The organism is Sorangiineae bacterium MSr12523 (assembly GCA_037157775.1).
In the GTDB taxonomy this organism is placed as follows: Bacteria; Myxococcota_A; Polyangia; order Polyangiales; family Polyangiaceae; genus Pendulispora; species Pendulispora brunnea.
Map to the genome: position 1 here is coordinate 692,059 of CP089982.1, position 57,671 is coordinate 749,729.

The window sequence follows — 57,671 nt, forward strand, 5'->3', positions numbered from 1 at the left end:
GCCGAGGCCGATCCATGAAGGGCATCGTGCATCGCAAATGCAAGGCGTGTGGCACGCGGATACGTTCCTTGCGCGACACGCCGGAACGACACGGCCGGGGGAAGGTCGAAGGCCTCGGCGGCTTCGGCGATGGCCTCGCGACCGAACGTCGCCTCCTGCAAAGTGAACGGAGCGTGAATCCGTTGATCCCTATGCACCTCGCCCGGCTCTTTGAGCTTGAGCGCCCCGCCGCGAAGGGTCACCGTTTCACGGCGGTACCACCAATCCAGCGAGCCGTCGTAAATCACCCCAATCGTGTGGTGACTGGTGTACGACGCCGCCATGGTGGAATTGTTTTCGATGCGCATCACGTTCACACCGGTGATGCCTTCGGGCTGCCATACGAAGACCCGCGTGCCGCTCGACGGTGTCTCCCGGGGCGCGTTTTCGCGCGCCGCTTTCGCAAGAATATCGAAATTTGCACTGACAGTGGCCGCGACGCCCGCGACGTTGATGCCCTTCACCCACTCGAGTTTACCGCATTCCAGCGTGTCCGACTTGGGCGATGTTGACGCGCCCGATCATAGTCGCACGGCGACGTTTGCTGCCGGACCGAAGAAGCTTTGCTCGGGCTCCTGTTTGATGGCGCGCACGCCCACCCGCAAGTCGAGACGGCCGACGGACACACCGGTTTGAAAGAGCAAATCGAACACGGGAGGCCCTTTTTCGAAAAAGCTTACGAGGGTGGAGCCGTAGAACATGAATGGCCGAAAAGGGTACGCGCGAGCCTGCACCCCGACGTCGGCTGCCCAGAGTCCCTCGAGTCCCTTCAAGCCCATGACCGAGGCGCCGAGAATGCCATAGAGTTCCACCTCCTTGGACTTCGCGCCCAGGAGGTTGGGGCCAATGTGGAGCCGCTTCCAATTGAGCTCGGTGTCCTCTTCCCCGACTCCCTGCGCGGCCTCGTGGAAGTTATCCCAAGTGAATTCGAGCATGAATGCGCCGACGAAAAGGCGCGCACCCATATCGAGTACGAGTACCTTCTCGTTGGTGGGCAAATAGGTGCCGAATCCGAGTTCCAGCACACGAATGCCCCGTTTGGCGGCGCTGGGATCGAATTTCCATTTGCCGTTCTCTTCTTTGTAAGGAAAAGCGTAGGCCGTACCCTCGCGGTCTCGGCCATAGATGTCCGCAGCCATCCACCAAAAAGGGTCCGGATTGAATTCGTAGACGCTGGGGTCCGAGGAGCTCGCGAGCGATCCGCCGGTCGACACGGAGGAGGAAGAGGACGAGGAGAAGGAAGTGGAATGTCGATGTGAATGATGCGAGTACGAATGTGAGCGATGGGATCCGAACGAGGACCGCGAGGGCGAAGAGCGCGAGGGCGAAGAGCGCGACGGGGACGAGCCTCGATGCGAGCGATCGAAGCGCTTCAGCGCTTGGGCATGTGCATGTCGGTCATCGTAAAAAGCAAAAACTGCGACGGCGACACAGGCGGTCGTACAGGCTCTTGCGGGTCGATTCATGCCGCTCCGTTGGGTCGAATGCTCGGTCTCTAGCCACGACCTAGCAACGACCGCGCCGCGCCCGCCTTCCGAGAATTGCCGCGTGCAATGGCCTTCCCAAGTTCGAACCGTAAAGCGCAGACCACACCCTGTGACCCGCCGGTAACGCCCTACAATCCGACGAGAGCGTGGCGCGTTTCGCCGCGCCTCGGACTCGAGCCGGCGAGGGGGCTACTCCGCTTTGGGCGAAACGGACGCGACGACCTTGCTTATCTGAATAACGGGTTCGCTGTTCGTATAATTCGGAATGTCCGCCACGAGCTGCTCGAGGTGCAGCTTGGCCGCTTCGTGAAAGTCGTCCGCAGTTTCGAAATACAGGTAGCTCGCAGCCAAGTACGGCGGTGACGAGTCGGGGGTGGCCCCGGTGAGCCCATCGTCGATTTCATATCGGATGGGCTTCAGCAGCTTGCCGGCGAGGGGCATGTGCTCGTTCGTATAGTACGCGAGGTCGAACACCTTTCCCTCGCCCGCGGGGTAGATAACGGACACTCGAATCATGCGCGGAGGCTAGAAGACTTTCACCTTCGCCCGCAAGCCCGACCCGCTACGCTCGCGCTACTGGAGCACGCCGTAGTCGGGCAACTTGAATCCCTGTTCGTAATCACCGCCTTCGAGATCGGTATCCAAGTTGCCGATGTTCGCGGTGATGGTGTACCCGCTCGACGCAAGCTCACGGCGGCAGCGTTGCTTCGAGGCGGCGCGAGCACCCGAGCCGTTTCGAAGGCAGAGCGCGTCCACCGCATACCCGACGCCCTGAAGCGCGCGGATGGTCGAATTTCGCGCGCCCTCGGAGCGGTACGATACGAACAAAATGGCATATCCGTGCTCGTGCGCCCAGCGGGCGACTTCGAGAACGGGCGCATTGGCTCGCCCGGCCTCCTCGGGGAAATCCGAGGAGACCAGCGCCGTGTTGTCGATATCGAGGACGATCGCCAAGTTCGAACCACCGCGCGAAAGTCGATTCTGCAGGTAGGGACCGACATCGCTCACCGCATCTTCGACGTCCCTCTGCCACGCCTCGTACGAGATGTCGGCTGCAACGGCGGTATGCGAAAACGTTGCCCACGCAGCGAGTGCAAAGGCCCCACAGATGCTACGCACGGCTTTGAAAGACGATGTCATCGAAAATCCTCCTCGGGCCTCAATGGCCCGAGGTTGCCGTTCGCGCGTCACGTGAACGTGACAATCTCGAGACGGCTCGACGAATCGTTCCGCTACTTCAATGCGGGCGGATCGCGCGAAAGGACGCAGAGCAACGTCTCGCGATCGCACTCGACCGGGAAGTCCGGGTCGACACCCGAGCCCAAAAAGAGAACCTTGCCATTGGCGAGTTTGGTATCGGGCGGGGCCTCCGCGTTGCAGGCCACCGGAAAGGGCGTGCCATCGCCGAAATCGCACGAGGTTCGCGATGCAAAGAGCGCGGCCCGCCCGTCGTATTCGCACGCGTCACCGTCGACCGTGTAGCGAAGATGGATGCGGAATTGATTCCCCGCATGCGCAGGTGTGAAGTACACGTGCCAATCGGAGAATTCGTACGCAATCGAGGTCGCCGCCTTTTCCGGCAGCGCCGGCTTTTGGTTCGCGGGATCGGCCGGTACCTCGGGAAGATGCGGCAGCTGCTGGATCACCGGGCTCGGACGGGGAATGTCGCAGAAATCATTCTGCGGTTCATCCGTGGTGAAGCGCCCGCCCGCATAGGTGTGGTGCGTGGGATCGGGATCGACGTCGGCGCGGGGATCGAGTCCGAGTCGCTCCTGCGCCTCGTCGACCAACGTGGCCAAGGCCAACGGTGTGAGCGCCGCAGGGAAGGTCTCCAGTGCGGGCTTCCCATCGTCGCCGATATCCATGTACGAGTTGACCAGGAGCACGTCGGCCTTCAAGTTGGCGCAAGCCCCGCTCCCGGAAAGCAGCGTATATTTGATCGTGTACGAGCCCGTCCCCGTGCGGCAAAGTGGCTCGGATTGGCTGCAACCTTGAGAAAAGGTGACCGCCAGGGCTGCGCCGAGCACCGCCGAAAATCCCAAAGAACGCGACATGACGTATTTGGACATTAGAAGCTCCCTCGAATGCCGAAGCGGAATTGACGCGGCTCTTGGTAGTAATCGGCGCGGCCGAAGTTCGGATTGATCGAGCTCGGCGAGAAGGGCGTCCCGTCCTGCCCGCGCACGTTGTTGGGAAGGTCGGCCCGCGTCCCATTGGGAATGGCCCGCGTGTCGGCGGACGTGTACCGCTGGTCGCGGCTCATTTCGCCCTGGAAGTTGAACAAATTGAAGACGTCCATCGTAAACGCCAAGGTCATGCCGCCGCCGAAACGCACCTGGTAGCCGAGGTGCGCGCCGAAGTTGTACGTCCACGGCAGACGGTCGCCGGTGCCGCGCGGCAGGATGTAAATGAGATCGGTGCCATACGTGCGGTGCCCCCCGAGGAAGTTCGTCGGCCGGCCCGAGGACGCTTGAAACGAGCCGCCCACCTGCACGGTGGAGTCCGAGGTAATCGCAAAATCTTTGGCGCCGAATACCTTGAAGCTATGGCGCCTGTCGCCGGGAAGATCGCCCGTTTGATTCACGAGCAAGCTCTTGAGATCGTACGTCCCATTGATGTTCGGATCGAGCTGCCCCGTGGTGGGATCGTAGAGCCCTGCGACGTTTCCGCGGAGCCAGGACAACGTGTAGCTCACCTGCGCAAGCCAGTTGTCGCTGAAGTTCTTCATGAAGTAGGCCGTACCCGCGTCGTAGTTGCGTGTTGCCTCCGGGAAAGCCTTGCCGATCCCCTTTCCCGGGTTGCCAATGAAGTACGTGGCGCCTTCGTCGTTGCTCATGTCTTCGATCACGTTGTTCATCCAGCGGCGCGTGTACGTCAGGCCAAAGCGGCCGTTCTTGACGATTTCGTACTCACCACCGGCCACGATCTCGCTGGACGACTGCGGCGAAATGTCCGGATCGATCACCCCCTTGCCGCCACCGATGGTTGCATATTTGCGATCGGGCGTGCTTCCGGCGGCTGCCCCAGCACGAACGCGTGCCGCGTCCGTACGACACACGCCGGAGGCCTGTGCGGGATCGAGTGGATTGCACTTTGCCGGGTCGACCGATTGCTGAAGCTGGGTTTCGCCGGTCTGCCGATCCAGAAGATTCAGCGGGACGCTCTCGTAAAACCGCGCGTAGTTGACGAAAAGCTTCGACCGACCTGCCTGCGTGGGGTCGAAAATCAGGCCGAGGCGGGGCGAAATCTGGTTCGGCAACGTCATGAGCATCTTGCCGTCACTGCCAAACATCAATTGATTGTCGTAGCGAACACCCGCATTGAGCGTCACCTTGTCGAAGAGTTGCCAACTGTCCTGGAGGAAGCCGCCGACGTTGAGCGAATACGTGCGCGTGACCCATCGGTCCACTTCCACCGGCTGGTCCGGCCCTTGCAAATAGCCGTAAGCGCGGTGCGCCAAAAAGCTCGACCCGTCCGTGGCCTCCCGCCACCGCATGCCGCCCGTATATCCGCGGCTCCACCAGGAGGTCAGAAGCTCGACATCGACGCCAGCCTTGATCACGTGGTGGCCGAGGGCTTGCGCGAGGACCGTGCCCACGCTCTTGAACGAGTACACGTCCATGACTTGCTTGTTGATGAAGTCGGCCCCACCCGCCCGATATTCCGGCACAGGACACGTCGGAAGGGTTTTCGGTTTGCCATCCGAGCCGGTGACCGTGGCCGTTCCGCACCCCGCTACATTTTCGAAGTCCGTGAGGCTGTGCGGCGATGGATTGGTTCGCCGGTACCACACGTGCGGAATGGCGGAGTACCCAAGGCCGCTGCCCACATCGAAGCCGTCGGCGGGGAGCACGCCCCCGACCTCGTGGTGCCACCCCAAGGTGGTTTCGACGATTTTCGATTTGTTGTCGAAGTCCGTCGTCCACTTGAGCACCGTATCGAACGCGCCAGATTGGTACGTGTGCGCCTGCGCGCCATAGGTGCCGAAGAGATTGAACTCCCGGGTGCTGGCCCCTTCGACGAGGCCCGTGGTCGGGTTCACGCCGTAATCGCCCCCGCCGCCGGCCATCGTGGGCGTAGCCGCGAAGGTCAGCGCGAGCTTGTTGCTCGAGTTGATGCGGTAATCGAGCTTCGCGAAAATTTGATACGAGGTGGCGGTAGCCTTGTACTGCTTGTTCGTGCCGCCAATCTCCGACGTGCCGGCGACGGTTCCATCCGGATTGTACGCCGTCGCCCAGATGGATCGGTCCAAGTTGTAAATGGCACGCGAAACTCCGAATCCGACGTAATACCAGAGCTTGTCCTTCACGATTGGCCCGCTCTGGTCGAACCCTATGTCGTAAATGTTGCCCAGGGAGCGGCGCGTCTGAATGGCCGTTCCGGTAAAATAAGGATACTTGCGCTTGCCCTCCAGCGCGCCCGGCGTCCAATTGGCCCATGCTGAACCATGGAATTCGTTGCTGCCCGACTTGGTGACCACGTTGAGAATGCCACCGGTGGACCGGCCGTACTCCGGCATGTACCCACCGGAAAGGACGTTCACCTCTTTGATGAACTCGATCGACAGCGGCGATCCGTTGATGCCGTATTTGGCACTGTTCGTACGAACACCATCGACGACATATGCATTCTCCGGGGACGTCGCCCCGCCAATCGAGGTGCCGTATTGGTCGGCATTTGCCCCGGGCGCGGCTTCGGCCACCGATTCGAAGGTTCGCTGCGCGCCGCCATGCGCTCCGGGATTGGTCACCGGGACGCGAAGCACGAAGTCCTCGTTGATGCTCGTTCCGGTGCTGCTGGATCCCATGTCCACCACCGGCGCGATGGGCTTTATGACCACGACGGGGGCGACGAATCCGTCGGGAAGCAACTCGGCGTCGAGTCGAATGGTGGCATCGGCCCGGAGTTGTATTTGATTGCGCTGATATGCGCGATATCCCTCTTTATCGAGGTGCAGCTCGTAATCTCCCGGCGGCAGTGAGGGGATGCGATACGATCCTGACGCATCGGTCGTTACGATTTGCTCACCTTGAAGAGCTTTCGATGTCAGGGTGACGACAACGTCGGCAACTCCTTTGTTGGTGGCAGCATCCTTTATTTTGCCCGTGAGCACCGCAGTGCCCTGCGCCCGCGCCGGGGCGGCAATGGCCATGGCCGCAGACAGCGCACCAATGGAAAGTGCCCATGTTGAAGAATATCGAAACCGCATGTCTTCCCCGCTCTCCCGACGCGCTTTTCGTGCGCTATCGCGCCGTTTCGCTGTCTTGTTGAAGTGGCAAGCGTACTACCCCACGATACTTTACGAAGAGAGTGAACCATTCACTGGCGTGATTTCAAAGTTAAATGATCGGATATCGACGAATACGCATCAGTGACAATTCACTAACGCGCGTGCCAGTGATTTGACGGGCGGCCTTACACATAGGGCGGACGGCGCGATGGGGGGGGTTGCGCAGAGCAGCAATGAATCTTCGAAAGGTCGCCAACGATCTTGCGCAACTTGCGCCAACGCTGGCCGACAATGCCGTCATTGGGGGCACTTCGCAGATTGTGCGAAAAGTCGTAAGTGCTTTCCGCGTATTTCCAAATATCGTTCTCCGAACGAATTGGCATATCGCACGATGTCGAGGTCCGTGTCCTGGTCGTCGGGACGCAACGACGTGCTGCCATGCAGACGCGAACGCACGAGGGGGGTCGCGGGCGACCTCGGTGTCCCGTGAGGTCAAATTGACTCACGCGGATGGTCGATGGTGGCCATGGCCCGATACGCTTCCAGGTTGTCGGGCCAGGTTGTCGGGGCGAGCGGTGGTCGGCTCAGTCACACGTTCGTGATTCGTCGCAACGATGTGCAGCGTACGTGCTCAGTTGGGAAGTGATTCGGAATCACTTGCGCCGGCTGGATTATCGAACTACCGTGCCTCGCGAATCCTTTCGCGATCGTTCACGATTCTCACGAGAACGATGTTCGCCGTGAATACTTGGGGGGCCGGGAGGCGTGTATGCCGCGTTGAGCCAGGGTCAGTGACGACACCTGCGCTTTTCGAGCACCACGTCCAGTGAAATATAGGGCGTATTTCGAATTCGTTACACGGTTTCGTCGTGCCGCCGTGCCCTCCACCGTCGATGTCGATTCGCGACTGCCAGAAAGGTGTCATCGAACATGTCCCGATTGGCAACTATGCTTGTGCCTACCGCGACGCACGATGCGGGGAAGTTCGCGTCGTCGTTGGTCACGGATATGCGTGGAGCTCCATCGGTTGCGCTTCCCGATTTGTTCCCCGGCCATAGTCCGGTAACGCCCGCTGCACCACTGCGATCGCCGGCCATTTCGGGTCCGAAAGGGCTGGGAACCTCCGCAGCTCGGCCGATCGGCACGCGGCACGGAGAAAGCGTGCCGAGCCCGCGCGGCGAGCCGTCGTCCATGACGGGGCCGAGGGGCCTGGGTACCTCCGCGGCTCGACTGATCGGCGCCATTCAAAGTGGCCCGCGACCCAGCCCCGGGCAGAACGTGGAGCACGGCGAATCGGTCATCGTCGACCAGGCGCTGCTCGAACGCGTATCCCAATTAGGATCGTCGGCGGCGTGGGTGAGTCCCCATCAGCCGGAGAGTCCCGAGCTTTTCTGTCCCGGGCCCGTGCGTGACGATCCCGCGTTGGGCCAGCTGGTGAACGACCAGCTGGTCGCCTGGGCGGGCGAAATGGGTATTTACCCTGGTCAGCTCGACCATTTGCGAAAGTGTGACTTTGGCCGCCTGATGATGCTCACGCATCCAGCCACCAACGATCCGGATCGGTTGCTCGCGGCCGCAAAGGTGGTCATCGCCGAGTGGGCATCCGACGACTACTACCTCGACGAGGAGAAGTTCGGTGCCAACCCGGCCACGGCCGCTGCCCGCTACGGTCTTCTCTACGGCATCGTGGATCCCGTCGCACTTCCCACCCGGTATGCGGGGCACGTCGACAAGCACCTCGAGGAAGATGCCATCGCGCGGGCTTTCCGCTCCGGCATGGAGCACCTTGCCAAGTACACGACCACCGCACAAATGGCCCGCTTTCAGCACCAAATGGCCATTTTGTTCACGACGCTGGATCAGAACGCGTCCTGGCGGCTCACCAAAGAGCAGCCCGCCGTTTGGCACTACCTCGTGCACCGGCAGCACAACAGCTACCTGCCTCCGATGATCTTGGTCGACCCGATTGCCGGCTACGAGCTCTCGCCGCAGGAGTTCTACAACCCCAGCGTGCGTCGCGCGGTGCTCATGATTGGCCTCGCCGCGGTGTTGCTCAACGACCTGTACTCGGCGTCCAAGGAGTCGGACGACGACATCAGCTTGCCCGAGGCGATCATCGCCGAGGAGAAATGCACCCACCGGGAAGCGATCGCGCGCACCGTGGAGATCCACAACGAGCTGATGCAGACATTCGTTGCCGAGGCAGCGGTTCTCAGTGCGGCAGGTTCGCCGTCGCTCCGGCGCTTCTTCACCGATCTCTGGGCGTGGTGTGGCGGTAGCCGTCAATGGCACGCCACCACCCTTCGCTATCACTCGAACGACGCGAAGCGCTCCCAGGAAACCTCACAGCAGGCCGACACAACGGCATAACCGGATACGCGCACTGAAGTTGCCCGTAGGGGAAAGGACAGCCAGCCACGATGACAGCAATAACCACCGACAACCGTCCCGTTCTGCGAACTCCTTACCAAAAGTCCATCGCGGCGTATTGGAACGCCGAGCGGGACCCGGTCAACCTGCGGCTTGGCGACGTCGATGGCCTCTACCACCACCACTATGGCATCGGCGATGTCGACCCCTCCGTGTGGGAGGGCCCGGAGAAGACGCGTGACGAGCGGATCATCGCCGAGTTGCATCGGCTCGAGTCCGCCCAGGGTGACTACCTCATCGATCACCTCGGCGACATCTCGCCGGAAGATCGTCTGCTGGACGCCGGCTCGGGGCGTGGTGGCACCAGCTTCATGGCGAACCAGCGATTCGGTTGCCAGGTCGACGGCGTGACGATTTCCACCGCCCAGGTGGAATTCGCCAACAATCAAGCCGGGCAGCGCCGCGTCTCCGACAAGGTGAAGTTTCACTTCCGTAACATGCTCGATACGGGCTTCGAGACGGCCTCGATGCGCGGCATCTGGACCAACGAAACCACGATGTACGTGGACCTGTTCGAGGCCTTCAAGGAGTTCTCGCGGCTGCTCAAGTTCGGTGGCCGCTACGTCTGCATCACCGGCTGCTACAACGATCTGACGGGCGGCCGCTCCAAGGCCGTCATTCAGATCGACGAGCGCTACACGTGCAACGTGCACGCGCGCAGCGAGTACTTCCGCGCGCTGGCGGCCAACAACCTGGTGCCGATCAACGTGGTCGATCTCACCGCCGCGACCATTCCCTATTGGGAGCTCCGCGCCAAGTCGTCCGTCGCCACCGGCGTGGAAGATCCCTTCCTCACGGCATACCGCGAAGGCAGCTTCCATTACCTGCTCATCGCGGCCGACAAGATCTGACGTTCGACGCAAAATAAGAACGCTCGGCACCGACGCTCGAAATCGAAGCGTGGGAAGCCGAGCGTTTTTCTATTTCTTTGCCGCAGGCCCGTTCAGTGAAGCACGATGCCGGCAGCGCTCTCGGCGTCGATGCGTTTGCCGGCGACGGGGACGCCGTTGGCCTTGAGGTCGAAGGCCAGGATGTCCCAGTACTCGGTTTCGGAGACCGATCCGGGCTTGTCCGGCGGCATGGTCTTCACGACGAACTGCGCCACGTCGAGTGCCGTGTGGAACTGGTTTTTTCGGTATTTCTGCTCCGGACGCGGATCCAGAGGAAGTGCTTCTTTTCCGACGACCGGCGGAGCTTTGCGGCCACCCTCACCGCTTGCACCGTGGCAACGGGCGCAGTGCTCCGCATAGAGCTTGGCCCCGCGCTCGGCCTGGGCCTCACCGTCCCCGGTGCTCGTGGCGGTCGTGGCGGTGGCGGCAGGTTGGTTCGAGCCGCCGCATGCGATGGACAGACACGCAACGAGCAGCGACGAACCCAAGAGTGCTCGATTCATGAAAAGCCTCCAGCGCAATCCGGCGAACCGCCGGAAGTGGAATCCTAGACCGCGCGGTGGGCAGCAAAAAGGGTTCCCGAGAAAATCTGCCTGAGCCCGTAAGAATTCGTGGGTCCGCTTTCGTACAAGTCTCAATGAACGAGCGATCCAGATGGTTTGCCGCCACATTGGGCGGATTATTCCTGGGGGGATGCTCTGCCGAATCCGCACCAAGCGAGGCGCCGTGGCGCGTTTCGTCACTCGGTGAGCAGGACGAGTCCGTCGTCATGACCGAATCGGGGCCGGTGAAGGGCGCCCTGTTCGAGGGGTACCGCAGCTTCCAGGCGATCCCGTACGCCGCGCCGCCGGTGGGGGAACGTCGGTGGCTCGAGCCCGGTCCCGTTGCCGCGTGGTCGGAGCCACGCGATGCCACCAAGCCACCGAACGCGTGCGTCCAAGGCGGTGGGGCCAAGCCGGTCTCCGGCGCCGAGGACTGCCTCTACCTCAATGTGACGACGTCGCGCGGAACGGCATCGAGCGGGCTCAAACCCGTCATGGTGTGGCTGCATGGTGGCGCGTTCACCAGTGGCTTCGCGCACCGGTACGATCCGCATCGCCTCGCCCAAGCGGGGGATGCCGTGGTCGTGACAGTCAATTACCGCCTCGGAATTTTCGGCCTGCTCGCGCACCCGGGCCTTTCCGACACGGATTTCAGTTTGCTGGATCAGCAGGCGGCGCTCCGCTGGGTGCAGCGCAATGCGCGGGCCTTTGGCGGCGATCCGAACAACGTGACCTTCTTCGGCGAATCGGCCGGCGGGTTGAGCGTGTGTGCGCATATGACTTCGCCATCCTCGGCGGGGCTCTTTCACCGCGCGGGGATTCAAAGCGGGATCTGCACGACGGATTGGCCCGATCAAGGACTCGATCCGGACAGCCCCGCAGGGACGGGATGGCTGTCGCCCGAGGAGGCACGCGCGCGCGGCGTGGTCGCGGCCCAAGGTGTGGGCTGCTCCGATCCGAAAACGGCGATCGCATGCATGCGCAATATCTCGGCGGCGGACTTGCTCGCATCCCCCGCGGTGCAGGGGCCGCCCGCATTCGGATATCTGTCGTACGGCTCGCGCATTTTGCCGCAGCACCCCGCGAAGGCGCTCGCCGAAGGGCGCTTTCATCGCGTCCCCGTGCTCGTGGGGTCGAATCTCGACGAAGGCCGCGCGTTCGTGCTCGCCTACCACGCCCGCAATCCCATTACCGCCGAGCGCTATCGCGAATTGCTGAGGACCTCGTACGGCGAAAATGCCGATCGCGTCGAAGCGCAGTATCCGCTCAGCGGCTACGATTCTCCGGCGCTGGCATGGGCGGCGGTCATCACCGATCGCGTGATCGCTTGCCCGACATTGCGGGGCGAGCGCTTCCTCGCGGCCAAGACGCCCGTTTATGCCTTCGAGTTCGCGGACCGCAACGCTCCGGCGGTTCTCCCCGTTCCGCCGGGTATGCCGCCGGGGGCCATGCACACGTCCGAGCTGCTTTATCTATTCGATATACCGCCGTTCAATCCCAACTTCACGGAGGTGCAGAAAGCGCTCTCCGCGTCGATGGTGCGCTATTGGACGCGCTTTGCGAAGACCGGCAATCCAACTGCGTCCGAGCTGCCCGCCTGGACGCGTTTCCGCGGCACGAACGCAGTGCCCTACGTGCAATCGCTGGGCACCGGGGACGGGGGAATTCACGCCGTCGATTTCGGCGCCGAACACCAATGCGACTTCTGGAACAGTCTCGAATGAGCCGGTTCCCTTAGGCAAGTGGCAGGGCGGCGCGGCTTCGTATTATGAGGGGGACATGCCGCGTCGCTCTTTCTTCTCACACGTGTTCGTGATTTCGCTTGGTTTGCTTGGTGTGCTCGGTTGTCGGCCTGCGGAGGAGCCCAAGACGGATGCCCCGCCTGATTGGCTCGAAACGCAGGCCAACGACGAGGGAAAGGTCATGTCGTCCGAGCAACACGGGCAGCGGATCGGCGACGTGCTCCGCGGTCTTGCCCTCCGCGAAGACGATCACGAAGATTGGACCGTAGAGCTCGACGGTCGCTACTGCTACTGGTTCAACGGGGCGGGGGACGAAACGGTGAAGGGCATTTCCCTCTATCTGCGGGATCCGGACAACCGCCGCGCCTCGCATCGTCATGAGAAAACGTCGTCGCGGGTCTCGCTCGAGTATTGTCCGAGGGTATCCGGCTCGTATCGCTTGCAGGCCAAGATCACCTCGGGCCATGGCCATTTTGCCGTCACGATCTTCCGGTCCGAGCCGGGAGAAAAGCCCGAGAACAGCGCGGCCAAATAGGGCCGCTCGTGAAAATTCTCGGCGTTGCGGCAATGGTTCGGCCGCGGCAGGTAAGCAGCGGCAAGGGGGCTCGGCCTTGCAATGTCCCCTTGTGCGTGGAGCGCGAATTCCCCATCGTCTTCGCGAATGGACGAGTTCTCGCTGGACGATCGCTATCTCCGTACCGAGGGGACGGTATACTTAACCGGTATTCAGGCGCTCGTGCGGGTGTTGCTCGATCAAGCGCGGTACGATCGACGGCAAGGTCGCGCGAGCGCGGCCTTCGTCTCCGGGTACGAGGGCTCGCCGCTGGGCGGTTTCGATCTCGAGCTCGCTCGTCGGGCGAAACTGTTGGCTCCTTTTGGGCTCGTGCACCGCCCGGGGCTCAACGAGGAGCTGGCCGCAACGTCGGTCATGGGCAGCCAATTGGCGCGCCGGCCCGCCGGCGTGGTGGGCATTTGGTATGGCAAGGCCCCCGGTTTGGACCGCGCCACGGACGCCCTTCGGCATGCGAACATCATCGGCACCGATCCACGTGGCGGGGCCGTGGCCTTCGTGGGCGACGACCCCAATGCGAAATCGTCGACCGTGCCCACCAGTTCCGAGCAGGCGCTCGCCGATCTGGCGATGCCCGTGTTTTACCCGGCCGATTCCCAAGATTTGCTGGAGTTCGGTCTGCATGCGGTGCAGCTCTCGCGGGTGAGCGGCGCGTGGGCTGCAATGAAGATCGTCGCCAACGTGGCCGACGCGGCCGGGACCGTGAGGCTCCCGTCGACGTGGGCGCCGCCCGAATGGCCCCATGCCTTGCACGAGCCCAATGCTCGCCTGCTCGGCCCTCAGATCGCGCTGGAGCGCAGTTTGTACACCGTGCGGCTTCCGCGCGCGCTGGAGTACGTGCGGGCGAGCGGCATCAATCGAATCATGGGCACGTCCGAGGATCGCATTGGGATCGTCGCGTCCGGTAAATCGTATTTGGACGTGCGGCAAGCGTTGCAGTCGCTCGGACTCGACTCGGAAGCCCTGCGGCGATTTGGCATACGAATTCTCAAGCTCGGTGTGATTTATCCGGTCGATCCCGAGGTCGTTCGTTCGTTTGCGTCGGGGCTCCAGGAAGTCATCGTGGTGGAGGAAAAGCGGAGCTTCATCGAGGCAGCCATCAAAAGCATTCTCTATGGCCGGGTCGATGCTCCGGAGATTCATGGCAAAGGCGTGTTTCCCGAGTACGGCGAGCTCGAGCCCGATGCCATTGCGGCCGTTCTGGCGCAACGGCTATTGGCGCGCACCGAGATCGACTCGGTGCGCGCGTGGGAGCAGCGAAGGCGCCCGGAGCGGGTCGCCGTTCCGCTGGTTCCGCTGTTGAAGCGAACTCCGTATTTCTGCTCGGGGTGTCCGCACAATACGTCGACCAAGGTGCCGGAGGGCGCGCTGGTCGGGGGAGGAATCGGCTGCCACACGATGGGCTTGTTCATGAATCCGGCGCAGGTGGGCAACGTCATCGGAATTACGCAGATGGGAGGCGAGGGGGCGCAGTGGATCGGGATGTCGCCCTTCGTGGATACGCCGCACCTGGTGCAAAACATCGGCGATGGTACCTTCGCCCACTCGGGCAGCTTGGCCGTACGCGCGTCCATCGCCGCGGGGACGAACATTACCTACAAGCTGTTGCACAATTCGGCCGTCGCCATGACGGGCGGACAGAGTGCGGTGGGCGCGCTGCCGGTCGAGCGCATTGCGGAATTGTTCCTGGTCGAAGGGGTGAAGAAGGTCATCATCACCAGCGACGACCCCGAGCGCGTGCGTGCCCTCTCCCTGCCCGCCGGCGTCGACGTGCGGCACCGCGACGAGCTGGTGCGCGCGCAAGAGGAGCTCGCGGCCATTCCAGGTGTGACGGTGCTCATTCACGATCAAGAGTGCGCTGCGGAAAAGCGCCGCAAGCGACGCCGCGGCGTGAAAGGGACGCCTGCGGCCCGGGTGGTGATCAACGAGCGCGTCTGCGAGGGGTGTGGCGATTGCGGCGTGAAGTCGAATTGCCTCTCCGTGTTGCCGGTGGAGACCGAATTCGGGCGCAAGACGCGCATCCATCAATCGTCGTGCAATGTCGATTACTCGTGCGTCGGCGGCGATTGTCCGTCGTTTCTCACCGTCATTCCCGGCCAACGCGCGCGCCGCGAGCCGCCCAAGCTGGAGTCGAGCGCGCTGCCCGCCGTCGACCACGGCCATCGCGATTTCTCCGTGCGGATCGCCGGCATCGGCGGCACCGGGGTCGTGACCATCTCGCAAATCTTGGGCACCGCGGCAGCCCTTGCCGGCAAACACGTGCGCACGCTGGATCAAATTGGCCTTGCACAAAAGGGAGGCGCTGTCGTTTCCGACGTCAAAGTCACGTCCGAACCGATCGAGCAAGCGGCGAAGCTCTCCGCGGGCGAGGCAGATTTGTACCTCGCATGCGATGCCTTGGTGGGCGCCGATCCGCTGTATTTGGTCGCGGCGGATCGGTCGCGAACGATGGCCATCGTCTCGACGTCGGAGGTGCCGACGGGTGCAATGGTCACCGATACGCATCTTTCGTATCCGAAGCAAGGCGACCTTCGCTCGGTCATCTCCTCGGCGGCGCGAACGTCGTTCTACCTGGATGCACGCGCATTGGCCGAAGAGCTGTTCGGCGACGATCAATGTGCGAACATGCTGCAACTCGGGGCCGCCTATCAAAGCGGCGCGATTGGCCTGCCCGACAGCGCCATCGAACGGGCCATTCACCTGAATGGCGCGTCCGTCGAGCGCAACGTGCAGGCATTTCGGTATGGCCGCCGCGCCTTTTGCCAACCCAACGAAGAAGAAGCGCGCGAGCCGGTTGCGGATTTGACCCAGCTCATCGAGCATCGCGCTGCGGATCTGGCCGAATACCAGAGTCCGAGTTACGCGCGAATGTACCGCGACTTCGTCGAACGGGTGCGGGCGTACGGCTTGGAGAAGGTGACCCACGCCGTCGCCCGCTACTTGTACAAACTCATGGCGTACAAAGATGAATACGAAGTTGCGCGCCTGTCCTTGATGCTGGACGTCGAGGCGCAATATGGCGCCGGTGCGAAATATTCGTACCAGCTTCACCCGCCGATACTTCGCGCCCTCGGGTTGAAGCGAAAGCTCTCCCTTGGGCGCTGGTTTCGCCCGGTGTTTCGAATCATGCGCGCCATGCGCATTCTGCGCGGCAGCTGGTTCGATGTCTTCGGCCATGCACAGGTTCGCCGCGTCGAACGCACACTCATTGGCGAATACCAGGCCGCCGTGCTCGACGCCCTCGCGACGAAAGGCGACGCCGACACGATCGCTGAGCTGGCCGCGCTTCCCGACATGGTTCGCGGCTACGAAGCGATCAAGCTGAAAAACGTCGCCGCCTACCGTGCGCGCCAGAGCGAGCTGCTCGCAGTGCTGCGCGGGTAGCCGCGCATTACTTCGTGCACGTGAGGTTCGAGAGGCCTTTGCCCCCACTGATCGTGTTGTCGCAACGCACGACGGTGCCGGTCACGGCGGCTACCGCGAAAATGCCATAATTGGGGACGCCGCTGATTTTGTTGCCTTCGAACGTGTTGTCATTTCCCCAACCTTCTACCGCCTGGTGAAGTTGGAACCCGTCGAGCAGCGCGGTCTTCCCCGTGTTGTTCTTCAGCAAATAGCCGTTGCCTTTGACGTCGATCCACGAGTCGGCGTAGTTGTCGCCGGACATGCCGTTTCCGTCGAAGGTGTTGCCCTCGATGCGGCCGCCGGTGGTGCCCTCCTTGATATCGATGCTTTCGGCGGTCACGCCGGGGCCGATGCGGTTGTTGAGCACTTGGTTCCTGTCGCTCTTGTCCGGCTTGCCGCCGGTCTGCGAGCCCCAGTTCGACTTCGCGCTGCCGATGTAGACGCCTTCCCCGAAGCCCGCGTTCGCCTTTCCGGTATCGCGGATTCGGGAATCGCGAAGAATGTTGTCGCTGCTATGCGTCCGGAAATGGATGGCCTCCATGCCGGTGTCGTACACTTCGAGATTGGTCAACAGATTGTGATTGGCCGAATCGAGCATGATGCCCTTTTGACTCTGGGTGACGCTGAAGCCCGAGAGGACCCAATAGCTTCCCTTGAGCGAGAAGCCGTAGCCGCTTCCCGAACTTCCACCATTCAAGATGGCATTGGCCGAGCCGCAGAGCCGAATGGGCGCACTCGCCGTTCCCGACGCAGTGGCCGCGAACCGGCCAGCGTACGTGCCATCGGCGAGTTCGATGCGATCGCCCGCCTTGGCATCGGTGAGCGCTTGTTTGAGCTGCGCAGCCGTCGAGACGCGAACCACGCGCTTTGCGGAGTCCGAACAGGGTGCCGCCGCCGCATTCTCTGCCAGATCGAGCGCTGTGGGGGATGATCCCATCGAGTCGTCGTCCCAGGAAGACGTGTCGGCGGTGCACGCCGTCAACATCGGCGCGGCGAAGGCAAACCACAGGAATAGACGACCGTTCATGGCGCTGCGGTGATTGGAATCATGGAGCATGAGAGTCCCTCCGCGTGGTGTGTCACAATGCGATAGGACGAACGCGCTCACTTGCGCTTCTTCGCGCTTCTTCGCGCTCGAAGCGATTGTGCGGCCCATCGTTCATTGCGCGGATCTCCGCGCAAGTTTTCTATCGGACGGCGTTAAGGTAACCGGTGTCATAAGCCGGATCAAGCTCGACCGACGCCAAAATGATTTCGACGCGTTACTGCGTTGCGTCAACGTATTTGAATTGTGCTCCGCCGAACGACTACGTCGTGCGTATCGGATACGGAAATTCCTCGGTCGGTTCCGTGGGGAGCAATGTGTGGAACTTGCTCAAATCGAGTACGAGCTCTCCCGACGCTTCCTCGCGAAGTACGTCGGCGTGGCGGGCTCCCCACACGATTCGGTCGTCGGTGTAGCGATGGCGCGCGTGCACCGATTGTAGGGAGGTATCGTCGGTCCCAATGAGCGTCACCATCAACTCGGTCTCGGAGGCCTTGAGCGATGCCGGCGTCTCGCCGTAAAGCATGCTGCCGGGAACGATGGAGTGCATGGCCGTCCACGAACGGTAGAGCGCCGGCGTTCGCTCGCGGACCAGCGGAAGATCGTACATGCGGTAGAAGGTCACGCCCTCGCTCGTACGCTCCGTGCGTACCAAGACGACGCGCAACGTGGCCTCGACAATCTGGTTGTTGCGCGCATTGCCGGCGCGAAACATCAACGTGGGTATGCCATTCATCGGCGCAATGGCCACCTCGTTCGAGAAGAAGATGCGCGATTGCGATTGCGAGAACTTCGCGAAGACGATGCCCGTGGCCATGGCCGTCACGACGAGACTGACCACCGCCTCCGCCACCACGAGGACATTCGCGATGGCCGATACGGGATACATGGCACCGTAGCCGATGGTGCCCATGGTCTGGACACTGAAGAAGAACGCGTCGACGAACGAGCCCTCCCGCGCGTTGGCCACGCCGTGCGTGGCCATGTAGCAAAGTGCGAAAAGAGCGTTCAGCGCGAGAAACATCCCCACGATGGTGAGCAGGGCCACCCACCATGGGGCGGCCATCATGGCATGGTAAAGATCCTGTGCCACCGCGCGCGGCGCATTTTCCACGCGGATGTCGTTGTCGGTTCGAAGGGGCTTTCGTCGCAACCAGGGCATCGTATCGAAGGCGCCATCTTACACGCTCCCCGAGCGAACGGTGGGCAAGGGAATCGCGCGCGCGAAGACGTTGTCCGGGTCGAATGTCCGTTTGGCGTGGGCGAGGCGGTTGGCGTTCGGTCCGTAGCTTGCGCGGATGTACTCGGGATCGTCGCTTTCAGCCAACACGTTCGCATAGCCTCCGGGCAACGCGAACGGGGCCAAGGCCTCCGAAAGATCCGACACCCATGCGCGGTGCAGCGCCGCCGCGGAATCGGGGTCGCTGCCGCGTTCCCACGTGGCAACGATCTCCACGAGCACGTGTTCGCGGCGCAAACCGAAGGCCGTCACGTGCGTGGGGACCCGCGTGGCCGCACCGCGAAACTCGTGGGTTACGATGGCGCAGCCCGGTGAGGGGCGGGCCTGCATCGCGGCAAGAAAGGCGTCGATGCTTCCCGCCTCGAGGCGCGGCAACAAGCGCGAACCCATGATGACGTCGTTGCCATTGACGGTGTGCTCGTCGAAGAGCGAATTGGCCGCGCCCGGTGGCCGATGGGCGAGCATCACCGCCAGCGGCTTGCCGAGAAGCGTGAACGGTGCGACCTGACGTTCGGCGTCCGCCGGATGGCCGATCCATGTGGGTGCAATCATGAGGACCGGCTGACCGTCGGGGCCGGCGAGCAAGCCGATCTGCACGGTCAAATCGTCGGGGGCCGAGTCCAGAAACTCGGCACACGCCCGTAGCACCTGCCTGGACTCGGCCATCGAATAGAGAATGGGCCCTGCATAGACGGTATCCAAAGCGTGCAGCCGATGGCGCATCTGCGTCACCACGCCGAAGTTGCCGCCGCCGCCGCGCAGCGCCCAAAAGAGCTCGGGGTTGCTCACGTCGTCCGCCATGACCAGGCTCCCGTCGGCCAGGACGACTTGGGCCGAGAGCAGGTTGTCCAGCGCCAGGCCGTGACGGCCAATGAGCGCGCCGTAGCCGCCTCCGAGCGTCAATCCGGCCATGCCAACGGCGCCCGAGGACCCCGTTACCGCCGCGCGCCCGATGCGATCGGCCACGCGAAACACGTCGCGCGCGAGGGTACCTCCGCCCATGCAGAGGACATTGCCGTACGCTTCGAGGCTCATATTGCGCATTCCGGTCAAATCGATGACCAATCCGCCGGGGCAAAGAGCATTGCCCGTCCAACCGTGGCCGCCGCCGCGCACGGAGAGAGGTAAACCGTGCTCGCGTGCGGCGCGTACGCAAAGCTGCACATGGACGGCCGTTCGACAATGGGCAACGGCCAGCGGCGGTGCCCCGCTTGGCCGCGCCCAAATATCGGTGGCCGTGGCATAACCGACCTCACCGGGGCGGGACAAAGAGACCGCCATGTCGAACCCGGCAATGGAATGAGCAGTGATCTTGGTCATTTGAAAGAGCTCCGCATGGGCATTCGCAACGACGCCTTCCCCCTCCTTTTGGGGACGAGGCGCAGGCGCGATATTGGACGTGCGTGCTCTTCGCCGGCGCGGCGATGTGAAATTTTTACCGCCGCAGCCTACCGGGCGGGACTCCGTAAATCTTTTGTGACCAGCGTGTAAGGTGGCTTTGATCGACGAAGCCCGTTGCATATGCAACTTCGGAAAGCGTCTTTCGTCCGTCGCGAAGCAGATCGCGCGCGCGCTGCAGGCGAAGCTGCATGACATAGCGATGAGGTGACACTCCCACCGATCGGGCGAACACCCGCGAGAAATGGAATCGACTCTGGGCGGCCACGCCGGCCAGTGTCTCCACCTCGAGGGGTTGATTGATGTTGGCGTGGATGAATTCGGTTACACGTAAGAGTGCCGCAGGGGTCAACATGCCCCGAATGGCGGCGGCGGGTCGTGTCATGTGCTGCTCCACGATATGTTCGACTAAGGCGTCTGCGACGCTGCTCCAATAAAGTGGCCCATTGCCAAATCCAAAGGATGCCTCGGATGCAAGCATTTGCGCAATACCATCCAGCGCAACATCGTATATCGAGAAGCATTCGACGAGATTCGCTCCCGGTCGATAGGCTTGGGCCGCCGCGAGGGCGAGGCGCTCACGCGAAATGGTGATCGCGAGCACCTCGAGACCCTGCGACGACTCGGCGGAGGCATCGATGCCGGCAGGGCAAATCGTCGCCGATCCAGCGAGCACGACATGGTCCATTTGGCGCCCCGCGAGTTGGCAATTCAACCGGGCGGGCGTGTCGAGTTGAAGGAAAAAGACGTGCTGTGGCAATTCGCCGCGATAGTGCGCACCCCCCGCGAATCGTAACCGGCGGACATGGATGCCGCTTTTGCCCGGCGGATCGCCATCGATCGTGACCGCCGGCGGCGTGCCATCGGCTTGCGCAACGCGAAAGCCTCCAATCGAATGGTCGATATCGAGCGAACCCATGCAAAATGAAATGCCAAAAGCGGCGGAGCACAGGATGTATGTGGCACTGCGCAATGATTGGAAAGGGGATCGCTCGCAATGGGCATTAGGCGTGAGACATTCCGCCGTCGACGGTGATCTCCGCCCCGGTGGTGAAGCTCGATGCTGGGGAGCCTAGAAATAAAATCGCCTCGGCCACTTCCTCGGCCTTGCCCCAGCGGCCCATGGGAATGAGTCTTTCGACATACGCGCGGACTTGCGGATCGGCGGTGGCGGCGGCGGAAAGGGGCGTATCGATCGGGCCTGGTGTGACGACGTTCACGCGGATTCGGCGTTGGAGCAAGTCGGGATCGGTGCCGGCGTTGCGGGCGAACGCACGCAGAAAGCCTTTGCTGCCCGCGTAGAGGGCATCGCCTGGTTGCCCTTTTCGCGCGGCCACCGAGCCGACGAAGATGACCGATGCGCCTTCGGCAAGGAGGGGCAGTGCGTGCACGAAGGTGAAGACGGCGCCCTTGCAGTTGACGCCCATGAGCGCTTCGTACGATGCAGGAGCGAGCTCCTGGATGGGCGGTGCAGTGGCCACGCCGGCATTGATCACGAGTACATCCAAGCGACCATGACGCGTTTTCACCTCGGACATGAGGCGCGCGATCGCGTCGGGATCCGTCACGTCGGCGGCGATGGGCTCCGTGCGTTCGATGGGCACCCCCGATGGCCGAAGGCGGGGACCTTCCCGACCGACCACGATGACGCGGGCCCCCTCGGAGGCAAGGCGCCTTACCGCGGCCGCACCAATGCCGCTCGTACCGCCCGTGACGAGGGCGATCTTCCCTGAAAGTTGCATGGATCTCTCCTTCATTCGGGCTCGACACGTCGCGCCCGGCCTGATAATCAACAGGTGTTGACATCATGGATCTAAGAAGGGGCGACCAGCTTGTCAACGAGTGTTGACAAAAAAGCGCGCCGCGTGCCTGCAGCGGAGACACGGGAGCGCCTTCTCGCTGCCGCGCGGACGATGTTTTGCCAGGCGGGATTCGATCAGCTGGGCGTTCGAGAGTTGGCGGCGTCGGCCAAGGTCGACCCGGCCATCGTGATAAGGCTTTTTGGCTCGAAGGAAGCTCTGTTTTCCGCCGTGGCCGAGGGCGCGTTTTCCTTGGAGGAGCCGTTCGACGGGCCGCTCGATGGATTGGGGCTGCGCATCGCGCACTTCCTCACAGGAAAGAGCGACGCAGAGCCGACGGATGGCTTCGACGGGTTTCGCTTTCTGCTGCACTCGGCCGCGAGCCCCATCGCCGGACCCATCTTGTCCAAGGCGCTGCACGCGGGCTTCATTGCTCCTCTTGCGAAGCATTTGGGCGGGCGCGATGCGTCGACGCGTGCGGCGCTCCTCACCGGGTGCGTGCTCGGCTTCGTGACATTGCGCGTGGGACTCGGCTCGCCCGAGTTGGACGGTGCTCCGGCGGGGCGTGTGGCCGCGCGGCTGGGGGCGGTCTTGCAGGCATGCCTCGACGTGCGCTGAGTCAGATGTGCAGCGCGGCCGCCTCGAGCCGCTCGACGAGCCAGCGCAGGCCGGGATCGCCCGCGCTCCGCGTGCTCCAAGCGGCGTGCACGATCATCTCGTGAAGGGGTAGCGGCGGTGGAAACGACGCCAGCCGATACCGCTTTTCGTAATGCCGCGCGAGGCGCGAGGGGAGCGTCATGATGGCGGACGTGCTTTCGATCACGGGCGACGCCATGGCAAAGGTGGCAACGCGCAGGACGACGTGCCGCGTGAGACCGTGTTGGGCGAGCGCCGTGTCGACCGCGCCCGGGCCCGAGCCTGCGGGGCTCATCATGACGTGGGGGAACTCGGCAAAGCGCCGGAGCGTGGGCCGGCGGCCCGCGAGCGGGTGCCCTTTGCGCACCAAGCAGGAGAAGCCGTCGGTGAGCAGGGGACGTCGTAAAATGCCTGCGCGCTCGGGCAATACGCCGAGGACCAGGTCGAGGCCGCGTTCGAGCTCGACGTCGTAGCGCGGTGTATCGAGCACGCGCGCATCGATGGCCGCGCCCGGGGCCTGCTCGATCAGGCGCGCGATCAAAGGCGGGAACAAGAGGGTCGCCGCGAAATCCGTCGTGCCAATCTGAAAGCGTCGTTCCGTGGTGCGCGGGTCGAACTCGGGGGCGCGGTGGACGACCACGCTGATCTCGGCCAGAACGCGCTGAAGGGGCGCGCGAAGGTCCTCCGCGAACGGCGTGAGAACCATGCGCCCGCCGCGCCGCACGAGAAGCGGATCCCCGAAGAGATCGCGCAGGCGTGCCAAGCGCTGGCTGGCCGCCGGTTGCGTGATGCCGAGCTCCTTGGCCGCGTGGCCGAGGTTTGCCCGACGGAGGAGCACGTCGGCGCTGACCAGGAGATTGAGATCCACGGTTTTGAGGGAGCGGACGTCCATTCGCCAGGATTATAGTACAATACCGTATATCAATTGGATTGCTTACGCTCGCGTCGCTAAGCACATGGGCATGTTCGAGAAAATACGAAGGCCTTGGTTCTCCTATGGCGTTATTCTCCTAGGCGGCCTGCTGGCCAGTTGCCGTTCCGCGTCCGAGGATGTCACGAGTTACGAGCTTCCTGGGAGCGACTTCTATCCCGAGGGAATCGCACGCACGCGCGATGGGACCTTGTTCGTGGGCAGCTTGACTTCCGGATCCATCGTGCGGCTCGGGCCGGGGAAACGGCAGGCGGAGGTCTTCGTGCCCAGCGGCGAAGTGGGGCAACGCGCGGTGGTGAGTGCCGCGGGCATGCTGGCCGATGAAGAGCGGGGCATTCTATGGGTGTGCGATTCGGCCATGGGCGCGCCGCTCACGAGCGGTGTCGTCGGGATCGCGCTGAACGACGGCCATGTGGCTGCGCGCCATCCTTTTCCAGCGCCGAAGGGCCTTTGCAACGACGTTGCATTGGATGACGAGGGAAATCTGTATGCAACCGATTCGTACGTGCCGCGTATTTTCCGGATCGCGGCCGGAGCGAAGCTCGCCGATGGACCGGCCACCGAGTGGGCGACGGATCCGCGGTGGGCGGTCGAACCGGGGCAGTTCGGATTGAACGGTGTCGTTTGGGCAAATGGGAATGTTTACGTCGCGCATACGCAGAACAATGCGCTGTATCGGATTCCCGTGGGGACGGGCGGCACCGCGGGGGTGGCGACGGCACTGACCTTGGACCGCACGCCGAACGGACTCGATGGGCTGAAGGTCGCTGCCGATGGCAGCCTCGTATTCGTCGAGGGGTTTGCGAATCAACTCGTGCGCGTTGCGCTGCCGGGCGACGATACGGGGAAACTCACCGTGCTGGCCCATGGCCTGAACGAGCCAACGACCTTTGCGCTGCTCGATGGCGGTGCCTGGATTGTCGAGGGGCAGCTGCTGCACTTGTTCGGGCTGGAGTCCACACCGCCGCACTTGCCATTTCGGGTGGTGTGGAGATCGTTTTGATTAGCGGGCCGCTTGAAATTCGTCGCGAAGGACGCCGATGACGGCGTCCATCACGGGCGTTCGTCGATCCTGGGCGTAGAGGCCATATTGGACCGTGAGGGGCTCTGGCACGCCGGGCTCCGTTTCGAGCGTGCGCACCGCCCCCGCACGAAGCGAGTCGGGTGGGAGCAATCCGACGCCCAGGCCGTTTTCGACGGCAGCCTGCAGGGCCGTGATGCTCTGGCTCGTGAAGGTGACTCGGTGTTCTCGACCGATGGCGGTCAGGGCGTCGAGCATGCGGCGGCGCCAGAGGCAGGGGGCGGCGAAGGCGGCGAGATCGAGCGGGCGTTCAGGATCGAGGTCGTAGTCGATGGCGCATGTCCATTGGAGCTCGACGTTCCACGTGATGAGGGCATCGGCCACGACGACGGAGGTCGGGCCGATCATGAGATCGAGTCCATCCTCGGCCCAAATGCGTCCCAGGGCGACGCTGTGTTCGACCACGACGTCCAGGTGAATGTCGGGATACGCGCGATGAAGCCGCCCGAGCGCGGCGGGGAGTGCTGCGGTGGCCACTTCCTCGGCGAGCCCAATGCGTACGCCGCCACGGACCGCCCCGCGCTGGAGACGTGAAAGGGCTTCGTCGCTCAAAGCAAGAATGCGGGTTGCGTACCCCAGGAAGACTTCCCCCTCCGGGGTTGGTACGACGCCGCGGCCGGTGCGCCGAAATAAGGGGCGATCGAGCAGGCTTTCCAGCCGGCGCATCTGCATGCTCAGCGCAGATTGGGTGCGGCCGGTCTGTGCGGCGACCTTGCTCAGGCTTCCTTGGCGGCAGACGGCCACGTAGGTGCGAAGAAGGTCGAGGCCGATTTCCTCAGGTATCATTTTCGGTGAACTCTGATGTAACGGATATCAGCCTACACGTATGCCCCGCGTGCCGCTACGTCTCGGGGCATGAAAAGAGGGACGAAAGCCGTGAAGGGTATTCGTGTTCACCGCCATGGCGGGCCCGATGTGCTCGCCTATGAAGATGTCGAGGTGGGCGCGCCCGGGCCCGGGGAGGTCCGCGTTCGCAACCATGCGATCGGGGTGAACTTCGTCGATGTCTACTTTCGCACCGGCGAGTACGCTCCACCGCGTTTGCCGTTCACCCCAGGAAACGAGGGCGCCGGTGAGGTGGTGGAGGTTGGCGCAGGTGTGACCGATTTCGCGCCCGGCGACCGCGTGGCCTATGTGGAGACGCTCGGCTCCTATGCGGAGGAGCGCATCGTGCCGGCGCACTTTCTCGTGCATTTGCCGGCTGCCATCGACTTCGAGACCGGTGCCGCGATGATGCTCAAAGGCCTGACGGCGCAATACCTCTTACGGCGCACGTTCGGCGTCGAAGCGGGGCACACCGTCTTGGTGCACGCTGCGGCGGGTGGCGTGGGGCTCATCGTCACCCAATGGGCGAAGCACCTCGGCGCGAGGGTGATTGCAACGGTGGGATCGCCCGAGAAGGCCGAACTCGTGCGCCGGAACGGTGCCGATCATGTCATCGAATACAGCACGGAAAACTTCGTCGAGCGCGTCAAGGAGATCACGAACGGGGAGGGGGCCCACGTCGTCTACGACGGAATCGGAAAAGCGACCTTTCCGGCCTCCCTGGATGCCTTGCGGCCTCTCGGAACCTTCGTCAGCTTTGGTTCGGCGTCGGGGCCGATTGAACCGTTCGACATCACGCTTTTGGCGAAGAAAGGGTCGCTCTTTGCGACCTGGCCGATTCTCTTCACGCACCTCGCGCGCCGTGAGGACGTCCTCGCCATGAGCGAAGATCTCTTTCGCGTCGTATCGAGCGGCGCCGTGAAGATTGCCGTCCACGGTCGCGTGCCCCTGTCCCAGGTTGCCGAAGCGCACCGTCGGCTCGAAGCCCGAAAGAGTACGGGCGCAACGGTATTGCTCCCATAGCGGGCTGCAATTGACGTATTCCCGCTGCGCCCCCATATCGCGACCCTCGAACGGATTCATTCGCTGTTGAATCCGGTGCCAAGGAGCAACGATATGAAGTCCCTCTCCACGCTCACCGCGATGGGTGTCCTCTCTTGCCTCGGGGGCGCCGCATGTGCGTCCCCTGCGAAAGATGCGGAAACCGAACAACCGGGTGAGTCGACGGCCACGCTCGAGCGCCATGTGGCCCCAGGTGGGAACTTCGATCTTTCGGTTTGGGAATTACAGGAACCGGTCGGCCCGCCTGGGCATCCGACGACGATTGCGTCCGCACGGCTCCGCGGTCCGAACGGATTCCAAGACAGATATTTCTATACGGACTCGAACGACGACGGATCGATGACCTTCTGGACTCCGGAGAATGGCTCCACCACGGCCAACTCGGACCACGCTCGCTCCGAGCTTCGGGAGATGAACGCCAATGGCTCGCCTGCCAATTGGAATCCTTTTTCGGGGAACCATACCCTGAGCGCGACGGTCAAGGTCTCCAAGGTGCCCTACAAGGTATGCGTCGGCCAGATTCACTTGGGGACGGGGACCCCGCCTTCGAGCAAGCCGCTGCTCGAGCTCTATTATTACAGCAGCGGAGAGATCACCGTGGGCATCCAGCGCTCGCCCACCGATGGCCAATACACGGACAATCTCGGCCACGCCGACGTCGGCTCCCCATGGAACTACGAGATCGGCCTTTCCGGACGAACCATCTCCATCACCGTCGATGGCCGATCGAAGCACTACACGATGGCTTCTTCGTTCGACCACGAAGGTATGTACTTCAAGGCCGGCAATTACATCCAATCGTCCGGGGGCAGCTCCAGCGTCGGCTCATTGGTGCATTTTTACAAGTTGAGAATCAGTCACCATTGAGGCGCGTTCGGCCCTGCCATGCATCCAGCAGCCGGACCATGGCAAGTCGCGTTTCGGGCGAGGTGCGCGCAACGTCATTTCGCTCGCCGGGGTCGACGTCGAGCCGATAGAGCTGTTCGAGCCCGGAGTCCGTTTGGAGATATTTGAACGCGCCCTGCATCACGGCGCGAGACTCGAGGTGCAGCAGCCCCCATCGGTGCTCGGCATAGAAGAAGAGCGGGCGGGTGCGCTCCGCGGCAGGCGCCTCGTCGAATACCAAGTGCAAGAGGTTCCAGCCGTCGGTCGCGGGATCGGGCTCTGCATTGGCCAGGGCCAGAATCGTGGGGGCCAGATCGGTCAGGGAGACCGGAACGTCCACCGTGCGAACGCGGGCGCCGGGGATTCTGGCCAGAAGGACCACCCGCGTGTCGAGCTCCGAAAGCGATTGCCCGTGGCCGAGAAACCCGTGCTCGCCGAAAAGCTCGCCGTGGTCCGAGTAGAAGATGATCGCCGTGCGCTGGCGGTCGTCCCGCTCCTCGAGGTTCGACAAGAGCCGCCCGATCTCGTCATCGCAATACGCGAGGGCGCTATCGTACCGGTCGACATCGCCTTTGCCGAAGTTCCACGATGCGTGCGCGATGTACGGGTCGTGTGTGCATTGATAATGCAAAAAGAGAAAGTACGGCGCGCTTGCCGGAGTGGACTCCAAATAGGAAATCGCGGCGTTGGTCGTCAACGTCGCGTCCTCCGCGTGAAGATCGTCGCCCTCATCGACCGGCCACGGCGTGCGCCAGATTCGAAACCCACGCCCCATGCCATGAAAATGCGACATGACGTGCGAAATGGTCCACCCCGCGCGATCGTACCCCAGTGGTTCGAGCCGCTCGGCGAGGGTTATCGCGGATGGCAGTAACGTGATATCGACGGCACCCCTCTGGTGCGGAATCCGGTCGGCAGCCCGGCCCGTGAAAAGCGACGCCATGGCAAAGCGCGTGGCCGGCGAGGGCGTGTACGCGTGGCGAAACCAGGTTGCGGACTCGCGAAATCGGTCGATGTTCGGCGACGTCGGACGCGCATAGCCGTCCAGCCCGAGATGGTCAGGACGAAGCGCATCGAGGTGCACGAGCACGATACTCTTGGGGGCCGATGCAACGGGAGCAGGCGCCGTGGGCCCGGTGGACGCGCTTCCCAGCGCGGTGGCATCGTCGCCCGAGCAATTCTCGTCCACGCCATTGCCAGGCACGTCGATCGCGCCGGGATGGATCTGCGGATCGTGGTCATTGCAATCTCCGCCCAAAAGACCTGAATATCCGTCTCCATCGTGGTCGGTCGCAGCGCGAAAAAGCGCAATGACCAGGGACACGTAGGGGGCGCGATAAAGGACGGTGAGTTGCGTGGGGCTCGGCAAGGTCAGAAGCACGAGCGACACGAACGGCCCAATCGCGCCGGCCAGCACCAGCGATGCGATGGCCCGGCGTCGTCCGAAGCGCCGTCCCAATGCGCCGCGAACGCTGGGCAGGTGCCCGACGAAGAACGCGAGGGTCACCGCGCCGAGCAGGACGGCGTACTGCGATGGAACGAGGGCGCAGATGCCCACGATGGCGAGGCTGGCGACGCCCGCGAGTTCGAGGCTGGCGGCGCACGCATTCCACACGAGCCGTTGCCGCGCGTTCGCGCTCGAGCGCCATCGCGAGAGCCAAGGGCCGATGCGTTGTGCGGCGAAGGCCACCGCCAAGGTGCCGGCGAGCACCAGGCCGAGCGCACTCAGCACGATCAGAGACGCCGCGATGGGGGCGCCGTGCGTTGCGATGAAGCCGCGACCCAGGATCGCCGCTCGAACCATGGTGAGCGCAAGAACGGCGGTTTCTCCAAGAACCGCGAGGCGCTGGGCGTCGACGTCTTCTCCGCCGAGCCCCTCACGCAAGCTGCGTGCGAGCCGTCGGACCTCGGGGCGCGACAAGAGCAGCCACGCGGCGAGCGACAGCGGAGCGACCATGGCCGCGGCACCGGCAGCGGCGCCGATCGCCGCGACGAAAACCGGAACGGCCGTTCGCGAAACGAAGAGCGCGCCCCGCGCGGCGGTGGCGCCCTCCACGAGGGCCGCGGCCGCCGTGGCGAGGAGAAAAGCGCTTCGTGCAACCTCGATGGGCCCCCCCGTGCGTGTCGTCTCGTGGGCCATTCGTCTCGTGTCGAACGTGACGTGCCGGTGAACAAAGTGACAACGCCTTTGCGTTTCTTTACGGTGTACACAACCCGGCGCCGGGGTGTGCCGATGATCGCGGCATGAACTTGATTCATTCTTATCGAGGGCTCCTTGGGGCTGCCCTCGTGTTGGCCCTGGTCTCGAGCGTCCAATGCGGTGGAGACGACAACGGCCACGCTTCACAGCCGGACACGAAACCGGACGCGGGCGAGCCCGATGCTCCCGCAACGCCGACGCTCACGTTGGCGGACAAAACCGTCGATCGCGCCGTGGTGAAGGTCCGGCCAAGGACCACGGGCGGGTGGGTCGCACTCGAAGAGCAGATGGGACATTGGAGAGAGGGCGAGATCGATCGAAACCGGAGGCGTGCCCTCGTATGGAAGGAATCGACGGCCGACAACGCGCATGAAATCGCCCGGTTCGTCCCCGAAGAAGGCTCTTTGGTCTCCGACTTCACGGTGCACCCGTCGGGCGCGGTCACGGCGGTCGTGACGGGGCGCAGCCTTTCGGACAATCGCCTCTATCGCTTCGACGACTCGGGGCACGTGACGGCAACGGTCGCGATCACCGATCCGGATCTGGCGACGGATCCCGCGCCTTACAGCACGCCGATGGGAATGAGCTCTCCGGGCGAACTTCGATGTCCCATGAGCCGCATTTCCGCGAGCATCGAAGCTGTGGGCGACGATGCCGTCGTCTCCTTCGAGACCGGGGCCCACGCCGTTGTCCTTCACCGGTACGATAGCGATGTTGCGGCCGGCTACGTCAAAGCGTGGCGCCGCCTCGTCGAGCCTGCGCTTTACATGCTGGCATTCGGCGGCACGCAAAACGTGTCGACGTTCGACACCGGCGATCATCTGACCGGCGCCCATCGGGCGACGCTTGCGGTCGGGCCCGACAGCATGGCCGTGGTGGTGGCCGACGCGGACGAATTCGCGCAGCGCGGCGAGGCACACAATGCTTTCTTCGGCGATGGCATCCCGGAGAGTTCTTACGGCTCCGTTCTCGTGACGCGCTACGCGTTCGACGGGACGCGGCTGGGAACGAGTGTCATCCCGGAATTCTTCGAAGCCATCGGCCGCGGCGCCGCCATTCGGGACCATGCTCTCTACGTGGTCGGAGCTGGCGGATATCCCAACAAGGACGGCTTCGGCCTCGACGGTCGCGTCGCCGCCCTCGACATGAACGATGGAAAGCTTCTCTGGGCCACCAACATCGATTTCCAGCGCAGCGACTGGTTGATGGACGTTGCACCGACCAAGTCCGGGCACCTTTTCGTGACGGGAATGTCCGGCTTCTGGCGAAATTACGACGGAATCAGTTTCGGCGAAGAATCGGAATCGCTCGTTGCGGAATTGGATGACCAAGGTCACCTGGTCCGCCGCTTCGTCTTCCCGCAACGACCGCGCAACAATCAAGTGCGCAGCATCGCCCCGTCGGGCGACACACTGCTCCTGGGCGGATTTTCCAACGGGCCCGCCACGCACTCGGGCGACGAAGATCTCACCCGAATCAAGGCCGACGGCGAGGTGTGGCGCTTGTCTCCGTGATCGCGGTAATCCTCGGTTCCGCGTAGTCAGATGCGGCGTTGCACGTGAAGCTGGAAGCCGCGTGCGACGCCGTCCACGTCTTCGAGGCCCGGTTTCAGCGTAAGCGCGGGTATCTCGTAGTCGCCGCCATTTTGTCTTCGATACGCGATCGGCGTGTCGGTCCAAAGGCCATCGAGCCGTTTGCCCAGCTCCTCTCGGGTACGCGCGAAGCGGGCTTCATCCATTTTGGAGCTTCGATAAAGGACGAACGGCGGCAGCACGTCGAACCCTGGATAATGCAAGATGCCGTGCGTAATGGGAAAAAGCACGTCCTCGATGGGCCCATTGATGCCCCGCTCGCCGTAATGCGACTCCCAGCCGCCCGTCGTCACCACCAGCATGGCGCGCTTCCCTTTGAAGACACCTTCGCCATAGCGATCGCCCCAATGCTTGTCGGAATGCTCCCCCACGCCGTAGGCGAAACCATACGCATAAACGCGTTCGACCCATCCCTTGAGGATGGCGGGCATGGAGAACCACCAGAGCGGAAACTGAAAAATGACCGCATCGGCCCACCGAAGATCGGCCTGCTGCCCAGCGATATCCAACGCCTGCGTCCCCGTGGCAAACGCATGCTTCGAGTCGGCCATCAAATCGAGCCGTCGTCCGCGATCGCGCTCCAGGAAATCGTCCCCATCCGCAGCCGCTTTCCACCCCATCGCATAAAGATCGGAAACGCGAACATCATGCCCCGCCCCCGCGAGCCGCTCGACGGTAAACGACTTGAGCGAACCATTGAGCGACATCGGTTCCGGGTGCGCATAAACGACGAGAACGTTCATGCCCCGTGCTTGGGCCCTCCGCTTCGGCCGAGCAAGTACGCACACGTTTGATGCGTAGTATCAAAAAGAGAAGCAACGGCTTTTGCTGGAGAACCAGGCTAATCTCGACCGGGCAAATGACCGTCTTACGCACACCATGGCCCCCGAAGCTTGCCTCTCCCATCGAGGTGGCGCCGCTGGGCGCCCGCCATGCAAGCCTTTGGCTCGTTCTCGGAAGGAGCGGGGAGCTTACCTTGTTCGATGCGGATGGGGGCACGTCATCGGAGAAGATGACCATCGCGCTTCCAGAGGAGCCAACCCGCGAGCCGTGGAACGGACACGCGATGACACCCCAGCTGCACGCATCCGCCGATGGGCGGTTCGCCGCGATCGCCAACGACTTTGGGCAGCGCGGGCTGGTGGTGGATCTGGAACGCCGCGCGGTGACGATGGAGCTCGACGGCCAGGACGAGGATTGCGAAACGGTGCCATTCTCGCTGGCATTTTTCGACATCGATGGGGCCTGCCGCCTCGTGCACCGCACGGCCTGGAATCGCCTCGACATCTCCGACCCGGCGACGGGCACACTGCTCACGGACCGCGGCCCCACGAGTTCCGGCCACGATCTCGACTACTATCACGGCCGCCTGGAGGTGAGCCCGGACGGAGCGCACGTCTTGGACGACGGTTGGGTATGGCACCCGGCAGGCATCCCGACGGTCTGGAGTCTACGCCGTTGGCTCCGCGAAAATCCGTGGGAGTCCGAGGTTGGCCCTTCGCGCTGCGAGCTAGCGATCCGCACGCACTATTGGAACCACGGCATGTGCTGGGGTTCCCCGCGTTGGTTTGCGCTCGCGGGAATCGGAGACGATGACGACACCATAGTGGACGGCGCCCTGATCTTCGAACTGGACGATACGGGTTCCATCCCCATGGTGGACGGGCGCGCACGTCACCGGGCATTCGCGGGCCCGGCGGGAAACCTATTTGGTGACGGCGATCGCCTCTTCTCGAGCGACCCGACGGGCCTATCCATCTGGGACATTGGCGATGGGGCACGTGTGCAGCACGTACCGTCGTTTTGCCCGACGCGGCACCATCGCGCCGCTCGGGAGTTGGCGCAAATCACCGCGGACGCATTGCTTCGTTTCCGCTATTAGCGCCGCGAACCGCCTCACGGGCCGAAGATGGCGTTGCGGCCTTCGGTGGAGTCGAACATGGCGTCGTTGTCGTGGCCGATGCCTGGAACGTCGACCCGATCGTGCGGGGCGGAAGGGTAGTCCTTCTTGATGGCCGCGTAATACGCTTTGCCGCGCTCGAATCGGTTCTTGCCTTGCACCTTGGCGCTGCAGTCCGTGTCGATGCTGTGGTCCTGATTGACGTCTTTCGTACCCAGTAGATAGGACACCCTGCGCTTCGTGTAGCGATCGCGGATCTGTTGCTCGGTCAGTGCACCCATGTATGCGTTGCGGTGGTCGAGCCCGTACTTGTAATCGTTGTATCCTTCGCAGGAACCCGTGCTGCGAGGGCGCTCGCGGCTCAAATAAAGATAAGACGACGGGTTCGCCGGCACGAATTTGAAGGTCACGCCCTCGATCTCTTCGGGGGCGCGGCCGCCCGCTGCATATCGTTGCACGAACTGCCCGCCCGCCGAATGTCCCACCATCGAGATCCGCGTCAAATTCGGAAAGCGGCTCTTGTCGCCCAGCGCGTGCAGCATCTCATCGACCGCTTCGAACGAGCTCACCCCCCTCGGGGATACGGCCCCACCGCCATCCTTCCACGACGAGTCGCCCCCGTTGGTCCAATACGCGTCGCCGCGCGCTGGATCGTCTTCGTCCGTCTGAAACCACGGTGCGAGAATGATGGTGTTCTCCGCAGCCCCCGCATGCTCCGCGGCCGTCACCATCGAATCGAAATAGCCGCGCGCATTGCGGCCGGTTCCGTGGATGACCAACACGGCCTGCGTGGCCTGCGTGCTGCCATCGAGTGAATGCGTATGATAATAGGGCAATTTGGCGCCCGACTTCAGCGAAAGCCGGTCGATGCCGCCATCCCTGGAGGCCGTGCAGGCATCCGACGACAAGGACGATGGTGCGTCGCCGATGGGCGCCGGCTCTTGTCCCGCACAGCCTTGGAAAAAGATGGCGCCGATGACGAGCAGGAACGATGAAGTGCGTACTCTTCGCAGTTTCATTGGAGGTACCTTCGTGGGTTGTGCGCAATTCGCATCCAACGCGCAGTCGGTACTCTACGGGCGTTTTCTACTTCGTCAAGAAACGCTGGCTGACGTTTCTTTGCATCAATGCGTGTCGCGTCGGGCCCTCAGCGGCACCTCGCTCGTCGCGGTGGCGAGCATCAGAGGCTCCCTCGTGCGACTGCGGCGCGGACGGCGCATGAAATACGGCGAGGAATCGGCAGGCGCACGGCAGACCGGCGGCCTTGGAGCGACGTCGTCGGTGGGCGACGGTGTGGATATCGAGAGAACGTAGATATCGACATAGAAACGCAACATGGCAAAACCCGGAGTGGTGTGAGTGGCATTCGGCTCGGACAAATCGCTCAATCGAAAATGAATAAACAACACACGGAGTACTGCCCGCCTCGACGAGGCGTGTCCCGCGCGCGTGGCAATCGCGCGAGGCATCGGGCGGGCAGTACCCGCGTGCGCCCCTCCCTTCCCCTGTCAACGGCCAGATCAGGGCTCCACCTGCCGTTGCCAAGTCGTGCAAGCCTCATAGGGCCATGCCGACCTTCCCCATCGATTATCGATTATCGACGTGACCTACGTTACCAACCAAGTAATGCATACGACGTGCGTGCAGCGTGGTCTCGACGTCAACATGATCTTCGTCCCCTCCAGACCTGCCTACCTGCCAGCGCATGTCCTTACCTTCTCCGATGCAGCTCGAACATCAAGCGTACCGTGTGAAGTTGCTTTTCTGCACCGTCAGATCGCAGCTGGGCAATTGGAACTTATGGCGTCATTGGAACGAGGGGCGGCCGAGCGTCGCGCAGGTTTTTCGCGGTCTCCCGATGCTGGTGCAACGGGTGAGCAACCAATGGCCTTATTGAGCAAAGACTTGCGCAAACCCCGCAGCTTTTTCGCGATATGCGGAACGCGCTGAAATCAGCGGCAACGCCCGCACGGGCATGGTTTTTCGAGATCGAAGTTGGGAATGCGAATACGTGTTCATGACGAGAGGTGCTGCCGCTCCATCGCGGCACTCGCATCGAGGAACCCCTGGTTTTCCTGCTGTTTCATGGATAACGAACTTGCGTGAATGCGCGCAATTCGCTTATCCACGGGCGATTGCATCACGAACAATCGAAAGAACGGGTTCGTACTCGCCTGGGCGAGCGTGCTTTCGGCGAAAAGAATCGTCGGGTGCGCTACGGCGACGGTTCGGCTCCAATGCGGGTTGGCAGGCGTCATCCAAGCGGACGTTCTCCAAGAGAACGACGACGCATTACGGTGCTGGATCGATGAGCGCGCGCAGGGCGCGTTCGAGCACCCGCTCCAATGCGGCCGGCTTCGCGTTGGCAAGTGCGGGAAGGCCCATGGCCTGGCGCATCATCTGAAAGCCTGCGACGAGGGACAAAATGATGGCCGCGCGCTCTGCGCGATCCGGGCCCTGCAACGCGCGCGCGAGCGTCGTCTGATAGTGAGCCTGGATTTGCTCACGCCCGATCGCGGCGGCTTGTTCACTGGCGGCGGAACGCAGCATGATGAGAAAGCCTTCGAGCGGCGTCGCGTCCCTTTGCGTGAGTTGAACGAGTGCTGCGGCCATCGTCTCACTGGGGCAGCCCGACTCGATGAAGTCCGGCGTGAGAATGACCGGTTTGGACATCGTCTCGATGGCGACTTCGGCAAAGAGCCGCTCCTTCGAGCCGAAATACCGGTTGATCAGCATAGCGGTCACACCCGCACCCGCGGCGATTTCACGGACCCCGACACCGTCGTAACCGAAACGAGCGAACGCTCGTCGCGCCGAATCGAGGATGGCCTTTCGCGTGGCCGCCGCGTCCCGCGGGCGCGAGCCTTCCGGGGTCTTCTTTTTCGCAGAGCGTGATGGGATCGTTTCAGCGGGCCGCTTCTTCATGATCGAGGAGGTTGCGTGCGCAGTCGACGACGGTGGACGTCGCGGGGCGAGGGGAGAAGCCGAGAATACGCTGCGCCTTGGCTGAGTTGAAGAGTTGGCGGCGGCCGAGAAGCGGTGTGAGGGCGCGCAGTGGTGGTGAAAACCATGCCAATGCCCGGAGAACGATGTTGGGGAGCTTTCGCGTGGGTACTTTGCTTGCCTGCGCACCGAGCTCGGCGCGGAGGGTCGTGGCGATGTCGTCCATCCACATGAAGTCGCCGGCCGCGATGAATCGTTGCCCGGCGGCTTCCGCGGCGAGCATGGCGCGAACGTGCAGGCTTGCGAGATCGCGCACGTCGACGACACAGAACCCGAGGCCAGGCACGCCGGGCAACTTGCCTCCAAGGAGTCGCTCGATGAACTGGACCGACCCGAGATTCGCGATCGAAAGCACCGGGCCAAAAATGGCTCCGGGCAGGATCGTGGTCAGGGTCGTGGTGCCCGCGTCGCGTGTGCCCATGAAATCCCAGGCGGCCCGTTCGGCGGCGATTTTGGATCGCCGGTAGGCATTCAGCGTGGGATGGGCAGCCCCGGTCCATATCGTCTCATCGCCCGCCGTCTCCAGACTCGGTGGGGTGCACGCCGCCGTCGACGACGTCATGACCACGCGTTTCACCTTGGCCTTGGCCGCGGCACGAAGCACGCGCAGCGTTCCCTCCCGCGCCGGCAGCATCAGGGCTTCTGGATCTTTGGCCCCATCGTTGCCCAGCGGAGACGCCACGTGGAGCACGTAGCTGCATCCCGCCATGGCCTCGTCCCAGCCTGCGTCCGCGCCGAGATCGGCCTGCGCGAATTCGAGGTCCCCCGCGGGATCGACGACCCGCGCCACGGCCGCGCGCACCGCCTGCTCTTTCGACGTGGAGCGCACCGTGGTGCGAACGCGGTACTTCTGCCGCAAGAGCTCGACGATGCAATGGCCCGCGACGTATCCGCTGCCTCCCGTCACCAGCACCGTGTCCTTCATCACGCGGCCTTCCAATCGCGAATGTCGGAATTGACCAGCAGGTGTCGATCGGCCCCGTGTTTGGCCACGTCCAGCAGACACGACGCGAGCTTGTCGCAATCCACGCTGAGGTCTTTGCCCATCATGGACATGACGGTGCCAATGGGCGCGAACAGGCGTGCCAGATCTTTGCGAGGGCCGCTTCGTGCGGTGGGCCGGATGTAGCCCGGGCGAAAAACGAATACGCTTTCACTCCAGGCTTCGAGCTGCCGCTCGGTGCGTCCTTTGATTCGGGCATAGAGAGCGCCCTTCTTTTCCTGCGGATCTGCGCTGCGGCCGCTCACGAAGCAAAATCGCGCGTGAGGATTGGCGGCGAACAATGCCCTGGCCGCGGCCATCGTATAATCGAGTGTGATGCGAACGTATTGCTCTTCGGTTATCTGAAATTGGGAGACGCCGAGCGACCAGATGCATGCATCGCAGTCGCGCAAGTCGAGTGTGGAGTAGTCCAGAAAGTCGGTGATGACGACTTCCTGCAGCTTGGCGTGGGCCATGCCGACCGGGCGCCGCGTGAGCGCCGTTACCCGCTCGATCCCATCGTCGTCGAGCGCTTGGCGAAGGACTTCATGGCCGAGAAAGCCGGTGGCCCCCGTGAGGAGTAACTTCATGTTTACGAGTGTAGACATCGGGCTGGCGAAAGTCTACGGGTGTAGATATCATTCTCCTCCCACCCTCGAAGGAGGCACCCGATGGCCGCCAAATGCGCTGTCTTTTCCCCTGTTTCATTGTTGGGAGCGGCTCCAGCGAGCCCTGCCCCAAGGCGACGGACTCTTTTTATCGCTGCCATGGTGGCCCTCGCGTGCATCGCGTTGACCCATTGCGCAGCTTTTGGTGCCCGCCCGACCGGCGAGCGGCTCGCACGCGCCATGCGCTCACCGCAATGGCACCATGGTCGATTCGAGAATCCCCAAGCCTCGTGGACCGATCTCACGGCCAGCTATCTGCGATTGTTCGCCCGCTCGGAGCCGGACACGCAGCCCAGCGTGCCTCTCGAGACTGTGTCGCCGGCATTCGACACGCCGCCCGCATCGGGGCTCGCGGTGACCTGGTTCGGGCACTCGTCGGCGCTGTTGGAAATCGATGGCGTGAACGTGCTCGTCGATCCGCTATGGAGTGCGCGCGCGTCGCCCATCGGATGGCTCGGTCCATCGCGGTGGTTCATTCCGCCGGCCAAGTTGGACGCTCTTCCGGTGGATGCCGTCGTCATTTCGCATGACCACTACGACCATCTCGATTACGGCTCCATCCTGACCCTGAAAGGCACGCGCGCCCGCTTCGTCGTGCCCCTTGGGGTCGGTGCCCACCTCGAGCATTGGGGAATTCCCCGCGAGCGCATCACCGAGCTCGATTGGTGGGAGTCCACCCGTATCGGCGGCCTCGACGTCGTGGCCACGCCTGCCCGTCATGCGTCGGGGCGGGGTTTGTCCAAGAGCAATCGCACGCTCTGGGCCGGCTTTGCCTTCATTGGTTCGAAGCATCGCGCCTGGTACTCGGGCGATACCGGTTTTCACGACGATTTGGCACGCATCGGCGAGCGCTTTGGCCCGTTCGATGTGACGCTCATCGAGTCGGGACAATACGATGCCAATTGGCCCGACGCGCACCTCGGCCCCGAGCTCGCCGTGGAAGCCCACCGCCGGGTGCGCGGCACCGCGCTTCTTCCCGTGCATTGGGGCGCGTTGCAACTTGCCCCGCACCCATGGACGGAGCCCATCGAGCGCGTGCTCGTTGCGGCCGCATGCCACGACGTCGAAGTGCTGGCCCTACGCCCCGGCGAACGCGTGGAGCCCACAGAGCACCCGCCGCTCGAGCGCTGGTGGCCGAACGCCGCATGGCGTCCCGCAAGCAAGGCGCCGGTGCTCGGCACCAAGAACGGCAATGCCGCCGAGCGCATCGCGCTGCCACCCTGCACGCGCTCGGGGTGAGGCTTCTTCGATGATCGAATGCAACCGGCCGTTGCCGCACGAGTGCGGCGGTTTTGCAGTTCTGGTTTGATCGGATTTGATCGAGACTCGAGCAAACACGACGTTTGATTCCAACCGCGTTGCTCGACCGCGCGCCAGGTTGCGTGGACCCAGTGGCCTATGTAGTCTGAACTACATCGATGGGTAAGGGGGTCATGGGGCGTGCGGAACTCGCTCCCAGCACGGTTTTCGCGGACCGGTTCATGCTGGATAGTGTCGCCGGTAGTGGGGGGATGGGGGTCGTCTACCGTGCGCGCGATCGGAAGCGCGATGGTGCAACGGTCGCACTCAAAGTGCTGCACATCTTCGAAGGCCACCGGTACTTCCAGGAGCGATTCGCGCGCGAAGCGTACATGCTCTCGGAGCTTCGCCATCCCGGCATCGTCGCGTACATCGATCACGGCATCACGCCGCAGGGACAGCCATTCCTCGTCATGGAGTGGCTCGATGGCGAGGACCTTGGCGATTATCTCCACCACCACAACCTCACCTTGGGCGAAACGGTCAAGCTGTTTTGCGGCATCGCCGATGCGCTCTCGGCTGCGCATCGTCGCGGGTTCGTTCATCGCGATCTCAAGCCGGAGAACATCTTTCTCCGCGACGGCTGCCCGGATTCGCCAACCTTGCTCGACTTCGGGGCGGCACGGCTCGTTGCATCCGATCTGACGGCCGCCGGCATCGCCGTCGGTACACCTCTGTACATGGCGCCGGAGCAAGCGCGCGGGGCGCGGGACGTCGGTCCCAGCGTCGACGTGTTCGCCCTCGGATGCGTGATGTACAAGTGCCTCACGGGTCGCACCCCCGTGGCGAACGGGCACCCCACGGTGGTCCTCGCGAGCATCCTGCTCAACGAGTTTCCGCCCCTGCGGTCGCTTCGCCCGGCGACGCCGGAAAAAGTGGATCTCTTGCTCGAGCGCATGCTCTCCAAAGAGCCGTCGCGCCGGCCAAAAGACGCGCACGCGCTGCTCCAGGAATTGCTCGCACTGGGCTCTCTCTTGGACGAGCCGGCGCCTCGCAAATCGCGGTCCGGATCGCACCGGATCCCGCTCGCCGACGAACTGCAGCTCGTTAGCGTCATCTTCGTGGTCGAGGAGAAGCCCAGCGAAGCCCCGGTCATCGAAGACGACCCCATGCTCGAAGCACCCGCCCGCCGCGCCCAACGGCAGGCCCTCGGCGACGCCGTGCACACGCTCTTCGGGGCTCGGGTGGAGATCCTGCGCGACGGATCCCTGGTCGCGACCCTCGCTCAAACCGAGCACATGACCGCCAACGATCAAGCCGTGCAAGCGGCCCGCTGCGCGCTTTTTCTCCGCGAGCAGCTGGGGGCGCCCCCACCGCGGCGGCGCATCCTCATTACGACCGGCCGAAGTCTGGTCGAGGGCAAACACGCGCCCAGCGTCGAAATGTTCAGCTGCGCCAGCACGCTGCTCAATCGATCCAATGGGCCTCTGCGAATCGACCCGAGCGAAGGTGCTACCGACATCCGGCTCGACGAGATGACCGCGCACCTCCTCGATGCGCGATTCGACATGCACTCGGATTCGGGGTTCTTCGTCTTGGACGCGGAGCGAACGTCCGACGAGGCGCGTCCGCTGCTCGGCAGACCGACCCCCTGCGTCGGCCGCGACCGGGAGCTCACGCAGCTCCAGTTGCTTTTCGACGAGTGCTGCGAAGAATCGGTGGCGCGTGTGGCGGTGGTGATCGCGCCGCCCGGCATCGGCAAGTCGCGCCTGCGCCACGAGTTCGTCCGGTACGCGCGACGGGACCAAGCCAACGTCGTCTGGTTCGGGCGAACCGATCCAACGCGGGCGGGTACGCCGTATGGCCTGCTCGCCGATGCCATATCGCGCCTCATCGACATGCGCGAAGGCGAGGACCTGGTGGCGCGGCAAGACAAGCTCCGCACGCGCGCTTGGCGCAACGTGCCCGCACACCAAGCGGAGTTCGTGACCGAATTTCTGGGCGAGCTTTGCGGCATCCCGTTCCCTTCGGACAAAAGCCCGACGCTCCGGCTCGCGCGCACCGATCCGCGCACCATGGTCGCGCAAGTGACGGCCGCGTTCGTCTCTTTCTTGAAGGCCGAATGCGAAGTCCACCCCGTGCTGATCGTCCTCGAAGATCTGCATTGGGGTGACGGCCTCACGGTGCGGGTCATCGATGCCGCGTTGCGCGACTGCCGGGACAAGCCGGTCATGGTTCTCGCGCTGGCGAGGCCGGAGGTCGAGGACCTCTATCCGAAATTCTGGAACGAGCGCAAACGGCAAGATCTCTACCTCGACGGGTTGAGCAAACGGGCGAGCGTGGAGCTCATCACGCGGGTCCTCGGACCGGACGTTCCGCCCCATGTCGTCACGCGAATCGCCGAACAAGCCGCCGGCAATGCGCTCTTTTTGGAGGAGTTGATTCGCTTCGTTGCGGAAAATCGCTCCGATGTCATGCCCGATACCGTGCTGGCGATGCTCCAGGCCCGATTGCAGGGCCTGACCCCGGAATTGCGAAGGGTGCTCCGGGCCGCGAGCGTTTATGGCACCACGTTTTGGCGTGGCGGTGTCCTCGCCCTGCTGGGCAACGATCGGGTCTCCGCGGCCAACATCGATGAATGGCTGGACGAGCTGCTCCAACGCGAGCTCATTGCCCAGAGCCACACGAGCCATCTGCTGGGTGATACCGAATATGCCTTTCGCCACGCCCTGGTGCGCGAGGCGGCGCACAGCCTGCTGACCAACGAGGACCGCGCGGCGGGGCATCGCGCTGCAGCCGCGTTCCTCGAATCGATGGGCGAACGCGAACCGCACGTCTTGGCCGAGCATTACGCGTTCGCCAACGATCTGGCGCAAGCTGCAGGGCTTTACGCGCTTGCGGCCAAGAAGGCTCTCGACTTCGGGAATCTCCGAGAGGCCGTCCACCTCGCGGAGTACGGAATCGAGTGCAGCCCGCAGGGCGCCCTTCTGGGAATCCTTCTTGGCATCGAGGGGAGAGCGCGCATGTGGGAATGCGATTACGTAAACGCCTACGCGTGCGTCTCCGAAGCGCTCACGCTACTGCGCCGCGGTAGCGCCCATTGGTGCTACGCCGTGGGAACGACGATCACGGCGGTGGGAGCGCCGCTCAATCGATACGACGAGATGATTGCCTGGGGCAACGCCCTGCGTGTGATGGATCCCGAGCCCGGCACCAGCGCCCTTTATATGGAAGCGTTGCGCCTGGTGGCGGCCATGCTGACCTTCCTCGGGCGCCGGACGCAGGCCGAGACCTACTTGGCACGAATGGACGAAGTCACCGGCACGACCGACAACGTCTTGGTCCGAGGTCTGCGCGAGTATTCGCACGCCCACGTAGGCTGGTTTCTTTCCCGCGATCCCTGGGCCGCATCGCTCGCCGTCGCGCGCGCCGAGGAACTGCTCGAAATGGCGAATTGCCGGCGCAGTCTCACGTTCACGCGGATTTACCGCGGTGCCGTGCTTGCGCATTTGGGAAGCGTCGACACGCGCGAACAACAGTTCCGAACCGCCCTCAGCGACGCTCTGCAAGATGGTGACCGCTGGACGAGCGGTGTGGCCACGACCATGTTGGCCATGACCCTGGTCGACAAAGAAACCCCCGAAGCCATCGCCGAAGCCGAGCAAATGGCACGAAGCTTCGCGGCCGATGACCACGCCGGCGATCAAGACCTCAAGGGTTTCGCGAATGCGATCCTTGCCCGGATTCTCCTGGACCGCGGTGAGCTCGATTCGGCGGAGCGGCACGTCTTGAAGTCGCTTCGCATGCTGACGTACCTGGTCGTGACCTATCCTTACGCCGAGGCTGCGCGCGTGACGATCTTGGTGCGCCAGGAAAAGTTCGCCGAGGCGCGCGATTATGCCGAGGAAGCTCTGGCTCGCCTCGAGCAGCGCGGGGGCGGTGGATTCAGCGAGGTACGCCTGCGATTTGCGGCGTTCCAGGCGTACGAAGCGGCAGGCGATCCCGAGGCGGCTGGGATCCTCGAAGGCACCCTCGAACAGATTGCCATTCGCGCCGCGGCCATCGACGACCCGGACGCGCGAACGCGATTTCTCTCGAAGAATGGCGTCAATCGACGCGTGCTCGAGGAAGCGCGCAAGCGCCTGCCGCAAGAGAGGCTCGATTCGTTCCCCTGTTATCTATGATACGTGACGGAGAACGAAAGGATCATCGCGTGAAGTTGGTAATCCCCCGGGGTTACGCTCGGATTGTCGCGATTGGCGTCGATGTGTGCGCTCGCAAGGCTGTACAAGGCGCCGAGGTCGAGGTCCACGCGTTCGAAGCGTAACCCCGCCCCCAAGTGAATCGAGTGCAGCCACCCCGGGGGCGTGGCGAAGAAGCTCGGCCTGCTCGACGGCACGGCGGATTGTGTCGCGGAGTAACCCGCCCGCAGCGCGATCCTGCGCTCCGGCGTCACTTCCACGCCTGCCCCGGCGCCAAGAGCATTGTTCCAATCGAGCGGATAAACCGATTCGACGGGCCCGAACGGCGTCTGCACCGTCGTCTTGATCGACTTGCTCGAGTCGGAATAGAGCGAATACCTCAAGGACAGGGCCAAAAGTACCTTCTTGGATGGGGTATACGAAGCACCCAATTTGAATCGATGGGGCGAATTGAACTCCGATTCCGTGTCCATCGCCCCCGTGGGGAAATGCGCATCCGTCGTGCCACTCAGCGTGGTGTCGATGCGCGAACGATAGCTGAATCCAAAATGGAGCGACTCGATGGGACGATAGTAGATTCCCGCATGCACGCCGAGCCAATTCCACCCATCGTACGAGTAGTCCGTGGAGGGCTGCCCCGGCGCCGCGGGCTGATGCCCCGTCTGCGTCGTATACGTCATGCGGTATCCAAGCCCCACGGAAAGGCCGTCGGCCACACGAACGGACACGGAGGGCGCAACTTCGATTTGGGCGAGTGTGGCTCGTACTTCCTCGTGATCGGTCGTGTCGGAATATTTGGCTCCTGAGCCGATGGTCGGAAAAACGCCCGCGCCGACCACGATTCGGTCCGTGAGCCGATACGCCGCGCCGACCAGAAAGACCGGGTAAACCTTGCCGGCGCTATCGACCGACGTGTTGGGACCATCGAGCGGTGTCGTCAACACCGCGCGAAGCGGAGATATCGTGAAGGTGCCAGCAAAGGTTCGAACACCGTCCAGGGTCGCTGGATTGAGGGCGACGGACGCTCCGCTTTCGATGTAGCTCACCCCCGTGCCCGCCAGCGCCATCGAGCGCGCATCCAGTCCGCCTATTTCCGTCGTCGCGCGTGCCTCGCGGGTCGAAAGGACCACGCCCAACACGGTGAGCGGGAATATCAACCTCGCAACGCGATCAACGGAATAGCGTATCGAGGAATGCATTGCTGAAGATCCGGTTTGGATCGTACGCACCAAGAATCGCGACCGCGGTATCCCAATCGTCCCCCTTGGCTTGCCCCGCGCGGAAGGAGTCGGGGATGGTCCTCGTGAGCGTCGTTCTATCGGACCAACCGGACGCGGGGCTGAAGCCCCACCCTTTGGGCCAATTCGGGCGGACGGTGGCATAGTGGCCCGAATAATTCGACCATATCCATCGTTCCAAATCGGAGTAGAACTCGTCGGCGTGCGGCATCGCCGGGATGCTCTGGATATCGAACCAGACGCAGGTATCCCACTCCGGGTGATCCGGGCGCGGCCGGCAACTCGACAGCAGCGGTGACTGCGCCGCGGGCATCTGAACTTCGTGCGCATGGTCGAGCCCCGTCACCCGGATTTCGATGGGCCCGGCCATGGGGAATTGACCTTTCGCCTGGTAAGCGGCAATGCGCCGCCTGTACTCCTCGTAGAATTCCCAGACGACGCGCTGTACGTTGCTCCGCGCGGTGAGGACGGCATATCCGGCGGCGCCGACTCGCAATGTGCTCGGCTTGACGTAGAGCAGCACGTCTTTCGACCATCCCCAGATGTCCCGTGCGCCGGTGACGGTCAATCCGGTTGCGGCCAGCACCATGAAGAGGTTCATCAGAATCGGCGTAAGTCCAGCGTTGCCTGCGGTGATGCCCTCGATAAGGTCCGATACCCGTTCGTCGAGCATATTGGCAAATGGGTAATTGTACGGAGCGCGCACCTCGCGCGATAGCGAAGGCTTGTTCGGCGCCAGCGACCAGACCTTGATCCACGGTGAGGCGGTGAAGGGGAACCAGATGACCTCGACCCGGCCTGCCTGCTCCACCAGCGCGGCCAGCGAATGCGGCCCGGCGGATGCGGGCGGCGCAAACACCGTACCGACGGGGATATCGACCCAGCTTTCGCAGCGGACGCGCGCGTTGCTCGCCACCTGCAGGGTCACTTCGGTGACGAAGGTCCGTCCGAGGTGAACCAGAAATGCGCGCATGTCGGGATGATCCCGCCCGAACGTGCGCAACACGTATTGCTTCTGCGCATCGTCCCAGACGACGGCCGTGAGCGACAGAATCGCATTCGAGAGCGAGCCATAGCCCACGCCCGGAACCAGCGCTTCACCCCGCGCGCGAATCGCCGCGCCGTGAGCGCCGACCGCCAGAACGCCGCCCACGGTGAGATCGCCGGCCGATGGGATCGCCGCGAAGCCGAGCCCGCGTGCCTCGAGCTGTTCGAGCAGTCGGTCCATCGTGGTTCCCGCGCCCGCCGTCACCGTCTTCACGGCACCTGCCGTGTTCACGCGGACCTCCGTGAGGTGCACCGTCGTATCGACGAGAACCGTCTTGGCCACGTCCGCATGGTTCGGGAGAAGGAGCGGCGACCAATTGTGCCCCATCCCTTTGGCACGGAGCCGGTACCCATTCTGGTGGGCCCAATTGACGATGGTCACGACGTCCGTGGCGTCGGCCGGAGCGCACGTCCACACGCGCTCGACGAAGATTTGCCCCGACCAATTTTCGAAGGCCCGCTGATAGAGCGGAATGGATCGCGGAAAACCCGGGGGCACCGCGAGCGTGGACTGTGCGCTGGCGGCGGGAATGCGGAACAGCGAGGCCCATCCGAGGGTGCCTGCCGTGATCCCCGCGGTTGCCGAGAGAAAGCGCCGTCGAGACTTGGACTTCACGCCTCGCCCCTCGATGCTTCAGACTCATCGATGGCCAGTGACACTGCCATTCCGGTCCTTGGATGATGCGCTTGTACGCAGTGGGTCGTCGGCAGCGCAACGATGGCCGCGGGCCTAGACGGTAGGTAGGCGGCCGGCTGCCACAAGCGGCGACGCTCCGCGTCCAGCACGGCTTCACATGCTAGGATCGCGTCGTGTGAGCGCCGTGTAACTTGGGAATGCCATGAGCCACTCGGAATTCGCTCCGAAAATGGTCTTCGCGGATCGGTTCACGGTCGAGAGCGTGGCCGGGCGAGGCGCCATGGGCGTGGTGTATTGCGCGCGCGATGGGCGTCGCGACGGTGCGAAAGTTGCGCTCAAAGTTCTTCGCACGGTGGGGCAGCGTCAGCAATTTCGGGAACGATTTTCGCGTGAGGCGTACATGCTGTCGGAGCTCCGGCATCCCGGCATCGTGGCGTACGTCGACCATGGCGTTACCCCCGCAGGCGAGCCGTTTCTCGCCATGGAGTGGCTCGAAGGGGAAGATCTCGGGCAACGCCTCGACCACGGCGGTCTCACGTTGGTCGAGACCGTGCGCCTGTTTCATGCCGTGGCGGATGCTCTTTCCGCGGCCCACCGGCGCGGGTTCGTGCACCGTGACCTCAAGCCGGAAAACATCTTTCTGCGCGATGGCCGTCCCGATGTGCCCATCCTGGTCGACTTCGGGGTGGGACGCGTTCCCGCCTCGGAGCTGACGGCTGCGGGTGTTGCCATCGGTACGCCTCTGTACATGGCGCCCGAGCAGGCACGCGGCGAGCAAGACATCGGACCGAGCGCGGATGTCTTCGCGCTGGGGTGCGTGATGTACAAGTGCCTCATCGGGCGAACGCCGTTTCCCGACGAAGGGCATCCCACCGTCTTGTTGGCCCGCATCCTGCGAGGCGATGTTCCGCAATTGCGCGCCCTCCGGCCGACCATGCCGGCGACCCTGGACGTCCTCCTGCAGCGGATGCTCGCCAAAGAGCCCTCGCGGCGGCCCAAGGATGCCACGGCGCTTCTCGAGGAACTGCAAGCGCTGGGATCGTTTTCGGACGAGCCGGCGCCCGAGAGAATCGTGCGCGTTGCCGCGCCCCTGTCCATCGAGCAGCAGCTCGTCAGCGTCATCTTGGTCGTCGAGGAGGTGGTGCAGCAAGAGGTGCACGAGATGCAGGAAGTCCCGGTCCGATGGGACTTGAGGGCGCGGCGCCAGGGCCTTGCCGATGCGCTTCGGGGACGCTTCGACGCGTCGGTCGAGATTCTGCTCGACGGTTCGATGATTGTGACCTTGGCGCAAACGGAGCGCATGACGGCCACCGATCAGGCCGCGCAGGCTGCGCGGTGTGCCCTCTATCTGCGCGAGAATCTGGCCTCCGGCAGCTCGGGGGAACGCATCGCCATCACGACGGGCCGCGGCGTCGTCTCGGAAGAGCAGCTCCCGAGCGGCGAGGTCTTCGATCGCGCCAACGGATTGCTCCATCGCGAGACGACGAAGTTTCAGTTGGACTCCGGCGACACCTCACCCGGCATCTTGCTCGATGACATGACGGCGCACCTCTTGGATTCGCGCTTTCAATTGAGACAAACGGACGCCGGTGTCTTCGTCCTGGATTCGGAGCTAGGCATCGACGAAGCGCGTCCTCTGCTCGGCAAGCCCACGCCGTGCGTCGGTCGCGAGCGCGAACTGACCGCGCTGCAGTTGCTTCTCGATGACTGCTGCGAAGAATCCCTGGCCCGGCTCGCCGTGGTGATCGCGGCACCCGGAATCGGCAAATCGCGGTTGCGCCACGAGTTCTTGCGCCGCATCCAGCACGACAACGTGCACGGGGTCGACGTCTGGTTCGGGCGGGGCGACCCGACCCGCGCGGGAGCCCCGTACGATTTGCTCACCGATGCATTGCGACGCCTCATCGACGTGCGCGATGGCGAAGCCCTCGCCGAGCAGCAGCGCAAGCTCGCCGAGCGCGTGCGATGGCACGTGCCGCCCGAAGATGCGCAATTCGTCACGGAGTTTCTCGGGGAGCTTTGCGGCATTCCATTCGATTCGGACACGAGCCCGAAGCTCCTGCTCGCGCGCGCGGATCCGCGCGCGATGGTCGCCCAGATCATGGGCGCATTCATCTGCTTTCTGCGTGCGGAATGCGACGCCCATCCGGTGCTCATCGTCCTCGAAGATCTGCATTGGAGTGACGCGCTCACCGTGCGCGTGATCGATGCGTCGCTGCGGGATTGCCACGACAAGCGCGTGATGCTTCTCGCGCTGGCCAGACCCGAGGTCAAAGAGCTGTATCCGAAGCTGTGGGCCGAGCGAAAGCGCCGTGACTTCGTGCTCGACGGCTTGAGCAAGCGCGCCAGCGAGCAGCTCGTCACCCGAGCCCTCGGCCCCGACGTCGCACCGGAAACGGTGGCGAGAATCGTCGAGCAGGCGGGGGGCAACGCGCTCTTTCTCGAGGAGTTGATCCGCTTCGTCGTCGAGAACCAATCCGACAGCATGCCCGACACCGTGCTGGCGATGATCCAGGCGAGGCTGCAGCGCCTCGAGCCCGAAGTGCGGCGCGTGCTTCGCGCGGCATGCGTCTATGGCACTACCTTCTGGCGTGGTGGTGTTCTCGCCTTGCTGGGCAATTCGGTTTCCGCCGCCAGCCTCGACGAGCGGCTGGAGGAGCTCGTCCATCGCGAGCTCATCACGCAGAACAGCACCACGCGGCTGCTCGGCGACACCGAATATGCCTTTCGCCATGCGCTGGTGCGCGAGGCTGCACATGGCCTTTTGACCGACGAGGATCGGGAAGCAGGGCATCGCGCGGCGGCGGCGTTCCTCCAATCCATGGGCGAGCGCGATCCGTCCGTTTTGGCCGAGCACTACGCGCTGGGCAACGAGATGGAGGAAGCGGCCAAGCTTTACGCGCGTGCGGCCCGCAAAGCCGCGGATTTTGCCAGTCTTCGCGAGGCGACCCAGCTCGCGGAACGAGGCATTGCCTGCGGTGCGAAGGGGGAGCTCCTGGCCCTTTTGCGCAGTGCCCTGGCGCGTGCGCTCCTCTTCGAGTGCGATTTCGCAAAAGCGTACGTGCACAGCTCCCAAGCCCTCCCGCTCTTGCGCCGCGGGAGCGACGACTGGTGTTACACGGTGGGAACGATGACCGCGGCCGCGCCAACGCAAGGCCGATTCGACGCCCTGGTCCACTGGGGCAACATGCTCCGGGAGACCGATCCCGATCTTTCCGCCATCGGGGTCTATTTCGAATCGCTGCTGGTCCTGGTCGGCATGATGACGTGGTTGGGGCGGCCCACGTACGTCGAGACGTATTTGGCTCGCGTCGACGAGTTGAGCGTCATGACCGACAACGTCTTTGCGCGGGCCGTATCGGAGTACGCGCACGCCACCGCGTGCTGGTACCTTTCCCGCGATCCGTGGACCGTCGCGACGGCTGCTGCCCGCGCGGAAGCGATTTTCGCGCCCATTGGCTACCGGCGTGTTCTCTCCCAAGTTCGCGCATCGATGGGGGCCGCGCTCACCCATATGGGAAGCCTTGGCGAAGGAGAGGAAAAGCTGCGAATCGCGCGCGCCGATGCCCTCGTCGACGGCGACCGCATCACCACCGGCATGGCAACGACCGAGCTGGCCATGGCCCTCGTCGACAAGGAAGATGCCAACGCAAGCGATGAGGCCGAACAGATGCTCCGGAGCTACCTGTCCGACGAGCAGGCCGGCGACGTCGGCCTGCGCGGTCTTGCGCTGGCCATCCTCGCGCAGATTTTCCTCGACCGCGGCGATCTCGAGTCGGCGGAACGGCACGCCCGAAGCGCGCTCGATCTGATGACGCTTTTCATCGTCGTTCGCCCGTACCCGGATGCCGTGTTGGTGAAGATCTTGCTGCGAGCCGGCCGGCTCGCCGAAGCGCGCGAGCACGCGGACGCGGCGTTGGCGCACCTCGATCAGCTTGGTGGTGGAGGTTTCGCCGAGGTTCGACTGCAGTTCGCGGCCTTCGAAGCGCACGCCGCCTCGGGCGATGCTTCGGCAAACGGAATTCTCGAAGGCGCGGTCGAACAGGTCCGGATTCGTGCCGATGCCATCCCCGATCCGGACGTGCGGATGGGGTATCTCGCGAACAATGCGACCAGCCGCCGCGTCCTCGAAGAAGCGCGCAAGCGGCTGCCCAAATCGTGACCCCGCCCTCGCGCAGGCATGTGGGATGTGGTAATCACATCACCTAAGGGGGAAAGGTCATCCCATGGGCTCGGAGCTCGTGCCCGGAACGGTCTTCGCGAATCGCTTCATCGTTGAGCGCGTTGCTGGTCGAGGGGGAATGGGCATCGTGTACCGAGCCCGCGACCAAGCGCGCGATGGCACGCCGGTCGCACTCAAAGTGCTCCCCACCTTCGGCAACCATCGGGACTTTCTGCAGCGATTTTCCCGCGAGGCGTACATGCTCTCGCAGCTGCAGCATCCGGGCATCGTGGCCTATGTCGATCACGGCGTCACATCCACGGGGCGCCCCTTTCTCGCCATGGAGTGGCTCGATGGAGAGGATCTCGGCCAGCGCCTCGATCGCTGCGGCCTCAGGCTGAGCGACACCATTCGGCTATTTTGCGGCCTGGCCGATGCGCTCTCCGCAGCGCATAGCCGTGGATTCGTACATCGCGACGTCAAACCCGAGAACATTTTTCTCCGCGACGGCCGGCCGGACTCGCCCATCTTGCTCGACTTCGGTGTGGCACGGCTGGTGGCCTCCGAGCTGACGGCCGCGGGCATCGCGCTTGGCACGCCTCTTTACATGGCGCCCGAGCAAGCGCGGGGCGATCGCGACGTCGGGCCCAATGCCGACGTGTTCGCACTGGGATGCGTGATTTACAAATGCCTGACGGGGCGGACCCCCGTTCCCAATGGCCACCCCACCGTCGTGATGGCCAGCCTCGTGCTCGACGATTTTCCACGGCTCCGAACGGTTCGACCCGCCTTGCCGGAGAAGCTGGATGCGTTGCTCGGGCGCATGCTCGCGAAGGACCCGCAGCAGCGACCCGCGGATGGGAGTGCGCTGCTCGACGAGTTGTACACGCTGGGATCTCTCACGGACGCGTCGGCGCCGGAACGGCATGACGAGCCCGGGACGAACATCACCTGCGATGACGAGCTGCAGCTGGTCAGCATGCTCTTGGTGGTCGAGGAGCGGGTGAGCGAGCCGCTGCCGACCCAGGAAGAAGTCATCAAAGGTTCGAGCCGCAGGACGCAACGGCGGGAGCTCGGCGATGCGCTTCGAGCTCGCTTCGATGCACGGGTCGAGATTTTGCTCGACGGCTCGATGATCGTCACCATCGCCCAATCCGCCCGCAGGACGGCCAGCGATCAATCCGCGCAGGCCGCTCGGTGCGCGCTCTTTTTGCGTGAGCAGCTCCCCGTGCACCGCATGGTGATCGTAACCGGTCGAAGCATCGTCATTGGAGAGCACTTGCTCAGCGGCGAGGTCCTGGACCGCGCCAACACCCTGCTCGCGGAGGTGGAACGGATCCAGGTGTACACGAACGATACCGCTCCGGGCATATGGCTCGACAGCATGACCGCGCACCTGCTCGATGCGCACTTTCACGTGACGAAACAGCCGTACGCGGGTTGTTTCGTTTTGGACTCCGAGCTCGGCATCGACGAAGCGCGTCCCTTGCTCGGCAAGCCCACCCCGTGCGTGGGCCGCGACCGCGAGCTCACCGAATTGCAGTTGCTTCTCGACGAGTGCTGCGAAGATTCGGTGGCGCGGCTCGCCGTCGTCATCGGACCATCTGGAATTGGCAAATCACGTTTGCGCCATGAATTCGTGCGGCGGGTGCGGGAAAAGCACGCCGTCGATGTATGGATGGGGCGGGCCGATCCGACCTATGGCGGAGCGCCCTATGCCCTGCTGGCCGATGCCCTGCGCCGTCTCGTGGACACGCGCGATGGCGATGACCTTTCGGCGCAGCAGCACAAACTGGGCGAACGGGTGCGGCACCACGTGCCTGCGCGCGATGCCCAATTGGTCACCGAGCTGCTCGGCGAGCTATGCGGTATTTCCTTTCCCTCGGAGAGGAGCCCGAAGCTTCGGCAGGCGCGGATGGACCCGCGCAAGATGGTTTCGCAGACCACGACGACGTTCATTTCGTTCCTGCGTGCCGAGTGCAGCGCCCATCCCGTGCTGCTGGTCCTGGAAGACGTGCAGTGGGGCGATGGGCCCACGTTGCGCCTCGTCGACGCGGCGTTGCGCGACTGCCATGACAAGCCGGTGATGGTTCTCGCGCTGGCGAGGCCGGACGTGAATGACATTTTTCCGCGGCTCTGGACCCAGCGCAAACGTCAGGATTTCCATCTCGATGGCTTGTCCAAGCGGGCGAGTGCGCAGCTCGTCAGCGAGGTCCTCGGCGCCAACGCGCCTGCGGAGACCGTGTCGAGAATCGTCGAACACGCCGCAGGGAATGCGCTCTTTCTGGAGGAATTGATCCGCTACGTCGGCAACGAGCGCTCCCATGCCATGCCGGACACCGTATTGGCGATCCTCCAGGCGAGGCTGCAAAATCTCGAGCCGGCGCTGCGGCGGGTGCTTCGCGCCGCGAGCGTCTACGGGGGCACGTTCTGGCGCAGCGGCATTCTCGCCTTGCTGGGCGGGCGCACTTCCGTGCCCAACATCGACGAATGCCTGGAGGAACTCGGCCATCGCGAGCTCATCACGAAGCATGTCACCAGCCGGCTTCGCGGCGACACCGAATACGCCTTCCGCCACCATCTCGTGCGTGAGGCCGCACACAGCCTGCTCACCGAAGAAGCCTTGAAATCGCGCCACCGCGCCGCGGCCGAATTTCTCCAGGCTCGAGGCGAAAACGATTTACGCGTTCTGGCCGAGCACTACGCCCTCGGCGGGGAGGCCGAACGCGCCGCGAGCCTCTATGCGCGCGCCGCGGCTCAAGCCTCCGCGGCAAAGGTGAGTTGAAACGAGGCACCGCCCGCGCCGTTGACCTCGAGCTCCGCATCGAGTTGTTCCGACAAGGTGCAAATGAGCTGCAGGCCCAGAGAATCCGATTTGCGAATATCGAGATCGCGTGGCAAGCCGATGCCGTTGTCTTTCACGGCCAGCCGGAGCCGCCCCATGTCCAGCTTGGCCAGCTCCACGCGAATCGTCCCCTGACGCCCGTCGCGGAAGCCGTGCTTCAACGCATTGGTGATCAACTCGTTGAGCACGAGACCGCAAGGAATGGCCCGATCCACGGCCAGCGCAAGATCGTCGATGGCCAGTTCCAAGGTGACGCTCGCGAAAGCCCCACCCGTCGCGCGGAAGACATTGGTCGCGAGGCTTCGGGCATATTCCGAAAAAGGAACGCGTGAGTAGTCTTTGGATTGATAAAGCTTCTCGTGAATGAGCGCAATCGCTTGCACGCGCGTCTGGCACTCTTCCAGTGCGTCGCGGTTCGCGCCCACGTCGAGCTTTCGAACTTGCATGTTGATGATGCTGGAAATGACCTGCAAATTGTTCTTCACCCGGTGGTGAATCTCTTGAATCAAGACTTCCCGCTCCCGGAGCGCCTTGGACAGATCCGCCGTGCGTCCGCTGACCCGTTCTTCCAGCTCGGTGTTGAGGCGTTGGAGCTCGTTCAAAAGCCGGTCGCGCTCGTGTTCGGCGTGTTTGCGCTCGGTGATGTCGGTATTCATTCCGATCCACCCGCGCACGCCCCCTTCCACGTCGAGGAGCGGGACGGCCCTTGCGGCGGTCCAGCGCCATTCACCACTCACGTGCCGAATACGGTATTCGGTGTCGATGGCCGATTTCGTCGCGATGGCCTTTTTCCACAGCACATCCACCCGAGCGCGGTCCTCCGGGTGGAACGCGTCGAGCCGTTCGCCTCCGCGCCATTGTTGGTACGTCTGGCCGGTAAAGGCTCGCCAAGAGGGCGAGTCCTCGACGAATACACCGTCGGCTGCGGCGGTCCACACGATTTGCGCGGACACCTCCACCAGCGCACGGAAGCGTTCGGCGCTTTCGCGAAGCGTGGCCTCGGCCATCTTGCGCGCGGTAATATCGACGATCGAACCGAGAACGAAATCGCCATCCGCGGTGCGCATGGGATTCAATCCGATTTCGACCGGCATCTCCGAACCATCTTTGCGTATGCCATAGAGTTCGCGGCCCGCGCCCATCGGCCTATTTCGAGGCTCTTGAAAAAAGGTGTCCCGATAGCCGGGATGCCTCGCGCGCGACTTCGACGGCACCAAGATCTCCACCGGCTGGCCAATCAGCTCCTCGCGCGCATACCCGAACAATCGCTCGACTTGGGCATTCACCAATACGATCTTTCCATTGCGATCGACCATGAGCATGCCGGTCGATGAGGCCTCGATCGTTGCGCGAAACTTCTCCTCCGCCTGGATGGCCCGCGAGGCCTCCGAGCTGCGCGTTTCCAGCGCGCGCTGCACATAAGAAGCTTGGCCCGTGGCCATCAACATCACCACACCGAGAATTCCAACGAAGAGAAGCCCTCCGGCCAGCACCATCCATGCTTGCCAGCTGCGATGGGTCGTCATGTACATATCCGTGGCGGTGACCGCAAGGTTCCAGCGACGTCCGCCGAAGACGAAGGTCTCGTTCCATGTGCGCGAGCCCGTGCCCGCCGCCGCACCCGAGCTCGCGTACACGAGGCCATTGTCTTGCGGGGAGTCTTCGTCCAAAAGACGAAAGTCGAGCCCTTCGTGCTCGATGTCGCGCAGCGCGGTTTCCACGACGTCCTGTATTCGGAAAACGCCGACGACGTACCCGCGCAAGGATTGTGAGGCATAGACCGGTGCGATCAAAAGAATCCCATGTTGCCCGGCCGTCTCCTGAACGAGCGTCAACGGCGATGTCAGGCTCGGAAGGCCGGAAATGCGCGCCTTGCTCATCGCCTCGAATCGAGTCGGATCCGAAGCGATGTCGAATCCTATTGCGGAGCGATTCCCTTCCTCGGGCTCCAAGTAATACACCGGCGCGTACTCGGCGCGGGTCGTCGCCGGCTTGAGCGCGCCCGTCGAGGCCTGCTCGGTGATGGCAAAACCGGCCGCCGCTTCGAACTGCGCCCTTCGCGTGTCGTCGACGACGGGGGTCCAAGCCAGGCCCTGGATCCCCGGGTACTTCTTCAGCGCGCGCTGGCAGAATTCGCGGAACTGCTTTCGGCTCACGTCGGGCGATGCTTCGAAGAGACTCGAGAGAAAGCCCACCACTTCATCGTATTCCGAAAGCCTGGCATCCAGGGCGTGCGCAAGGGGCGTTGCCCGCCGCTCGAATTCGGTTCGCAAGCGGGTCTCCTCCCATGCTCTTGCTTTCAAGAACAACACGGTCACCACGCCGAATCCGACGAGCAAAGGAATGCCAACGATGGCACGGCGGCGGCGCCAAACGGGGTCGAGGCCGGGGACGAAGAGCAATGCGAGCGGTGCGAAAATCAGGACGCCGATGGCGTCGCCCACCCACCATGTCCACCAGCTGAAGGCAAACTGGGACCAAGGGATTACGCCCAATCCGCACAGCGTGGTCATGCCCACGGTGGGGCTCACCAGGCACGATATGGGTCCCCCGAGGAATGTGAACTTCGTGATATCGCGGTCTACCTCCAGCGCCGTGGGAAACCCTACGAACCTGCGGATGAGCAGAGCGCCCAGCGCGGCTTGGCAGGCCGCACCGCATCCAATTCCCGCAGCGATGGCCATCGAACGAACGAGCGCTGCACTGCTGCTGGTGTCGATACTGGTCCAAGCATTGACCAGGAACGAGCCCAATGCGATTCCAGGCACCACCCGCAGGCCCCAAAAGAGGGCGCACACGAGCGCTATGCCCGCCGCGGGCCACACCGCCGTCGCATAGCCGGGAGGTATCGCCATGAGCAGCGCAAACTTTCCCGCGATCCAGTAAATCGCCGCGGCCAACGATGCGCGCGCTATCCAGTCGATGCCAGTGCGCGTACGCGCATCGAGAGTGTCGCTGCTCATGACTTTTGGCTCCCCCTTCTCAGATTAGTGCAAACGGACAAGGCTGGTGCTTTCCAGGAATGGCATCTTCAAGATGCCCGCACACGGTTCTGGCGCACGTGGGCGCACCAAAATGTGCGGGCTCCGTTTCTCTTCGGCGTGTGCACCATGGCACACTGAGAGATGCGCAAATACTCGGTGCTCATCGTCGAAGATGAGCGAATCGTCGCGATGGACCTTCAGCAGATTCTGACGGCGCTTGGATATGACGCTTATGGTGTTGCATCGTCGGCCAATGAGGCGTTTGCGCGCGCGAGTGAAAAGCGTCCGGACGTCGTTCTGATGGATATCCGCATCAAAGGGCAGCTCGATGGTATTCGGACCGCGGCCGTCCTCCGCGAGAAATTCGATGTTCCCGTCGTCTACCTCACCGCGCATGCCGACGACGCCACCATTGCGCGGGCCAAGAAGACGACGCCGCACGGGTATTTGCTCAAGCCGGTGAAATCCACCGAGCTCAAAAGCGCCATCGAAGTGTCCATTTATCGCCATGAGATGGAGAAAGAACTGCGTGCCCGCGAGGCGTTGTTCCGAGACACGCTCGCCTCCCTAGAGGATGGAATCGTGACGGTGGATGCGCAATCGCGCATCGTGCAAATGAACGCGGCCGCTGCGAGCCTGACGGGCTGGGATCCCGCAGAGGCAAAAGGGAAATCCATCGAGCTCTTGCTCTGCCCCAAAACGGGGGTGACCCGCATCGATGCCGGGCTGGGAACCGACCTGCCCGACCTGGTCGGGGCCGTGTTGGAGGATGGGCTCACGCGCCACGGCGAAGGTGTCGATAGGCCGGCGGGGCGAAGTTATGGCTACTCGATAACGCCCATCGGCGACAGCGTTGGACGCAGCGTCGGTGCGGTGATCCATTTGCACGACATCACCGAGCGGCGCCGCTCGGACGTGGAAATTCGAGTGCTCCACGAGCACCTGACCGAATTGGCGACGACGGACGAACTCACCGGCGTGGCCAATTATCGGGCCTTCAAAGAGCGTCTCAAGCAGATCGTGGCCGAGGGGGAACGCGGTCGCGCCTTCGCCCTGGCTCTTTGCGACGTGGACGACTTCAAACGAATCAACGATGGCTTGGGCCACCAGGCGGGCGATCAAGCGCTGGCAGGGGTTGCCCGCGTATTGAAGAGCAACGTTCGCGAAACCGACTTCGTGGCCCGCTACGGTGGTGACGAATTCTGTATTCTATTCACGGACGTTTCCGAGGAAGCGGCCGTTGCGCTCACGGAAAGGCTTCGCCAGTGCATTGCCGCCATTCGCGAGCCAAGCGCGGTAACGGCGAGTTTCGGTGTTTGCGGTTATTCGACATCGTTCCACGGCGACACGACGGCGTTCATCGAAGCCGTCGATGCGGCCTTGTATCGCTCCAAGCGCGAGGGACGAAATCGGGTGGAGCTGAGCAGCGTCATCCACGCGGATGGTTCACGCGGCTTAGGTTGAAGGCCGAAACGACGCTCGTCGCCGTACGCGGTAGCCTAGTCGAGGGGCTCGACCATGCTGGAATTCCTACGGCGCATCTTTTCGTCCGACGGGTTCATGCCCCACGGACACTGCTATCTGTGGAGTCCGGAGATTGTCTGGCTTCATGTCATCTCCGACGCGCTCGTCGCCCTGTCGTACACGACGATTCCCTTTACGTTGTACTACTTCGTTCGAAAGCGCCGGGACCTGCCCTTCAACTGGATGTTCCTCTGCTTCGCCGTGTTCATC

The 57,671-nt window shown here is 63.4% G+C and carries 41 protein-coding genes (2 of these 41 only partly in view); 18 read left to right on the forward strand and 23 right to left on the reverse strand.

Features of this window, described 5'->3' with window-relative positions; translation table 11 throughout:
• The 6 genes from LZC95_02990 to LZC95_03015 form a co-directional block, all read right to left on the reverse strand.
• Positions 1-503, reverse strand: partial view of an AraC family transcriptional regulator gene (locus tag LZC95_02990; GenBank protein WXA95805.1) — the 5' portion only. 406 nt of this gene lie to the left of the window's left edge; 503 of the gene's 909 nt are visible here — the first part of the coding sequence; the start codon lies at positions 501-503; the stop codon falls past the left edge of the window.
• A 57-nt stretch (positions 504-560) separates the two neighbouring features.
• Positions 561-1,253, reverse strand: a complete 693-nt coding sequence (locus LZC95_02995; protein ID WXA95806.1) for a hypothetical protein — start codon at positions 1,251-1,253, stop codon at positions 561-563.
• 462 nt (positions 1,254-1,715) lie between these two features.
• Positions 1,716-2,042 (reverse strand): EthD family reductase, encoded by a 327-nt coding sequence (locus LZC95_03000; protein WXA95807.1) that lies wholly within the window; start codon positions 2,040-2,042, stop codon positions 1,716-1,718.
• Positions 2,043-2,099: 57 nt separating this feature from the next.
• Positions 2,100-2,666, reverse strand: a complete 567-nt coding sequence (locus tag LZC95_03005; GenBank protein ID WXA95808.1) for an HAD family acid phosphatase — start codon at positions 2,664-2,666, stop codon at positions 2,100-2,102.
• A gap of 92 nt (positions 2,667-2,758) precedes the next feature.
• Entirely contained in the window at positions 2,759-3,595 is an 837-nt protein-coding gene (locus LZC95_03010) for a hypothetical protein (GenBank protein WXA95809.1), read from the reverse strand.
• On the reverse strand, positions 3,595-6,678 hold the full coding sequence (locus LZC95_03015; GenBank protein WXA95810.1) for a TonB-dependent receptor: 3,084 nt from the start codon (positions 6,676-6,678) through the stop codon (positions 3,595-3,597). Before LZC95_03015 ends, LZC95_03010 begins: the two co-directional genes overlap by 1 nt.
• A gap of 1,239 nt (positions 6,679-7,917) precedes the next feature.
• On the opposite strand from LZC95_03015, the gene LZC95_03020 reads away from it, so the two are divergent.
• Together LZC95_03020 and LZC95_03025 are read left to right on the forward strand one after the other, a co-directional pair.
• Positions 7,918-9,126 carry a hypothetical protein gene (locus LZC95_03020; GenBank protein ID WXA95811.1) on the forward strand — a complete coding sequence of 403 codons (1,209 nt, stop codon included), beginning with the start codon at positions 7,918-7,920 and terminating at the stop codon, positions 9,124-9,126.
• A gap of 50 nt (positions 9,127-9,176) precedes the next feature.
• Positions 9,177-10,037 carry a methyltransferase domain-containing protein gene (locus LZC95_03025; GenBank protein WXA95812.1) on the forward strand — a complete coding sequence of 287 codons (861 nt, stop codon included), beginning with the start codon at positions 9,177-9,179 and terminating at the stop codon, positions 10,035-10,037.
• A gap of 92 nt (positions 10,038-10,129) precedes the next feature.
• Here LZC95_03025 and LZC95_03030 read toward each other — a convergent pair whose 3' ends face one another.
• Complete coding sequence (locus LZC95_03030) at positions 10,130-10,579, reverse strand: cytochrome c (protein ID WXA95813.1); 450 nt, start codon at positions 10,577-10,579, stop codon at positions 10,130-10,132.
• Between the two features lie 266 nt (positions 10,580-10,845).
• Here LZC95_03030 and LZC95_03035 point away from each other — a divergent pair, with 266 nt between their 5' ends.
• The 3 genes from LZC95_03035 to LZC95_03045 all read left to right on the forward strand — a co-directional run bounded on the left by LZC95_03035 (position 10,846) and on the right by LZC95_03045 (position 16,315).
• Entirely contained in the window at positions 10,846-12,342 is a 1,497-nt protein-coding gene (locus LZC95_03035; GenBank protein ID WXA95814.1) for a carboxylesterase family protein, read from the forward strand.
• A 55-nt stretch (positions 12,343-12,397) separates the two neighbouring features.
• On the forward strand, positions 12,398-12,895 hold the full coding sequence (locus tag LZC95_03040; protein ID WXA95815.1) for a hypothetical protein: 498 nt from the start codon (positions 12,398-12,400) through the stop codon (positions 12,893-12,895).
• A 126-nt stretch (positions 12,896-13,021) separates the two neighbouring features.
• A complete protein-coding gene (locus LZC95_03045; protein ID WXA95816.1) occupies positions 13,022-16,315 on the forward strand; it encodes an indolepyruvate ferredoxin oxidoreductase family protein in 3,294 nt (1,097 codons plus the stop codon).
• Positions 16,316-16,322: 7 nt separating this feature from the next.
• On the opposite strand, the gene LZC95_03050 is transcribed toward LZC95_03045, so the two are convergent.
• The 5 genes from LZC95_03050 to LZC95_03070 form a co-directional block, all read right to left on the reverse strand.
• Complete coding sequence (locus LZC95_03050; GenBank protein WXA95817.1) at positions 16,323-17,393, reverse strand: right-handed parallel beta-helix repeat-containing protein; 1,071 nt, start codon at positions 17,391-17,393, stop codon at positions 16,323-16,325.
• A gap of 250 nt (positions 17,394-17,643) precedes the next feature.
• On the reverse strand, positions 17,644-18,543 hold the full coding sequence (locus LZC95_03055) for an ion channel (GenBank protein WXA95818.1): 900 nt from the start codon (positions 18,541-18,543) through the stop codon (positions 17,644-17,646).
• Between the two features lie 18 nt (positions 18,544-18,561).
• Complete coding sequence (locus LZC95_03060) at positions 18,562-19,941, reverse strand: FAD-binding oxidoreductase (protein ID WXA95819.1); 1,380 nt, start codon at positions 19,939-19,941, stop codon at positions 18,562-18,564.
• 115 nt (positions 19,942-20,056) lie between these two features.
• Entirely contained in the window at positions 20,057-20,938 is an 882-nt protein-coding gene (locus LZC95_03065) for an AraC family transcriptional regulator (protein ID WXA95820.1), read from the reverse strand.
• Positions 20,939-21,023: 85 nt separating this feature from the next.
• Entirely contained in the window at positions 21,024-21,761 is a 738-nt protein-coding gene (locus tag LZC95_03070; GenBank protein ID WXA95821.1) for an SDR family oxidoreductase, read from the reverse strand.
• Between the two features lie 90 nt (positions 21,762-21,851).
• Here LZC95_03070 and LZC95_03075 point away from each other — a divergent pair, with 90 nt between their 5' ends.
• Positions 21,852-22,436, forward strand: a complete 585-nt coding sequence (locus LZC95_03075) for a TetR family transcriptional regulator (GenBank protein WXA95822.1) — start codon at positions 21,852-21,854, stop codon at positions 22,434-22,436.
• Position 22,437: 1 nt separating this feature from the next.
• Here LZC95_03075 and LZC95_03080 read toward each other — a convergent pair whose 3' ends face one another.
• On the reverse strand, positions 22,438-23,346 hold the full coding sequence (locus LZC95_03080) for a LysR family transcriptional regulator (protein WXA95823.1): 909 nt from the start codon (positions 23,344-23,346) through the stop codon (positions 22,438-22,440).
• Positions 23,347-23,416: 70 nt separating this feature from the next.
• Here LZC95_03080 and LZC95_03085 point away from each other — a divergent pair, with 70 nt between their 5' ends.
• A complete protein-coding gene (locus LZC95_03085) occupies positions 23,417-24,388 on the forward strand; it encodes a hypothetical protein (GenBank protein ID WXA95824.1) in 972 nt (323 codons plus the stop codon).
• Here the strand turns inward: LZC95_03085 and LZC95_03090 are convergent, their stop codons facing one another.
• Positions 24,389-25,252: a LysR substrate-binding domain-containing protein gene (locus tag LZC95_03090; protein ID WXA95825.1), complete on the reverse strand. Its 864-nt coding sequence runs from the start codon at positions 25,250-25,252 to the stop codon at positions 24,389-24,391.
• A gap of 90 nt (positions 25,253-25,342) precedes the next feature.
• Between LZC95_03090 and LZC95_03095 the strand changes: the two genes are divergently transcribed.
• Together LZC95_03095 and LZC95_03100 are read left to right on the forward strand one after the other, a co-directional pair.
• Complete coding sequence (locus LZC95_03095) at positions 25,343-26,314, forward strand: quinone oxidoreductase (protein ID WXA95826.1); 972 nt, start codon at positions 25,343-25,345, stop codon at positions 26,312-26,314.
• A 93-nt stretch (positions 26,315-26,407) separates the two neighbouring features.
• Positions 26,408-27,220, forward strand: a complete 813-nt coding sequence (locus tag LZC95_03100) for a polysaccharide lyase family 7 protein (GenBank protein ID WXA95827.1) — start codon at positions 26,408-26,410, stop codon at positions 27,218-27,220.
• On the opposite strand, the gene LZC95_03105 is transcribed toward LZC95_03100, so the two are convergent.
• A complete protein-coding gene (locus LZC95_03105; protein ID WXA95828.1) occupies positions 27,207-29,378 on the reverse strand; it encodes a sulfatase-like hydrolase/transferase in 2,172 nt (723 codons plus the stop codon). The two genes, LZC95_03100 and LZC95_03105, sit on opposite strands and share 14 nt — an antisense overlap.
• Positions 29,379-29,482: 104 nt before the next feature.
• On the opposite strand from LZC95_03105, the gene LZC95_03110 reads away from it, so the two are divergent.
• The gene (locus LZC95_03110; protein ID WXA95829.1) at positions 29,483-30,952 is read left to right on the forward strand and encodes a hypothetical protein; all 1,470 of its coding nucleotides are present in this window, start codon (positions 29,483-29,485) and stop codon (positions 30,950-30,952) included.
• Between the two features lie 26 nt (positions 30,953-30,978).
• Here the strand turns inward: LZC95_03110 and LZC95_03115 are convergent, their stop codons facing one another.
• Positions 30,979-31,773, reverse strand: a complete 795-nt coding sequence (locus LZC95_03115) for an NAD(P)H-dependent oxidoreductase (GenBank protein WXA95830.1) — start codon at positions 31,771-31,773, stop codon at positions 30,979-30,981.
• 116 nt (positions 31,774-31,889) lie between these two features.
• On the opposite strand from LZC95_03115, the gene LZC95_03120 reads away from it, so the two are divergent.
• Positions 31,890-32,912: a hypothetical protein gene (locus LZC95_03120; protein WXA95831.1), complete on the forward strand. Its 1,023-nt coding sequence runs from the start codon at positions 31,890-31,892 to the stop codon at positions 32,910-32,912.
• A gap of 14 nt (positions 32,913-32,926) precedes the next feature.
• On the opposite strand, the gene LZC95_03125 is transcribed toward LZC95_03120, so the two are convergent.
• A complete protein-coding gene (locus LZC95_03125; GenBank protein ID WXA95832.1) occupies positions 32,927-33,949 on the reverse strand; it encodes an alpha/beta hydrolase in 1,023 nt (340 codons plus the stop codon).
• 112 nt (positions 33,950-34,061) lie between these two features.
• Here LZC95_03125 and LZC95_03130 point away from each other — a divergent pair, with 112 nt between their 5' ends.
• Positions 34,062-34,244, forward strand: coding sequence for a hypothetical protein (locus tag LZC95_03130; protein WXA95833.1), 183 nt, complete (start codon positions 34,062-34,064; stop codon positions 34,242-34,244).
• 978 nt (positions 34,245-35,222) lie between these two features.
• Here the strand turns inward: LZC95_03130 and LZC95_03135 are convergent.
• The 3 genes from LZC95_03135 to LZC95_03145 are packed head-to-tail and all read right to left on the reverse strand — an operon-like array spanning position 35,223 to position 37,505.
• Positions 35,223-35,855 (reverse strand): TetR family transcriptional regulator, encoded by a 633-nt coding sequence (locus tag LZC95_03135; protein ID WXA95834.1) that lies wholly within the window; start codon positions 35,853-35,855, stop codon positions 35,223-35,225.
• Entirely contained in the window at positions 35,836-36,858 is a 1,023-nt protein-coding gene (locus LZC95_03140; protein WXB00295.1) for an NAD-dependent epimerase/dehydratase family protein, read from the reverse strand. The genes LZC95_03135 and LZC95_03140 overlap by 20 nt, the downstream gene beginning before the upstream one ends.
• Positions 36,858-37,505: an NAD-dependent epimerase/dehydratase family protein gene (locus LZC95_03145; protein WXA95835.1), complete on the reverse strand. Its 648-nt coding sequence runs from the start codon at positions 37,503-37,505 to the stop codon at positions 36,858-36,860. Before LZC95_03145 ends, LZC95_03140 begins: the two co-directional genes overlap by 1 nt.
• A gap of 177 nt (positions 37,506-37,682) precedes the next feature.
• On the opposite strand from LZC95_03145, the gene LZC95_03150 reads away from it, so the two are divergent.
• Both LZC95_03150 and LZC95_03155 read left to right on the forward strand, forming a co-directional pair.
• Positions 37,683-38,822 carry an MBL fold metallo-hydrolase gene (locus LZC95_03150; GenBank protein WXA95836.1) on the forward strand — a complete coding sequence of 380 codons (1,140 nt, stop codon included), beginning with the start codon at positions 37,683-37,685 and terminating at the stop codon, positions 38,820-38,822.
• A gap of 242 nt (positions 38,823-39,064) precedes the next feature.
• Positions 39,065-43,006 carry a protein kinase gene (locus LZC95_03155; protein ID WXA95837.1) on the forward strand — a complete coding sequence of 1,314 codons (3,942 nt, stop codon included), beginning with the start codon at positions 39,065-39,067 and terminating at the stop codon, positions 43,004-43,006.
• Here LZC95_03155 and LZC95_03160 read toward each other — a convergent pair.
• Positions 42,997-44,163: an outer membrane protein transport protein gene (locus LZC95_03160; GenBank protein ID WXA95838.1), complete on the reverse strand. Its 1,167-nt coding sequence runs from the start codon at positions 44,161-44,163 to the stop codon at positions 42,997-42,999. The genes LZC95_03155 and LZC95_03160 overlap by 10 nt on opposite strands.
• 31 nt (positions 44,164-44,194) lie before the next feature.
• The gene (locus LZC95_03165) at positions 44,195-45,925 is read right to left on the reverse strand and encodes an FAD-binding protein (protein ID WXA95839.1); all 1,731 of its coding nucleotides are present in this window, start codon (positions 45,923-45,925) and stop codon (positions 44,195-44,197) included.
• Between the two features lie 223 nt (positions 45,926-46,148).
• Between LZC95_03165 and LZC95_03170 the strand changes: the two genes are divergently transcribed.
• Together LZC95_03170 and LZC95_03175 are read left to right on the forward strand one after the other, a co-directional pair.
• Positions 46,149-50,108 (forward strand): protein kinase, encoded by a 3,960-nt coding sequence (locus LZC95_03170; GenBank protein WXA95840.1) that lies wholly within the window; start codon positions 46,149-46,151, stop codon positions 50,106-50,108.
• Between the two features lie 64 nt (positions 50,109-50,172).
• Positions 50,173-52,893: a protein kinase gene (locus LZC95_03175; GenBank protein ID WXA95841.1), complete on the forward strand. Its 2,721-nt coding sequence runs from the start codon at positions 50,173-50,175 to the stop codon at positions 52,891-52,893.
• Here LZC95_03175 and LZC95_03180 read toward each other — a convergent pair.
• Positions 52,866-55,916: a CHASE domain-containing protein gene (locus LZC95_03180; protein ID WXA95842.1), complete on the reverse strand. Its 3,051-nt coding sequence runs from the start codon at positions 55,914-55,916 to the stop codon at positions 52,866-52,868. The genes LZC95_03175 and LZC95_03180 overlap by 28 nt on opposite strands.
• 162 nt (positions 55,917-56,078) lie before the next feature.
• On the opposite strand from LZC95_03180, the gene LZC95_03185 reads away from it, so the two are divergent.
• Positions 56,079-57,401, forward strand: coding sequence for a diguanylate cyclase (locus LZC95_03185; protein WXA95843.1), 1,323 nt, complete (start codon positions 56,079-56,081; stop codon positions 57,399-57,401).
• A gap of 54 nt (positions 57,402-57,455) precedes the next feature.
• Positions 57,456-57,671: the start of a PAS domain S-box protein gene (locus LZC95_03190; GenBank protein ID WXA95844.1), read on the forward strand. 1,311 nt of this gene lie beyond the right edge of the window; 216 of the gene's 1,527 nt are visible here — the first part of the coding sequence; the start codon lies at positions 57,456-57,458; its stop codon lies off the right edge, out of view.

Bases quoted from the DNA above. Each gene is read 5' to 3' on its own strand.
- LZC95_03000 (WXA95807.1), bottom strand. From the start codon at position 2,042: ATGATTCGAGTGTCCGTTATCTACCCCGCGGGCGAGGGAAAGGTGTTC.
- LZC95_03005 (WXA95808.1), bottom strand. From the start codon at position 2,666: ATGACATCGTCTTTCAAAGCCGTGCGTAGCATCTGTGGGGCCTTTGCA.
- LZC95_03010 (WXA95809.1), bottom strand. From the start codon at position 3,595: ATGTCCAAATACGTCATGTCGCGTTCTTTGGGATTTTCGGCGGTGCTC.
- LZC95_03015 (WXA95810.1), bottom strand. From the start codon at position 6,678: ATGGCCATTGCCGCCCCGGCGCGGGCGCAGGGCACTGCGGTGCTCACG.
- LZC95_03025 (WXA95812.1), top strand. From the start codon at position 9,177: ATGACAGCAATAACCACCGACAACCGTCCCGTTCTGCGAACTCCTTAC.
- LZC95_03030 (WXA95813.1), bottom strand. From the start codon at position 10,579: ATGAATCGAGCACTCTTGGGTTCGTCGCTGCTCGTTGCGTGTCTGTCC.
- LZC95_03035 (WXA95814.1), top strand. From the start codon at position 10,846: ATGACCGAATCGGGGCCGGTGAAGGGCGCCCTGTTCGAGGGGTACCGC.
- LZC95_03040 (WXA95815.1), top strand. From the start codon at position 12,398: ATGCCGCGTCGCTCTTTCTTCTCACACGTGTTCGTGATTTCGCTTGGT.
- LZC95_03045 (WXA95816.1), top strand. From the start codon at position 13,022: ATGGACGAGTTCTCGCTGGACGATCGCTATCTCCGTACCGAGGGGACG.
- LZC95_03050 (WXA95817.1), bottom strand. From the start codon at position 17,393: ATGCTCCATGATTCCAATCACCGCAGCGCCATGAACGGTCGTCTATTC.
- LZC95_03055 (WXA95818.1), bottom strand. From the start codon at position 18,543: ATGCCCTGGTTGCGACGAAAGCCCCTTCGAACCGACAACGACATCCGC.
- LZC95_03060 (WXA95819.1), bottom strand. From the start codon at position 19,941: ATGACCAAGATCACTGCTCATTCCATTGCCGGGTTCGACATGGCGGTC.
- LZC95_03065 (WXA95820.1), bottom strand. From the start codon at position 20,938: ATGGGTTCGCTCGATATCGACCATTCGATTGGAGGCTTTCGCGTTGCG.
- LZC95_03070 (WXA95821.1), bottom strand. From the start codon at position 21,761: ATGCAACTTTCAGGGAAGATCGCCCTCGTCACGGGCGGTACGAGCGGC.
- LZC95_03080 (WXA95823.1), bottom strand. From the start codon at position 23,346: ATGGACGTCCGCTCCCTCAAAACCGTGGATCTCAATCTCCTGGTCAGC.
- LZC95_03085 (WXA95824.1), top strand. From the start codon at position 23,417: ATGTTCGAGAAAATACGAAGGCCTTGGTTCTCCTATGGCGTTATTCTC.
- LZC95_03090 (WXA95825.1), bottom strand. From the start codon at position 25,252: ATGATACCTGAGGAAATCGGCCTCGACCTTCTTCGCACCTACGTGGCC.
- LZC95_03100 (WXA95827.1), top strand. From the start codon at position 26,408: ATGAAGTCCCTCTCCACGCTCACCGCGATGGGTGTCCTCTCTTGCCTC.
- LZC95_03105 (WXA95828.1), bottom strand. From the start codon at position 29,378: ATGGCCCACGAGACGACACGCACGGGGGGGCCCATCGAGGTTGCACGA.
- LZC95_03110 (WXA95829.1), top strand. From the start codon at position 29,483: ATGAACTTGATTCATTCTTATCGAGGGCTCCTTGGGGCTGCCCTCGTG.
- LZC95_03115 (WXA95830.1), bottom strand. From the start codon at position 31,773: ATGAACGTTCTCGTCGTTTATGCGCACCCGGAACCGATGTCGCTCAAT.
- LZC95_03120 (WXA95831.1), top strand. From the start codon at position 31,890: ATGACCGTCTTACGCACACCATGGCCCCCGAAGCTTGCCTCTCCCATC.
- LZC95_03125 (WXA95832.1), bottom strand. From the start codon at position 33,949: ATGAAACTGCGAAGAGTACGCACTTCATCGTTCCTGCTCGTCATCGGC.
- LZC95_03135 (WXA95834.1), bottom strand. From the start codon at position 35,855: ATGAAGAAGCGGCCCGCTGAAACGATCCCATCACGCTCTGCGAAAAAG.
- LZC95_03140 (WXB00295.1), bottom strand. From the start codon at position 36,858: ATGAAGGACACGGTGCTGGTGACGGGAGGCAGCGGATACGTCGCGGGC.
- LZC95_03145 (WXA95835.1), bottom strand. From the start codon at position 37,505: ATGAAGTTACTCCTCACGGGGGCCACCGGCTTTCTCGGCCATGAAGTC.
- LZC95_03150 (WXA95836.1), top strand. From the start codon at position 37,683: ATGGTGGCCCTCGCGTGCATCGCGTTGACCCATTGCGCAGCTTTTGGT.
- LZC95_03155 (WXA95837.1), top strand. From the start codon at position 39,065: ATGCTGGATAGTGTCGCCGGTAGTGGGGGGATGGGGGTCGTCTACCGT.
- LZC95_03170 (WXA95840.1), top strand. From the start codon at position 46,149: ATGAGCCACTCGGAATTCGCTCCGAAAATGGTCTTCGCGGATCGGTTC.
- LZC95_03175 (WXA95841.1), top strand. From the start codon at position 50,173: ATGGGCTCGGAGCTCGTGCCCGGAACGGTCTTCGCGAATCGCTTCATC.
- LZC95_03180 (WXA95842.1), bottom strand. From the start codon at position 55,916: ATGAGCAGCGACACTCTCGATGCGCGTACGCGCACTGGCATCGACTGG.
- LZC95_03185 (WXA95843.1), top strand. From the start codon at position 56,079: ATGCGCAAATACTCGGTGCTCATCGTCGAAGATGAGCGAATCGTCGCG.